Source organism: Sphaerisporangium perillae (assembly GCF_023276435.1).
GTDB lineage: Bacteria > Actinomycetota > Actinomycetes > Streptosporangiales > Streptosporangiaceae > Sphaerisporangium > Sphaerisporangium perillae.
Map to the genome: position 1 here is coordinate 1 of NZ_JALLPO010000024.1, position 57,483 is coordinate 57,483.

At 69.4% G+C, this 57,483-nt stretch carries 50 protein-coding genes, 1 pseudogene and 1 riboswitch (1 of these 52 only partly in view); of the genes and pseudogenes, 17 read left to right on the top strand and 34 right to left on the bottom strand.

Annotated features, from left to right (window positions below; genetic code table 11):
- Window positions 1-535: 535 nt before the first annotated feature.
- The 3 genes from MYF83_RS23350 to MYF83_RS23360 form a co-directional block, all read right to left on the bottom strand.
- Window positions 536-1,978, bottom strand: a complete 1,443-nt coding sequence (locus MYF83_RS23350; RefSeq protein WP_248962761.1) for an MFS transporter — start codon at window positions 1,976-1,978, stop codon at window positions 536-538.
- Between the two features lie 192 nt (window positions 1,979-2,170).
- Window positions 2,171-2,524 carry an ArsR/SmtB family transcription factor gene (locus MYF83_RS23355; protein ID WP_248962762.1) on the bottom strand — a complete coding sequence of 118 codons (354 nt, stop codon included), beginning with the start codon at window positions 2,522-2,524 and terminating at the stop codon, window positions 2,171-2,173.
- The gene (locus tag MYF83_RS23360) at window positions 2,521-2,967 is read right to left on the bottom strand and encodes an SRPBCC domain-containing protein (protein WP_248962763.1); all 447 of its coding nucleotides are present in this window, start codon (window positions 2,965-2,967) and stop codon (window positions 2,521-2,523) included. Before MYF83_RS23360 ends, MYF83_RS23355 begins: the two co-directional genes overlap by 4 nt.
- A gap of 544 nt (window positions 2,968-3,511) precedes the next feature.
- Here MYF83_RS23360 and MYF83_RS23365 point away from each other — a divergent pair.
- Both MYF83_RS23365 and MYF83_RS23370 read left to right on the top strand, forming a co-directional pair.
- On the top strand, window positions 3,512-3,784 hold the full coding sequence (locus tag MYF83_RS23365; protein WP_248962764.1) for a helix-turn-helix transcriptional regulator: 273 nt from the start codon (window positions 3,512-3,514) through the stop codon (window positions 3,782-3,784).
- On the top strand, window positions 3,781-4,335 hold the full coding sequence (locus MYF83_RS23370; protein ID WP_248962765.1) for a hypothetical protein: 555 nt from the start codon (window positions 3,781-3,783) through the stop codon (window positions 4,333-4,335). Before MYF83_RS23365 ends, MYF83_RS23370 begins: the two co-directional genes overlap by 4 nt.
- A 92-nt stretch (window positions 4,336-4,427) precedes the next feature.
- Here the strand turns inward: MYF83_RS23370 and MYF83_RS23375 are convergent, their stop codons facing one another.
- The 3 genes from MYF83_RS23375 to MYF83_RS23385 are packed head-to-tail and all read right to left on the bottom strand — an operon-like array spanning window position 4,428 to window position 6,480.
- On the bottom strand, window positions 4,428-5,276 hold the full coding sequence (locus MYF83_RS23375) for a haloalkane dehalogenase (protein WP_248962766.1): 849 nt from the start codon (window positions 5,274-5,276) through the stop codon (window positions 4,428-4,430).
- Between the two features lie 14 nt (window positions 5,277-5,290).
- A complete protein-coding gene (locus tag MYF83_RS23380) occupies window positions 5,291-5,662 on the bottom strand; it encodes a pyridoxamine 5'-phosphate oxidase family protein (protein ID WP_248962767.1) in 372 nt (123 codons plus the stop codon).
- Window positions 5,659-6,480 carry an SDR family oxidoreductase gene (locus MYF83_RS23385; protein WP_248962768.1) on the bottom strand — a complete coding sequence of 274 codons (822 nt, stop codon included), beginning with the start codon at window positions 6,478-6,480 and terminating at the stop codon, window positions 5,659-5,661. Before MYF83_RS23385 ends, MYF83_RS23380 begins: the two co-directional genes overlap by 4 nt.
- A 655-nt stretch (window positions 6,481-7,135) precedes the next feature.
- Here MYF83_RS23385 and MYF83_RS23390 point away from each other — a divergent pair.
- Complete coding sequence (locus MYF83_RS23390; protein ID WP_248962769.1) at window positions 7,136-8,359, top strand: MFS transporter; 1,224 nt, start codon at window positions 7,136-7,138, stop codon at window positions 8,357-8,359.
- Between the two features lie 108 nt (window positions 8,360-8,467).
- Here MYF83_RS23390 and MYF83_RS23395 read toward each other — a convergent pair whose 3' ends face one another.
- A complete protein-coding gene (locus tag MYF83_RS23395; protein ID WP_248962770.1) occupies window positions 8,468-9,334 on the bottom strand; it encodes a bifunctional 5,10-methylenetetrahydrofolate dehydrogenase/5,10-methenyltetrahydrofolate cyclohydrolase in 867 nt (288 codons plus the stop codon).
- 14 nt (window positions 9,335-9,348) lie between these two features.
- Window positions 9,349-9,431, bottom strand: a riboswitch (ZMP/ZTP riboswitch).
- Window positions 9,432-9,571: 140 nt separating this feature from the next.
- A complete protein-coding gene (locus MYF83_RS23400; protein ID WP_248962897.1) occupies window positions 9,572-9,877 on the bottom strand; it encodes an alpha-L-rhamnosidase-related protein in 306 nt (101 codons plus the stop codon).
- A gap of 121 nt (window positions 9,878-9,998) precedes the next feature.
- Here MYF83_RS23400 and MYF83_RS23405 point away from each other — a divergent pair, with 121 nt between their 5' ends.
- Window positions 9,999-10,379, top strand: coding sequence for a hypothetical protein (locus MYF83_RS23405; protein WP_248962771.1), 381 nt, complete (start codon window positions 9,999-10,001; stop codon window positions 10,377-10,379).
- A 71-nt stretch (window positions 10,380-10,450) separates the two neighbouring features.
- Here the strand turns inward: MYF83_RS23405 and MYF83_RS23410 are convergent, their stop codons facing one another.
- From MYF83_RS23410 to MYF83_RS23435, 6 genes are all read right to left on the bottom strand, one after another.
- Complete coding sequence (locus MYF83_RS23410) at window positions 10,451-11,041, bottom strand: copper resistance CopC family protein (RefSeq protein ID WP_248962772.1); 591 nt, start codon at window positions 11,039-11,041, stop codon at window positions 10,451-10,453.
- Between the two features lie 82 nt (window positions 11,042-11,123).
- A complete protein-coding gene (locus MYF83_RS23415) occupies window positions 11,124-11,879 on the bottom strand; it encodes a YcnI family protein (RefSeq protein WP_248962773.1) in 756 nt (251 codons plus the stop codon).
- 72 nt (window positions 11,880-11,951) lie between these two features.
- Complete coding sequence (locus tag MYF83_RS23420; protein WP_248962774.1) at window positions 11,952-12,542, bottom strand: MFS transporter; 591 nt, start codon at window positions 12,540-12,542, stop codon at window positions 11,952-11,954.
- Window positions 12,543-12,761: 219 nt separating this feature from the next.
- A complete protein-coding gene (locus MYF83_RS23425; protein WP_248962775.1) occupies window positions 12,762-14,066 on the bottom strand; it encodes a sensor histidine kinase in 1,305 nt (434 codons plus the stop codon).
- Window positions 14,067-14,292: 226 nt separating this feature from the next.
- Complete coding sequence (locus MYF83_RS44400) at window positions 14,293-14,766, bottom strand: ATP-binding protein (protein ID WP_372500218.1); 474 nt, start codon at window positions 14,764-14,766, stop codon at window positions 14,293-14,295.
- Between the two features lie 197 nt (window positions 14,767-14,963).
- Window positions 14,964-15,575 carry a TetR/AcrR family transcriptional regulator gene (locus tag MYF83_RS23435; RefSeq protein WP_248962776.1) on the bottom strand — a complete coding sequence of 204 codons (612 nt, stop codon included), beginning with the start codon at window positions 15,573-15,575 and terminating at the stop codon, window positions 14,964-14,966.
- A gap of 91 nt (window positions 15,576-15,666) precedes the next feature.
- Between MYF83_RS23435 and MYF83_RS23440 the strand changes: the two genes are divergently transcribed.
- Complete coding sequence (locus tag MYF83_RS23440) at window positions 15,667-16,119, top strand: hypothetical protein (RefSeq protein WP_248962777.1); 453 nt, start codon at window positions 15,667-15,669, stop codon at window positions 16,117-16,119.
- Here the strand turns inward: MYF83_RS23440 and MYF83_RS23445 are convergent.
- The 3 genes from MYF83_RS23445 to MYF83_RS23455 form a co-directional block, all read right to left on the bottom strand.
- Window positions 16,116-16,919 (bottom strand): SAM-dependent methyltransferase, encoded by an 804-nt coding sequence (locus tag MYF83_RS23445; protein ID WP_248962778.1) that lies wholly within the window; start codon window positions 16,917-16,919, stop codon window positions 16,116-16,118. The two genes, MYF83_RS23440 and MYF83_RS23445, sit on opposite strands and share 4 nt — an antisense overlap.
- A 230-nt stretch (window positions 16,920-17,149) precedes the next feature.
- Entirely contained in the window at window positions 17,150-17,602 is a 453-nt protein-coding gene (locus MYF83_RS23450) for a nuclear transport factor 2 family protein (RefSeq protein WP_248962779.1), read from the bottom strand.
- A gap of 34 nt (window positions 17,603-17,636) precedes the next feature.
- Complete coding sequence (locus tag MYF83_RS23455; protein WP_248962780.1) at window positions 17,637-18,356, bottom strand: hemerythrin domain-containing protein; 720 nt, start codon at window positions 18,354-18,356, stop codon at window positions 17,637-17,639.
- A gap of 116 nt (window positions 18,357-18,472) precedes the next feature.
- Between MYF83_RS23455 and MYF83_RS23460 the strand changes: the two genes are divergently transcribed.
- The 4 genes and pseudogenes from MYF83_RS23460 to MYF83_RS23475 form a co-directional block, all read left to right on the top strand.
- Window positions 18,473-21,949 carry an ATP-binding protein gene (locus MYF83_RS23460; RefSeq protein WP_248962781.1) on the top strand — a complete coding sequence of 1,159 codons (3,477 nt, stop codon included), beginning with the start codon at window positions 18,473-18,475 and terminating at the stop codon, window positions 21,947-21,949.
- Between the two features lie 129 nt (window positions 21,950-22,078).
- A complete protein-coding gene (locus MYF83_RS23465) occupies window positions 22,079-22,312 on the top strand; it encodes a DUF6186 family protein (RefSeq protein ID WP_248962782.1) in 234 nt (77 codons plus the stop codon).
- A 34-nt stretch (window positions 22,313-22,346) separates the two neighbouring features.
- A complete protein-coding gene (locus MYF83_RS23470) occupies window positions 22,347-22,784 on the top strand; it encodes a DUF6256 family protein (RefSeq protein ID WP_248962783.1) in 438 nt (145 codons plus the stop codon).
- A 66-nt stretch (window positions 22,785-22,850) separates the two neighbouring features.
- Window positions 22,851-23,258: pseudogene (locus MYF83_RS23475) on the top strand (glycoside hydrolase family 88 protein); the annotation flags it as partial.
- On the opposite strand, the gene MYF83_RS23480 reads toward MYF83_RS23475, so the two are convergent.
- The 5 genes from MYF83_RS23480 to MYF83_RS23500 all read right to left on the bottom strand — a co-directional run bounded on the left by MYF83_RS23480 (window position 23,231) and on the right by MYF83_RS23500 (window position 28,603).
- On the bottom strand, window positions 23,231-23,638 hold the full coding sequence (locus MYF83_RS23480) for a nuclear transport factor 2 family protein (RefSeq protein ID WP_248962784.1): 408 nt from the start codon (window positions 23,636-23,638) through the stop codon (window positions 23,231-23,233). The pseudogene MYF83_RS23475 and the gene MYF83_RS23480 overlap by 28 nt on opposite strands.
- A 75-nt stretch (window positions 23,639-23,713) precedes the next feature.
- A complete protein-coding gene (locus MYF83_RS23485; RefSeq protein ID WP_248962785.1) occupies window positions 23,714-24,976 on the bottom strand; it encodes an acyl-CoA dehydrogenase family protein in 1,263 nt (420 codons plus the stop codon).
- A gap of 190 nt (window positions 24,977-25,166) precedes the next feature.
- Window positions 25,167-26,249, bottom strand: coding sequence for an NADH:flavin oxidoreductase/NADH oxidase (locus MYF83_RS23490; RefSeq protein WP_248962898.1), 1,083 nt, complete (start codon window positions 26,247-26,249; stop codon window positions 25,167-25,169).
- A gap of 38 nt (window positions 26,250-26,287) precedes the next feature.
- Window positions 26,288-27,160, bottom strand: a complete 873-nt coding sequence (rfbA, locus tag MYF83_RS23495; protein ID WP_248962786.1) for a glucose-1-phosphate thymidylyltransferase RfbA — start codon at window positions 27,158-27,160, stop codon at window positions 26,288-26,290.
- A gap of 153 nt (window positions 27,161-27,313) precedes the next feature.
- Window positions 27,314-28,603: an activator-dependent family glycosyltransferase gene (locus tag MYF83_RS23500; RefSeq protein ID WP_248962787.1), complete on the bottom strand. Its 1,290-nt coding sequence runs from the start codon at window positions 28,601-28,603 to the stop codon at window positions 27,314-27,316.
- Window positions 28,604-29,128: 525 nt separating this feature from the next.
- On the opposite strand from MYF83_RS23500, the gene MYF83_RS23505 reads away from it, so the two are divergent.
- A complete protein-coding gene (locus tag MYF83_RS23505; protein WP_248962788.1) occupies window positions 29,129-29,872 on the top strand; it encodes a class I SAM-dependent DNA methyltransferase in 744 nt (247 codons plus the stop codon).
- A gap of 67 nt (window positions 29,873-29,939) precedes the next feature.
- Here the strand turns inward: MYF83_RS23505 and MYF83_RS23510 are convergent, their stop codons facing one another.
- Both MYF83_RS23510 and MYF83_RS23515 read right to left on the bottom strand, forming a co-directional pair.
- Window positions 29,940-30,953: an NAD-dependent epimerase/dehydratase family protein gene (locus tag MYF83_RS23510; RefSeq protein WP_248962789.1), complete on the bottom strand. Its 1,014-nt coding sequence runs from the start codon at window positions 30,951-30,953 to the stop codon at window positions 29,940-29,942.
- Between the two features lie 5 nt (window positions 30,954-30,958).
- Complete coding sequence (locus MYF83_RS23515; RefSeq protein WP_248962790.1) at window positions 30,959-32,308, bottom strand: nucleotide sugar dehydrogenase; 1,350 nt, start codon at window positions 32,306-32,308, stop codon at window positions 30,959-30,961.
- 223 nt (window positions 32,309-32,531) lie between these two features.
- On the opposite strand from MYF83_RS23515, the gene MYF83_RS23520 reads away from it, so the two are divergent.
- Both MYF83_RS23520 and MYF83_RS23525 read left to right on the top strand, forming a co-directional pair.
- On the top strand, window positions 32,532-33,956 hold the full coding sequence (locus MYF83_RS23520; protein ID WP_248962791.1) for an NDP-hexose 2,3-dehydratase family protein: 1,425 nt from the start codon (window positions 32,532-32,534) through the stop codon (window positions 33,954-33,956).
- Between the two features lie 34 nt (window positions 33,957-33,990).
- Window positions 33,991-35,103: a DegT/DnrJ/EryC1/StrS family aminotransferase gene (locus tag MYF83_RS23525; RefSeq protein WP_248962792.1), complete on the top strand. Its 1,113-nt coding sequence runs from the start codon at window positions 33,991-33,993 to the stop codon at window positions 35,101-35,103.
- Window positions 35,104-35,359: 256 nt separating this feature from the next.
- Here the strand turns inward: MYF83_RS23525 and MYF83_RS23530 are convergent, their stop codons facing one another.
- The 10 genes from MYF83_RS23530 to MYF83_RS23575 form a co-directional block, all read right to left on the bottom strand.
- A complete protein-coding gene (locus MYF83_RS23530; RefSeq protein WP_248962793.1) occupies window positions 35,360-36,088 on the bottom strand; it encodes a class I SAM-dependent methyltransferase in 729 nt (242 codons plus the stop codon).
- Window positions 36,089-36,090: 2 nt separating this feature from the next.
- Window positions 36,091-37,308: a class I SAM-dependent methyltransferase gene (locus MYF83_RS23535; RefSeq protein WP_248962794.1), complete on the bottom strand. Its 1,218-nt coding sequence runs from the start codon at window positions 37,306-37,308 to the stop codon at window positions 36,091-36,093.
- A gap of 178 nt (window positions 37,309-37,486) precedes the next feature.
- Entirely contained in the window at window positions 37,487-40,963 is a 3,477-nt protein-coding gene (locus MYF83_RS23540) for a discoidin domain-containing protein (protein ID WP_248962795.1), read from the bottom strand.
- 25 nt (window positions 40,964-40,988) lie between these two features.
- Complete coding sequence (locus MYF83_RS23545) at window positions 40,989-42,749, bottom strand: discoidin domain-containing protein (protein ID WP_248962796.1); 1,761 nt, start codon at window positions 42,747-42,749, stop codon at window positions 40,989-40,991.
- Window positions 42,750-42,930: 181 nt separating this feature from the next.
- Complete coding sequence (locus MYF83_RS23550) at window positions 42,931-45,090, bottom strand: discoidin domain-containing protein (RefSeq protein WP_248962797.1); 2,160 nt, start codon at window positions 45,088-45,090, stop codon at window positions 42,931-42,933.
- Between the two features lie 112 nt (window positions 45,091-45,202).
- On the bottom strand, window positions 45,203-46,393 hold the full coding sequence (locus tag MYF83_RS23555) for an ROK family transcriptional regulator (RefSeq protein WP_248962798.1): 1,191 nt from the start codon (window positions 46,391-46,393) through the stop codon (window positions 45,203-45,205).
- Between the two features lie 168 nt (window positions 46,394-46,561).
- Window positions 46,562-47,215 (bottom strand): GNAT family N-acetyltransferase, encoded by a 654-nt coding sequence (locus MYF83_RS23560; RefSeq protein ID WP_248962799.1) that lies wholly within the window; start codon window positions 47,213-47,215, stop codon window positions 46,562-46,564.
- A gap of 8 nt (window positions 47,216-47,223) precedes the next feature.
- Entirely contained in the window at window positions 47,224-48,942 is a 1,719-nt protein-coding gene (locus MYF83_RS23565; RefSeq protein WP_248962800.1) for a glycoside hydrolase family 9 protein, read from the bottom strand.
- A gap of 93 nt (window positions 48,943-49,035) precedes the next feature.
- Window positions 49,036-50,439 (bottom strand): GH1 family beta-glucosidase, encoded by a 1,404-nt coding sequence (locus tag MYF83_RS23570; RefSeq protein WP_248962801.1) that lies wholly within the window; start codon window positions 50,437-50,439, stop codon window positions 49,036-49,038.
- A gap of 68 nt (window positions 50,440-50,507) precedes the next feature.
- Entirely contained in the window at window positions 50,508-52,193 is a 1,686-nt protein-coding gene (locus tag MYF83_RS23575) for a beta-N-acetylhexosaminidase (RefSeq protein ID WP_248962802.1), read from the bottom strand.
- 285 nt (window positions 52,194-52,478) lie between these two features.
- Between MYF83_RS23575 and MYF83_RS23580 the strand changes: the two genes are divergently transcribed.
- The 5 genes from MYF83_RS23580 to MYF83_RS23600 all read left to right on the top strand — a co-directional run.
- Window positions 52,479-53,324, top strand: a complete 846-nt coding sequence (locus MYF83_RS23580; protein WP_248962803.1) for an ABC transporter permease — start codon at window positions 52,479-52,481, stop codon at window positions 53,322-53,324.
- Window positions 53,321-54,214, top strand: coding sequence for a carbohydrate ABC transporter permease (locus MYF83_RS23585; RefSeq protein WP_248962804.1), 894 nt, complete (start codon window positions 53,321-53,323; stop codon window positions 54,212-54,214). The genes MYF83_RS23580 and MYF83_RS23585 overlap by 4 nt, the downstream gene beginning before the upstream one ends.
- Before the next feature lie 38 nt (window positions 54,215-54,252).
- Window positions 54,253-55,938, top strand: a complete 1,686-nt coding sequence (locus MYF83_RS23590) for a type 2 periplasmic-binding domain-containing protein (RefSeq protein ID WP_248962805.1) — start codon at window positions 54,253-54,255, stop codon at window positions 55,936-55,938.
- A gap of 99 nt (window positions 55,939-56,037) precedes the next feature.
- Window positions 56,038-56,772, top strand: a complete 735-nt coding sequence (locus tag MYF83_RS23595; protein ID WP_248962806.1) for a ThuA domain-containing protein — start codon at window positions 56,038-56,040, stop codon at window positions 56,770-56,772.
- A protein-coding gene (locus MYF83_RS23600) for a sugar phosphate isomerase/epimerase family protein (protein ID WP_248962807.1) crosses the window boundary here: on the top strand, window positions 56,769-57,483 show its 5' portion. 89 nt of this gene lie beyond the right edge of the window; the window shows 715 of its 804 coding nt (coding positions 1-715); the start codon lies at window positions 56,769-56,771; its stop codon lies off the right edge, out of view. The genes MYF83_RS23595 and MYF83_RS23600 overlap by 4 nt, the downstream gene beginning before the upstream one ends.

Below are 57,483 nucleotides of genomic sequence, written 5' to 3' on the forward strand. Positions count from 1 at the left end.
GACTCGGTCTGCAGAGCGAGAAGATCGGGAACTTCGAGCGGCTCCTGAATGCGCGCGAAAGATACGCGGCGGGGACCAGCGGGTACGGCGAAGGCGTTGCGCGAGGCTGCCAACAGATGTCCTTCCGGAAGGGCACGGATGGAATCGAACTGCGCGCACGCCAAACGCCCCAGCGGAATCCGGGGCGTCGAGAGGCAGCGCGAGGAGCAGCATAACGCAAATTGCAAACGTATGTCTACACTTACTGTAGTGTCAACCTCGGTGCCGCCTTCAGCATCCCACAGGCGGGTGGACTCGTCAACTCTTGTGCCAGTCGCAGCCGGGCGTGCGGGCGCTCACGCGTCCTGCCCAGCGGTGCGCGCGGAGTCCAGGAACATGACGGGGTGAGGAAGGCCTACTCATTTGACCATTTCGTCATTTGATGTCGGATCCTTCGGCAGAATGATCAACGGGAGACGGTTGAGAAGGGATGGCTGAATGCGCGGGTCCACGAAGACGATCCTCCTCGCCGCGGCACTGTCGATCGGAGGGATCATCACCAATCCTGCGCACGCGGTCGCCTCCGCCCCGCAGACGCGGCCAGTTCCTTCTCGGCTTCCTTCCATACCGGTACGGCTGCCGCTGCCGTGCGGCGCCCGCCGCGCGGGCGTAGACCGAACCAGATGAGGACCACGCTGAGGAGCGTCACGGCCACGTTCACGCTCAGCGCGAGGTGGATGCCGGTCAGCTCCAGGCTCTGCGTCGCGGCGACGGAGCTCAGGATCGGGATGCCGACGGTGATGGCCACTTGCTGGGTCATCGAGGTCAGGCCCGTGGCCAGGCCCTGCTCCTCGTTCGGCAGGCCCGAAGTCGCGGTCACCGCGTACGCCACAATGGAGGTGACGTGCCCGAAGAATCCGATGAACAGCGCGGGGATCAGGACCACGAGCGCCATTCGGCCGGTGCCGAGGAACACCAGTGGGAGGGTCGCCAGGCCCTGCACGGCCAGGCCCACGGCCAGGACCATGCGGCTGCCGAAGCGCCCGATGAAGCGGCCGGCGATCACCCCGGCGGCCACGGCCGCCAGGCCCGGAACGCCGAAGATCAGGCCGGTGGTCAGCGGGGAGAAGCCCAGGACCTTCTGTAGGTAGAGCGTCGTCAGGAAGATCATGGCGGTCTCCATGGTGAAGACCACGAGCCCCGCGTAGTTACCCCACTTCACCGTGGGCCGCTTGAGGATGAGTACCGGGGCGAGCGGCGCGGGCGAACGCAGCTCGATCATCCAGAACGCGGCCAGCAGCAGCACGCCGATGACGGCCGAGGGGATGTTCTTCTCGATGACCGCGTAGATCACGGCCAGCAGACCGCCGGTCACGGTCACCGCTCCAGGCAGGTCAAGCTTCACCCGGTCGGGCAGGCTGCTCTCGCTGATCAGGAAGGGGGTGAGCAGCAGGATGACCAGGGCGACCGGGACGTTGATGAAGAACGCGGCCTGCCAGCTCAGCAGGCTGACCAGGGTGCCACCGACCAGCGCGCCGATGGTGAAGCCGGCGGAAAGCAGCGCGCCGTTGAGGCCGAGGATGCGGTCTCGCGTTGGGCCTTCCGCGAAGGTGGTGGTGAGCAGCGACAACGACGCGGGGATCGCCATCGCGGTGGCGAAGCCCTGCAGCACTCGGGCGGTCAGGAGCATTTCGGGGTCGGCTGCGAAGCCGCCGAGTAACGAGGCCCCGGTAAGCAGGACCATGCCGGACAGGAACAGCCTGCGGCGACCGAACAGGTCCGCCAGCCGGCCGAACAGCAGGGTGAAGCCGGCCGCGGGCAGGGCGTATGCAGAGGTAATCCAGGGCAGCCCGGTCAATCCCATCCCGACGCCCGCGCCGACCTGAGGCAGAGCGACGTTCAGGATCGAGAAGTCGACGGACATCATGAACCCGGCGCCGAGCAGAACGAGCAGGATCAACCGCTGCCTGCCGGTGATTGGGGGAGGTGATGTGGTCACGAGACGGTTCCCTTCTTCAAGAAACCAAAGATCAGCAGGCAGTACGGCTGAGCCGTACGGCAATGTGGCATGGCAGGCTCAACGCATGGCGATTAGGGGGAGCCGCGACCCCGCGCCGTCCGATGGAGCGAGCCGACGCGGGGAACGCTCCAATGGAGCGGGACGACAGGGCTGACGAGGGAAAGCGGCGAGCTAGGGCGAATCCCGCTCCGCTGCCTCAGCGATGCGTTTGATGTTCGCCAACCGCCGATCCCAGTCGTCGGCGAGCGCGGCCATCCACCGCGCCGTCGTGTCCAGCGCGGCGGGCCGCACCGCGTACCGCACTTCGCGTCCGACCCGGCTGCCGGAAACCAGCCCGGCGGCGTCCAAGACGGCGAGGTGCTTGACCACGGCCTGCCGCGTGACGGGAAGTCGTTCGGCGAGCGTCGTCGCGGTGGCCTCGCCCTGTGCGGCGAGCAGATCAAGCAGCTGACGTCGCGTCGGGTCGGCCAGCGCGACCAGGACGCTGTCGACCGACGCGACGTCGCCGCGACGTTCGTCGGTCACACCGATGACTGTTCGGCGCGCGTCTTGAGCGCGTCGAAGACCTGGGGCCAGCCGCCGGTGTTGTCCTTCACCGCCTGGCTGCGCAGTTCCTCGGTCCCGGCCAGCGCCGCGAACCCGCTCTCGACGACGCGCAGTCGCGTCTTGTCGCCTTCCGGGGTCAACGTGAACTCCACGAGGGTGCTGTTGTCCTCGCGCAGCTCTTCACCAGGGAACGCGCTGGCCCAGCGGTATGCCAGGTACGTCGGCGGCTTGACCTTCTCCACCCGCACCGGGAAGTCGCCGTACTCGGCGTTCTTCGCCACCATCGTCTCGCCTTCTTTGGCCACGGTGCCGGACACGCTCGCCTGGTCGGCCACCCAGAACCCGGGTTCGGCCACCAGCGACCAGACCCGCTCCAGGGATGCCGCGATCAGAGTTTCGCGTTCGATCCGATCCTCACTCATGAGGGACTCCTTCAATGCCGCCTTGGATGTGCAACCGTAGGATTGCACATCGGTCCTTCCAGGTGCAACCCTAGAGTTGCGTCCGCAGCCGAGTTCGAGGAAGCGGATGATCGCCAACAGCGGGGGACTCATCAACGACATCGAGCGTCATCATGCGCATTATGGGAGCTATCCGGCCTGCCTGCCGGCCGTCCACGCGGTCAACCGGTGCCCTCGGGCACGGTCCCATGTTGACCGACTCGTCGAGAGTGACCCGGCTGGCCGGTCGGCCGTGGTGCCGCCCGGCCGCCCGTTGATCCACTCTGTTCGCTCGGGCAGCGGCTCGGGGATCCATTCGCCCACGTATGCCGGCCGTGAGCCACAGGGGCCCCGATGTCAAAGAGACTGCCGTCGATCACGGCCGCAGCGCTCCTCGCCGGGCACTGGCGGGCGGCGGAGAGACCGATCGGAGAAGATGACCCTGAGCCACCGCCGCGCCTGTGGAAACGGGCGGTCTGCCGTTTCTGGTCTTGTCAGAACGTTGTGAATACGCAATGCTTCGTGTGTGAAAGGTAAGGCGAAGTCCACTCTGTTCAACCGGCTTGCTGTGTTGCGGGCCGAGCGTGGGGTGTCGCGGGCCGATCTGGCGGCGGCGGTCGGGGTGAATCCGCAGACCATCGGGTTTTTGGAGCGGGGCGACTATGGCCCCTCTCTCGACGTCGCCCTGAAGATCTGCGAGTTCTTCGCGCTGCCGGTCGAAGCCGTCTTCTCCCGCCGTCCCTTCGAGCCGATGTCGCACCAGCTCTACACCTCAAACCGATCGGGAGAGACATCATGAGCAGTGCCGCAGACCGTCGCCGGGCGTTGTTCGAGGAGCTGAAGGGGGCGACGCCGGAGGAGCGCCGCGAGGGCTTCCGTTCCTACCGTGAGGCGATCGTCGCCGAGCGGAGGGCGCGTCCTGTACCACGGTGGCTCGCGCGCCGGGCGGTTCGCCGATCGCTGGCCGTGCTGGCGGGCACCCCCGTCGTGTGCGGCGCGGTGGCCGCACTGACGCCCCGGGAGTCGCCGTCTTCCGCCCTGTTCGCCCTGGCAGGCGTGGTGGGCTTCCTGATGGCGTGGTTGCTGCTGCGCCGGGGGACCAAGCTGCTGGCCGAAGCGCCCGACACGGCCCTGGACGAGCGGGAACTGGAGGAACGCGCCGAGGCGATCCGCATGGCGTACGTGCTCCAGGTCTGCCTGCTGATCCTGCTGACGTTCGCGGCCATCGCCGATTCCCGCTGGAACCTGGATTGGCAGCCGCTGGTCCTCGGGGCGCTGCTGACCGCTTTCGTGCTGCCATCGGCCGTCGCCGCGTGGCGGTGGCGCGACCTCGACGACGCCGAGGACTGAGGCGGCAGGATCGCCGCGATCAGCGACGTGGTCGCTGACCTGGCAGGTGATCCTGATCCTCATGGTGGTGCCCACGCGCGCGTGAGGTCGCCTCAGAGCTTGGCCGCCCAGCGCTCGACGGCCGCCGTGATCGCCTCGGGCTGGTCCTCCGGAGTGTGGTGGCCGGCGACGCCGTCGTGCCGCGCTAGTTCCAGGCCGGCCATGTGCTCGGCGCACCAGGCGATCATGTCGGGGGTCATCATTGTGCCGGGGCCCGGCCGGAAGGTGATCAGCAGCTTGGGCACCGCGACGCTGCCGGCCATCCACCGGTCGTACGCCGCGACCCTGGCCACGACGTCGGCGGGCTCGCCGCCGAGCGGCATGGAGCGTGCCCACCTCAGCAGCGGCAGGCGGCTCTCCCTGGTCGGGTACGGCCGGGTGTAGACCGCCATGTCCTCCTCGGCCATCGGCGTGGCGACGGTGCCTGGCAGGCCCCGCAGGAAGGCGTCGTCGTCGAGGATCATGGTCTCCCCGACGCCTGGAGTCTTGATCGCCCGGAACAGTTCGCGACCGCCTTCGGGGAACTCCTCCCAGGACATCGGCTTGATGATGGTCTCGGTGAAGGCGATCCCGCGCACCCGCTCCGGGTGTCGCGCGGCCCAGTCGAAGGCGAGCGCACCGCCCCAGTCATGGCCGACGAGGATCACCTCGTCCAGTTCCAGGGCATCGAACCAGGCATCCAGGTAACGCGAATGATCGGCGAAGGTGTAGTCGATGGCGGGTTTGCCTGACTGCCCCATGCCGATCAGGTCCGGGGCCAGGCGGCGGCCCGAGCCGATCGCGGGCAGGATGTGCCGCCACAGATGGGAGGAGGTCGGGTTGCCGTGGAGGAAGACCATCGGTGATCCGGCGCCGAGGTCGCGGTAGAACATCGTGGAGTCGAGGATCTGCTGGACAGGCATGGCATAGCTCCGTTTCAGAGGTTGAGGGTGGTCACGCGGTCCACCGCGATCTCGATCACGACCCGGCCGGGCGGATCGGGCGGTGGCGTGCCGTACCGCGCGGTGTAACGGCGGACGGCTTCGGCGACGCGGTGGGGGTCGTCGGAGAGGGTGGCGGCGCCTTCGAGCGTGGCCCAGCGGAAGCCGTCCACCTGGCAGAGCGCGGCACGGCTGCCCGGGCAGGCGATCAGGTTGCGTGCCTTGCGCGAGGCGGCGACGGTCAGGACGCGGGCCAGGGACGCCCGGCCGTCCCAGGTGAAGCGGACGGCCACGACGTGCGGCGAGCAATCCGGCCGCAGAGTGGTCAGGCTGGCCACGCGCGGCTCGGACAGGAAGGCCGTGCTCACCGGAAGGCTGCGATGTTGCGTGCGGCCCACTCGCCGAAGGCGTGCGGGGCGCGGCCCAGGACTCGCTCCACGTCGGAGCTGACGCGCTGCTCCTCGGGGGTGGGCTCGCCCAGGATGGCCAAAGTTCCCTCGACCACGGGCAGCGGCATGAACTGTGCCATCTGCGCGTGGGCCTCCTGCCGGGTTTGCTCGACGTAGCGGACGGGCTCCCCGAGCGCCTCGGCGATCGCTGCCGCGCGCGCACGTGGGGTGGTCGCCGCAGGTCCGGTCAGGGTGTAGGTGGCGCCGTGGTGCCCGTCCTCGCGCAGGACGGCGACGCCGACGGCGGCGACGTCGTCGGGGTCGACGAAGGGCAGGCCGACGTCGCCGAATGGGGCGGCGGCGGTGCGGTGCAGGCGGATGGGCTCGGCCCAGGCATAGGTGTTGGTGGCCAGGCCGCCGGAGCGCAGGACGGTCCACTCCAGGCCCGACTCGCGCACGGCCGCCTCGAACTGGCCGGCGTGCCGGTAGGCCTGCGGCCGGGTCCCGGCGCCCTGGCTGGACAGCAGGACGAGCCTGCGGACGCCCGCCACCTTGGCGGCTCCCACGATCCCCTGCGGATCCTCCCCGGCGACCAGGAGGAACACCGCCTCCGCACCCTCCAGGGCCGGGCGCAGGCTCTCGGCGTCGCCCAGATCGGCGGCGACCACGCGCACGCCCGCCGGGACGTCGGCCTCGGTGATGCGGCGGGCGACGGCGGTCACCCGCTCGCCCGCCCCGGCGAGCAGCCGAACCAGGGTCCGGCCGACGTTGCCCGTGGCACCCGTGATGACGAACATGGTGATCTCCTACCAGTGAGTTAGTTGGCTGACTGATAAGAACCGTAGCACATCTCGCCGCTATAGTTAGTTGGGTGACTAACTCACAGAATTCGAGGACAGGACCCGCGGGCGACGCACGGCCGATCCCGCGGCTCGCGCCTGTCATCACGATGGTGTTGCTGCATGGGAAGCCACTTCACTGGTTCCGATGGGCGCCCTCCTGGGGCGAATCAACACCTTCGCCGCTCCCGCCACCGCCAACCATTGCCGTGCCCGTCACTAGGACCAGCAGTACCCACGCTCGTCCCGGCACCGAGCGTGCAGGAACTGCGGGCAGGATCTGACGCCTTCGCTCATCACTGGGCCACGGAGACGGCCGCAGCCCAGCATGGCAAAGTCGCCCTCATCCCCTGAGACAGGCCGGCCTCAGGCCCTGGGCGTTCCGGCCAGCATCTGCCGCATCTCCTCCGACAACCGACCCGACATGGGCGAACCAGGTTGAACGGCGCCGCCGGCGCGGCGATGATCGAATCTGGGAGTGCCCGGCACGGTGCGCCGGCGCTGATTGAGTGGCAGGCACCCGGCGCCTCGAGGCGTCGACCGCTTCTCGTAGTCGGAAACGCGTGTCCGGTCAACCCGCCCGGCCGTCGCGACATCGTGCGAAGGAGAGTTCATGAACCCCCGGCCAACGTTGAACACATCGGAGCCGGGCGAGGAGTTCCGGCAGCGCTCGCAGTGGGTGACGATCTTCATCATCTACCTCGGCGGGGTCGTCGCGGCGATGAGCTTCGGCAAGTTCGCCTCGATCGGGCCGGTGGTGGCGGCTCAGTTCGGGTTGTCGCTGTCGCAACTGGGCTGGGTGATCTCGGCGGTCGTCGGCGTGGGAGCGGTCGCCGGCCTGCCCGCCGGGTACCTGGTCCGCCGCTTCGGCGCGGAGAGATCACTGGCCGTCGGCCTGGCCCTGATCGCGGCGGCGAGCGCGGCGACTGTGACAGCGGGCGACTTCGCCTGGTTGCTGGCCGTCCGGGGCCTCGAAGGCATCGGATACCTTCTGGTCACCATCTCCTGTCCGGCGCTGATCCTCCGCCTCGCCCACGAGCGGGACCGCGGCGCGGCCTTGTCGATCTGGGCCACGTTCGTCCCGGTGGGCATCGGGGCGAGCACGCTGGCTGGAGGCACGGTCGGCTCCGTTCTGGGCTGGCGCGGCTGGATCGGGCTGATCGCCGGCCTGACGTTCGTGATGGCGCTGGCCGTCTGGGTGCGGCTGCCGCGCAGGTCCGGGCGGCGGCCGGCGGCCGGGCCCGTTCCCCGGGCGAGGGCGCTGACGTGGCCGGCGGTGCTCGCCGCGTCCTTCTGCCTGACCGCGTTGGTGACCATTCCGGTGATCGTGCTCCTGCCCACGCTCCTCATCGAGCAGCACGGACGTTCGGCCGCCGCCGCAGGCACCATGACCTCGGTGATCTCGCTGCTCGGCGTGGTCGGCGGGCTGGCCGTGGGAGTTCTGCTCCGCCGGGGAACGCCGGTCGGCGTCTTGGCGCTGTTCGGACTCCTCGTCGTGCCGGCCGCCTGGCTCACGTACGGCGGCGACGGCTCACTGGCCGCGGCGCTGGCCGGCGCGGGGGTCATCTCTTTGGGGAACGGATTCCTGGGGGCCCTCGTCTTCGCCGCCCTCCCTCTGGTGCTGGAGCGCCTCGACCACGCTGACGTCGGCAACGGCGTGGTCGCCCAGGCGGGCAGCCTCGGATCGCTGCTCGGCCCCCCGCTGTTCGGTCTGGTGGCCGGCGGGTTCGGCTTCCAGGCTCTCGTTCTGGTCATCGCCGTCGGGATGCTCGCCGCCGTCGGCTCGTTGCTGCTGGTCAGCGGACGAGCAGGCCGGCCCCTGCCGAGCGCCGACTGAATCCCTGCCATCCAATTCACCGGTCGCGGCCACTCGGGTCAGCTCCGCGCCTCTCAACACACGCCGGAACCGGCGGACTGCAGGCCGCCGGTCTCGACGACGCCGTGGTTAGGCGACGGCCACCGCACGTTCCGCCGCCGTGATGGCGTTGCGGAACAGCATCGCGACCGTGGTGGGGCCCACGCCGCCCACGCGCGGTGTGATCGCGCCCGCCACGCTCTCGACCGACTCGTCCACATCCGGGAGCAGGCGGCGGCCCTCGTAGCGGACGCCGCCGCCGACCACGACCGCGCCGGGCTTGACGTGCCCGGGCTGGATGATGCCGGGCACGCCCGCCGCGGCTATGAGGATGTCGGCTCGCTGGGTGTAGCGCGCCCAGTCGGGCACACCGGTGTGGACCACGGTGACGGCGGCGTTGGCGGTCGGGCGCTTCTGGCTGAGCAGCATGGCGAGGGGCCTTCCGAGGGTGGCGCCGCGGCCCAGGATGACGACCTCACGCCCGGACACCGGAATGTCGTAGTACGCGAGCAGGGCCTCGATGCCCGCCGGCGTGCACGGCAGAGGGCCGGGCATGCCGAGGGCCAGGCGGCCCATGTTGAGCGGGTGCATGCCGTCGACGTCCTTGTCCGGGTCCATGGCCTGCAGCGCGGCGTCGTAGTCCAGGTGCCCCGGCACCGGGTACTGCACCAGCAGCCCATGCACCGCCGGGTCGTCGTTGTAGGCGGCGATGGCGGCGTGCAGGTCGGCCTGGCTGGCGCCGGCGGGCAGGTGCGTGTGCGGCGAATCGAAGCCGAGCTCGGCGGCCTGACGCTGCTTGATACGGATATATCCGGTGCTGGCGTCATCGTCGCCGACGAGGATCGTGGCCAGAGACGGGGTGACGCCCTTTTCGGTGAGTACGGCGGCGCGGGCGGCTACGTCGTTGAGTACGCTCTCGGCGACCGGGCCGCCGGGCAGCATGCGTGTGCTGGACATACGTCTCCTCGAGCAGTGGTCGCCCAGGCGGTCGGCTTCCACGACGAGCTCCCCGATGGTCGATTCCATCCTCTTGCCGCCAGTCGCGCTCTCTCTAGGATGCCCGGCGCCTAGAAGGCCGCGTGAGCCGGCCAGGGTGGGGCCGGGTCACGCGGGTGGGGGAGTTAGGCGGGGGTGGTGAAGGTGTAGGTGCCGGCGCCGAGGTGGTAGCTGGCGGCACCCAGTACTGGGCGTCGGTCAGGTCGTCGGCGAACTTGTCGAGGAGCCCGTGGACGTCGAAGTTGAACGTGGAGGTGGCGGCGAAGATGCCGATGTCCCGGTCCAGCCGTGCCGCTCGTCACGCTGGGGGCAGTCGGTGGGCACCGAGAGCATGTTGGAGCGCGCGCCCCACAGGATGTTGTGCTGGAGCTGGTTGACCAGCGTGCTGGACGAGGTGAACGTGCCGGTCTCCGCGCCGTCGGTCCACGCGGCGAGGCCGGTGAGGCCGGCGGTGGTGGGCGTGCCGGGGAAGCCGGTCAGCTCGACGTAGCGGTAGCCGTGCACGGTCAACCGCGGCTGGCCATCGGCCTGATCATCGTGTTCGCCGCCGTGCTGGTCCTGCTCGGGTTCCGAGACCCTGCGCGCGACGGGGCTGCCCGGCCACCCCCGTGACGGCAGGCTTCCCGTGACCGAGCCCTACGACCAGGACGTGGGGCCGGTGGCCGCCGCGCTGGTGGCCGGACCCTACCCGGAGTTCGGTGGCGTCCCCCTTTCCCAGGTGATCGACTTCGCCTCCCAGCAGGACGTCGCCGACCGCACCGCGGAACGCCTCCTCCGCGGCTACGCTGTCCAGACCACGACCGTCCGCACCCTGCTGGCCGCCGCCGCCATCGCCTTCACCCGCGACCCCCTCGACTACGAGCGAGGCGACGTCACGGACGCGGTCGTCAAGGCCGCGGTGGCCACCATCGCGGCGGGCATCCGCGCCACGCCGAAGGCGGTACCGGAGGGTGATCGTGACAAGGCGGCAGGACGAGCCATTCTGGACCTGCTATCAGACGCCTAGTCATATCTCGCCGTACGGCGAGGCGTCGGTGATCTCGATGGCGCGCTGGATGTGGCAGAGGAACGGAGCTGTCAGTTTCGCTCTGGCTCGGCGCCGGGTTGGGGCGCGTCCTGGGGGGTCTTGCGCATGCCGATGACCGCGGCCGTCCCGACGATCGCCAGAAGGCCCAGGAGGCCCCATACCCATACGGGGATGCCTGACGTCGATGCGGTGGTCGCGGGGATGCTCTTGGCCGAGGGTTTCGGGGCGGCGCCGGTCGTCCCAGCGGCGGAGGGCTGGGCGGCGCCGTCTGATCCGGGTGAGGCCACGGTGAACGGGATCTCCCCTTCCACGGGGTGGCCGTCGGAGGACACGATGCGCCAGGCGATGACATAGCTCCCCGGGGGGAGCGGGCCGGCGACGTTCTCGAAGACCTTCGGCCCGTCGGTACGCGGGCTGCCGGATTCGAAGCGCCGTCCGGCGGCGTCGTGCAGGATCACCACGGGGAAGCTGACGTGCGCGCTGAACTCCAACTCGATCTGGTCGAGGCCGGTGACGACGGAGCCTTTGGCCGGGGAACTGCTTTTCAGGCTGTCATGCGCCAGGGCGGGCGGGGCCAGCAGGGTCAGCAGTACAGCGGGGAGGATGAGGAGCAGCAGTATTCGGATGGCGGGCGATCTCACTGAGGACTCCCGAGATAGTGGGGCGTAAGGGTCACGCGCGCGGACCTTCGGGCGCGTGACCCTCTTTCGCCTGCTGGAACCGTCAGCCGCGGGAGCGCCGCATTCCGGCCACCCCGATGCCGGCCCCGAGGAGGCCGACCACGATGCCCAGCGCGCCCAGCACTCTGGCGGTGCCGTCGGATCCGCCGGCCGCGACCGGTGCGGCCTCCTTCACGGGAGTCACCGAGGGGGCGGCCGGCGAGGTGGCCGACGGCGAGGCGCTCGCGGTGTCGGCGTGACCGTCACCCGCGTCCTGCGTCGCGGCCACCAGCTTCAGGACCGGCGCCGGGCGCTCGGGCTCGGACCCGTCGGCCTTCGGGGCGTCGGTCCACTTGACGACCTCGCCGCCCGAGTAGGTCTGGACGGTCGGGAACACCAGCTGGTCCACGTTCTTGGGCAGCGGGCCCACGGAGACCTCGAACTCCTGGAACTGGCCGGGCTGGATCTTCCCGCCCGTCCAGGTGATCTTCAGTACGGATTCGGTGACCTTGTCGCCGTCGTCGGAGACGACCGGCTTGGGCAGCTTGCCCTGGGTCAGCTTCACGTCCCAGCCCGGGACCGGGCGGACCGACACGAACGGGAGGGGGTGATCGGTGGGGAACTGGACTTCCAGCTTGGTGGTCGACTCCTTGTCCCGCTCGTTGGGCACCCGGAACCCGATCTTGGTCCAGCCGCCCTTCTCGGCGGTGCCGGGGTTGATCGTGACGTGGGCGAGCGCGGGCAGGGCAAGGCCGAGGGTGAGGGCGAGCGCACCGGCGGTGACGGTGACAGCGCGGCGGCAGATGGCGGTCAGTGCCATGGGGATTCTCCGATTGTCTGCATGAATGCCGAAGAGCGCGAGCCGTACGAGGGCGTACCGGCGCGCGAGGAATCAGAAGACAGGCAGAGTCGGAGGGCCGCGCCTGAGGACCGCGTGCTGTAACAGGCGATTGTGAACGGGGAGGATGGCGGCCTGGGCCAGCCGGAACAGTACGGGGACCGTCCGGGGGGTCATGTCGCGCCGGAGCAGGGCGCAGAGCACTGCCAGGCGGTGCAGCACATACGTGCCGATCCCGCGCACGACCGACCACAGCGCCGCCTCGCCCCGGGACAACCACCAGCCGGTCAGCAGCGCCGCGGTGAGGTGGGCGGTCAGCATGCCCACGCTCACGCTCAGGCCGTGCCCCCGCGGCAGGTCGGCCAGGCCAGGCCCATGAGTTGGGAGGCCGGGCGTGCCGGCCGGGCCGAGCAGCTGATGCAGGAAGGCCTGGGCGGCGAGCAGAAGCCCGGTCACCGTGGCCGGCGATCGTTCCCGCCCGGCCAGCGCCACCGTGATCGTCATCACGACCAGCCCACCGGACAGCAGGAGCTGCGGGGCGGGGGCGGCCCCGCCCGCGAACCAGTGGGCCACCGAGGCAAGCGTCAAGCACACGACGGTGAAGACCGCCGACCGCGCGAGCCTCAACGGCAGATTGGCCTGCATGACGCCACGAATCGTCTCACAAGCCGCCGACATTCGGTTCCAATACGCGCGACACCTCCAGCGATCCGACGGTGTCGCTGGGCATGCACGTCCTGGCGGGGGGCGCCCTTGTGCGGCCGGAGGTCATCGCGGCGGCGATCCTCTCAACGGGAGCCGTGGCCTTCACGCTCACCAGGCGCCGGCGAGGGCTCGGCACGCACATGTCGCGACCTGCGCGAACTAGCGATGGAGGGGGAGTCGAACTTCGAAGCGTGCGCCACCGGTGGGGGAGTCCCCGACGCGAACAATCCCCGAGTGGGCCTGCACCACCTCGTTGGCGATCGCCAATCCCAAGCCGGTGCCGCCTCGGTCACGGCTGCGGGCCGAATCCAGGCGGGTGAACCTCTCGAAGATCCGAGTGCGATCGGCCTCGGCGATTCCGGCTCCGTCGTCGGAGACCGTCAAGAGCGCCTCATTCCCGTCGCGGCACACCTCGATATCGACCGTGTGCTTGGCGTGGCGTTGTGCGTTGTCCAGCAGGTTGATGAGCACCCGGCTGAGCTGGCTGGGCACGCCGTCCACGGTGACGCCGTCCCCCAGGTGTGACCGGATGGAGGGAACACACTCGGCGCGCCGGTTCAGCTCGGCACGGGCCAGGCCGGCCAGATCCACCCGCTCATGCACGAAGGCGGCGTTGGATTCGAGGCCGGTCAGCAGGAGCAGGTCGGCCATGATCGCCTCAAGCCGATCGACATCGCTGAGGGTGCGGTCGAGCAGCCCTTCCGCTTCGATGTCGCGGGGGTGCATCTGGGCCTCCTCCAGCTTGACGCGCAGTCCGGCCAGCGGCGTGCGCAGTTCGTGGGAGGCGTCGGCGACGAACCGCTTTTGGTCGTGCATGGCCCGTTCCAGCCGGTCCAGTGACTGGTTGAGAGTGCGGATCAGCTGGGCGATCTCATCGTCCCCCTGCGGCTCGGCGATCCGATGGCTCAGGTTGCGGAAGGTGATCTCGGCAAGCTCGGACCGGATGGTGTCCACGGGTCGCAGTACGCGCCCGGTGACCCGCCACGTGATCCAGCCGACGAAGATCATCAATATGGCGGACTGCGCGGCGACGATGCCGTCGATGGAGTCGGTGGACATGATGGGGGAACTGCGGCGGGCGGCGTAGACGACCGGGGAGTCCAGTCTGGATTCGACCCGGAGCGTGGTGAGGCGAAGGCAGCCCGGTTCGGGGTTGGCGCAGGTTTGCAGATTTTGCAACGGATTCTGAGGGGTCGGCCAGGCCGTGCTCATCGGCGGCTTGTTCTCGGCGGCCGGGGACGCGGAGATGACATGCCGGTCCGGTCCTACGACCTGCACCAGGGTGACGCCGGGTATGACAGGCATGATGACCGGAGACAGGTGGCCCGAACGAACGGCGGCCGCCACCGCGATCGCCTCTTGCTGCGTTTCGTTCCACGCCGCGTCGGTGATCACTTGCTGGATCATCCCGCTCATGAGCGTGGCCATGGGGATCAAGACGAGCATCGTGATCAAGATGGTCAACAGGGTGAGACGCCCTCGAATCGACCGCGGGTACAGCCTTGACGACATCAACCCCATACCACAACGCTAGCCGCCGCAGCCCCACCGGCGGCTGAGGTCGAGGGAAAGCCCTACTCAGGAACCGTTCATGTTCCTCGACTCCCGTCGCGGGGCGGGTAAACAGAAGCGTGACATCTCGGGGAGGCCCGCCGCTTCGCCCTTCCGCTCATCGGCCCGGCCCCACCGCTCATGAGGATCCGGCCGGCGCCGCGGGCAACCGGAGCACGAACCGGGCGCCACGCGGGCTGTCCTCGATGGTCAGGGCTCCGCCGCTCATCTCGGCGATCTGCCGGGCGATCGGCAGACCCAGGCCGGTGCCCCCGGGATCCCTCTCGCGGCTCTCGCGCAGGCGCACGAACCGCTGGAAGACGGTCTCGCGCTTGTCAGAGGGGATTCCCGCGCCGTCATCCAGCACCTCCAGCACCGCGATGCCGGCCGCGAACCGCAGATCGCCGCCGCACCCACTGTCCTGGTGAGACACCTTGATGGTGATCCTGGTGTCCGCATGCCGTTCGGCGTTGCTTTCGCGCCCGCCACTTCGTTGGTGAGGTACTCGGTGGCGAGCCCATGGATGGCGATCATGAGCACCGTGGCGCTCAGCGTGCACAGCACAGCCGCCGCCACGCCGGCGAACAGCGTGAGGCGAGTTCTGATGGGCCATTGCCGCAGCGGACGCATGACAACATCAGTCGACCACCTTGGCGGGAGAGGCCGGTGACCGGGTAAGCCGTATCGGCCACCGGCCCGCCGGCGCCCGCTGCTGACGAGCTCAGGGCCTGATGTGGCGAACCAGGGGAGAAGCAGCTGAGGGGGCGCTGGTCACGTTCGGGAGACGGGGCACCGGTGAGGAACGGGAACTCAGGAGTTCGAGCCCCTGGTGCCGTCGTTGGGCAGAGTGTCGAGCCAGCGGGTGAGGCGGTTTCCCTCGCGGGTCATGATCTCCGGGTCGCGCAGGGCGTTGGCCAGCAGTGACATGCCCTGGTAGGCGCCGACGAGCGCGATCGCGAGGTCGTCGGGGTCGGGCAGTCCCAGCTCGCGGAACTGGCGTTCCACCCAGTCCAGCAGCAACCGGATGACCTTGCCCGCTTCCAGGTCCATGCCTCCCTCCGCGCGTTTGTCGAGTTCGACGGCCAGGGTGCCGGTGGGACAGCCGTAGCGGGCGGCGACATCGCGCTGGCCGACCCACGCGCCGATCAGGGCCTTGAGGCGTTCGAGTGGATCGGGCAACTTGTCGAGTTCGCCGGTGAGTTCGGCAAGGTACCCGGAATGCTCGGCCAGGGCGGCCTGGACCAGCTCGTCCTTGGTCTTGAAGTAGTAGTACACGTTTCCGACAGGAACGCCGGCGGCGCCGGCGATGTCGGCGATGGTGGTGCGCTCCACGCCCTGCTGGTGCAGGACTTGGGCGGCGGCGGCCATCAGTCGGCGCCGTTTGTCGGTCCCCCGCGCCCGGGACTTCGTTGAGTTAGCCACCTCACTAACGATAGCCCCGCGAGGAGCCGCGCGTGGAAGTTGAATGGCATTAAACCTTGTGATCCTTCAAGGGTATTGAGATGCTTGAGTCATGGAGACCACGAACGCCCCGCGCAACCGCGACCTCCTCGCCGCCGCCAAGCGGATCGCCGTCGCCCTCGGCTACACCGCCGCCGAGGCGACCGAGCTCGCCGTCGAACTGGGGAAGGACGGTCGCCGCGACTGGCCCACAGCCGACCTGCTCTTGACCGCCCTAGCCGAGCTCGCCCGCCGCGACCCCGGCCGCCGTGACCCCGGCCGCCGTGACCTCGTCGGCGCCGTCGAGGCCGGCGAGATCCTCGGCGTCTCCAGGACCCGCGTGCACCAGCTCGCGGAGCGGCCCGACTTCCCCGAGCCCCGCTACGTCCTGGCTGCGGGCAAGCTGTGGGCCCGGGCCGACATCGTGGCCTTCGACGCCCGGTGGGACCGGCGCCCGGGCCGCCCGCCCAAGCCGGGCCGGGGAAGCACCATCCGCGAGGTACTCCCGGACGGGCACGGGGGTTAAGGCTTGCGGGCGATCCCGCCGTACATGAGCCGCTGGCCGACGGTCAGGTTCTTGGGCACGGGCCCGTCCGGCCGCCACTGGGGCAGCGGCACGACGCCCGGCTCCAGCAGTTCGAAGCCGTCGAAGAAGGCGGTGATCTCCTCTGGCGTCCGGAACCGGCCGGTGCCGAGCAGCGCCAGGTACTTCTTCTCGGCGTCGCGGGCTTCCTGACTGGAGTCGCAGAAGTGGGTGATGAACAGGTGGCTGCCCGGCGGCACCGCCGCCATGTACCCCTCGATGATCCCTCTCGGGTCCTCGTCGTCGTGCAGATGGTGCAGGATGCCGACCAGCATCACGCCCACCGGCCGGTCGAAGTCGATGAGCTTGCGGAGGGCCGGGTCGGCCAGGATCGCCGCCGGGTCGCGAAGGTCGGAGGTGAGGACGGCCGTGCGGTCGTTCTCCGCCAGCAGCGCCCTGCCGTGGGCCAGCACCATCGGGTCGTTGTCGACGTAGACGACCCGCGCCTCGGGGTTCTCACGCTGCGCGACGTGATGGGTGTTCTCCAGGGTCGGCAGGCCGGAGCCGAGGTCGATGAACTGCGTGATGCCCTCACCGCACATGAACCGGACTCCTCGGCCCAGGATCTCGCGGTTGTAGGTCGCCACGTCGTAGATCTCGGGGACGACCTTCACGATCTCGGCGACGAAGGCCCGGTCGACCTCGAAGTTGTCCTTGCCGTTGAGGACGACGTCGTAGGCGCGAGCGATGCTCGGCCTCGTCGTGTCGATGCTGGCCTTCCACTCATCCGACTTGTCCCCCACAGGACGATCCTTCCGTCACTCCTGGCCCAATACGGATGATCATATGGTCGGAAAGGTCCGCCGAATGCGGCTTTCAGGTAAATATCAAAACTCATATCTCCTGCCCGATGCGCCGGCTCCGCCGGCTCGAATTGTCGATCGTGGCAAGAGAGCGCCCCGCTGCCTGTCGGGGCAACGGGGCGCGGTGGCTGTGGTTTCAGGCGGGGTCCTGTCGTCGGCGGAATCCGCGATCAGGATGCGAAACCGAGCTTGCGCAGCAGGTCCTGGTGCGCGAACTGTCCGTAGTACTCCAGCATTTCGGCGATGAGGCCACCTCGGAAGGTCACTCTGATGATGAGCCGGTTCTCGTAGCGACCGCCGTCGGCGAGTTCGGCGACCATGCGCTCCTCGATGATCGCGACGTCGGGGTCGTCCGTCTGGTGGAACCGGACGTCACGCACTGCGATGCTTCGCGCGCCGGCGACCAGGCCGGTGAACGCCGCGTGCAGCGCCGCACGTCCGGTGATGACAGCGGGCAGGCCGCTCACCGGCAGGGCGGCCTCATAGGTGGCGTCGTCGCACCAGTGGCTGATGAACTGGTCGATCTCGCCGGCGTACAGCAGTTCGCTGGAGCGGCGCCACACGTCCTCGTTCCGGGCGCGGGCGGCGCCGAGGTCGGCGGCCACGATGATGTCGGAAGTCATTCTGAACTCCTCAGGTGGTGGGAATGGGCCTGAACTAGGCGACGGCTCCTATGCCGCGCGGCGGTGTGGGGGTGCCGTGGATCCGGCGGGCGTAGCGCCGGAATGCCCGGCGTCCCAGCGGTGGCAGCAGGCGGCGCAGCGGCGGGGGAAGCTTCCGCAACTCGATCCCGATCACCTCGGGATCTCCCTCGTAGAGCATCATCCCGAAGCCCAGGAACATCTGCCGTTTCGGAATCGCCGACATTCCTCGCACGGTGAACTCCTCCCACTCCTCGGCCGTGATGTGCCTTGCCATGAGCGGCAGCAGGTGGGTCTCCTCGGCGTGCAGGTGCTCGAACAGCGCCGTGCACAGGTCGGACAGGATCCCAGCCAGCGCCTCACCGTCCGAGGTGGACGCGGTACGCCGCCAGGTGCCGATTCCGGCGTGCGCCTGATCCAGTAGCGCCGCCACGCGCTCGTGCTGGCTCTGCATCAGGTGCACCAGCGGAGCGAGCTCGGTGGGAACCCGCTCGGACAGCACCGCCCACAGCAGTTCGTCTTCGATGCTGTGGTGGTGATGCAGCAGAGACAGGAACAGGGTCGCGTGGTCCGCGACGATCGACACCCGGCGGCGGTCCCCTTCGGTGACCCCGCGGACCGCCGCCGGGGACAGGCCCAGCTCGCGGCGAAAACTGGTGTGCGCGACCCGCATCATCCGTACGTCGGTGAGCCCCGGCCCGTGCAGCCGCTGCCCGTTGGTGGTCTGGCTGGTCATGGCTTCTCCTTCCTCTCGGACGGACACAGCCTGCGCCGGCGTACTTGGAAGCCATCCATGTCCGACTTAAAAGCACCTCCCTGACAAACGGGGACGCGCCGGTTAGCGTGGCCCGAGTGCGCTATCAGGTGTTGGGACCGGTCGAGGTGCTCGACGTCAACGCCGGCGGTGGCCCGGTACAACTCGGCGGCCCCAAGCAGCGCGCGCTGCTCGGCCTGCTGCTGGCCGCCGGCGGCAGGGTGGTCTCGATCCCCCGTCTCGTAGACGAACTGTGGGGTGACGACCCGCCGCCGAAGGTGCTGACCTCTGTGCAGGTCTACGTCGCCAACCTCAGACGGGCACTCGAACCGGACCGCCCGGCGCGGGCGCCGGCCCGAATCCTGATCACGCGCCCGCCTGGCTACGCCCTCGCGGCCGACTCGGTCGATTCCGCCGAGTTCGAACGGCTGGTCAGTGCGGCGCACGGGGCCCTTGCGACCGATCCCGCGCACGCCAGAGCCCTCCTGCAGACCGCCGCCGGGCTCTGGCGCGGCGAGCCGTATGCGGACGTCGCCGCGGTGGCTCCCGGGCTGACCGCCGAGGCGGCCAGGCTGACCGAGCTGTGGCTGCTGGCGACCGAGGATCGCTTCCGCGCCGAGCTGGCCCTCGGCGTGCACGCCCGGCTCGTGGGGGAGATCGAGCAGCTGGTCGCCGCGCACCCGCTGCGAGAGACGGCGTGGGGACTTCTCTCGGTCGCCCTCTACCGGTCTCAACGCCAGGGCGACGCGCTCGACGCGCTGCGCCGCGCCAAGGAGGTCCTGGCGGATGAGCTCGGTGTCGATCCTGGTCCGGAGCTGAGGCGGCTCGAAGCGGCGATGCTGCGGCACGAACCGTCGCTGGACCCCATACCGGCTCCCGGCGAGGCGCCGGCATACGGCGCCGCGGTGGTCGTCAGGCCACCCGCCGCGGAGGCTGGGCTGGTCGGTCGGGACGAGTGGCTTGCGCGCCTCACCGGGCACCTCGTCGACGCGTCCGCCGGTCGCGGAACCGCGGTGCTGGTGACCGGTGAACCCGGCATCGGCAAGACCGGTCTGGCACGCGCGCTGAGCGCGACCGCCGCCGCGATGGGCATGCGCACCGGATGGGGACGGTGCGAGGAAGCCGCCGGCGCTCCGGCCCTGTGGCCGTGGTCCGAGGCGCTGCGACCACTGCTGGACACCGCGGGCGCGCCGGCCCGGGTCCCGGCTCTGGCCGCCCTGCTGCCCGACCGGGATGGCCCCGCCGACGCGGCGACGGCGACGGACGCCGACACGACGGCCTTCCGGCTCGCCGAGGCCACGGCCGCCCTGCTACGTGACGCCGGTCCGACCCTGCTCGTGCTCGACGACCTGCACTGGGCGGACGGGGACACGCTGCGCCTGGTTCGCCGACTCGGCGCGATGCTGGCCGGCCTACCCGTCGTGCTGCTTCTGACCAGCCGCGACGCCGAGGCCGACCGCACGCCCGAGTTGGCCGAGGCACTGGCAGACCTTGCCCGCGCCGATCTCGTCCGGGTCGGTCTACGCGGGCTGGACCAAGCAGGAGTGCGCGCGTATGTCCGGCTCCGCTGTGGCGTCGACATTCTCGACGAGGTCGCCGCGGCGTTGCGGGAACGCACCAACGGCAACCCGTTCTTCGTCGGGGAGCTCGTCCGGCTGCTGGCGGACGAACGGCGTCTCACCGAGCCGGGCGCCGCGGCCGCGCTGCGGGTCCCGGACGGGGTTCGGGACGTCGTACGCCGGCGGATCTCCCAGTTGCCCGACGACGTCGAACCGCTGCTGTCGATGGCCGCGGCGTGCGGGCCGACGTTCGACGTCGATCTCGTAGAGGCGGCGTCCGGGCTGACCACGGACTCCGCGATGACCGCCACCGAGGCCGCCCTGCTGGCCGGATTGATCGTGGAGGAGGGGGCCGGCCACAGGTTCACCCATGCCCTGGTCCGGGAGGCGGTGTACGCCCGGCTGTCACCGAGCCGGCGCCGTCAACTGCACGCGGCGCTCGCCGGGGTGATCGAGGAGCGGTCCGGCCGGGTGCGCGAGGCACGCTTCGCCGAACTCGCCCATCACTACGGGCGGGCCGGAGCCGAGCACGCTCGCGCGGCCTGGACCTACGCGTCGCGGGCGTCAGCGGTCGCAGCGCGGCAGCCTGCTCCTGCCGAGGCCGCCCGCCTCCAGGAGGCCGCGTTGTCAGCCGTGTCGCGCGACCGCACCGCCACGGCCGCCGACCTCTATGACGTCCTCATCGGCCTGGCGCTCGCCCGCAAACGCGCGGGCTACGAGCGGCAGGCGTGGGAGGCCACCCGTGAGGCGGCCGAGGTGGCCCTCGCGGGCGGGGATGTCGTGGCGGCGGCGCGGGCGGCGGTCACGACCGCCGCGGATGCGATCTGGAGCTGGCGCGAGTACCAGGTGGTGGACTTCGCCGGCGTCGCGCTGTTCGAGCGGTTGCTTCGGGAGCTTCCACCAGGGTACGAGGTGACGCGGGCGAGGTTGCTCGCCGCTCTCGCGGCCGAGATCTACTACGGCACGGACACCGCCGACCGTGCCGTGGCACTGTCGACCGAGGCGGAGGCTCTCGCCCGGACCCACGGCAGCCGGGCAGACCTGGCCCGTGTGCTCGAACTCCGCCACGTCGCTTACGAGCGACCGCAACTGTTGACCGAGCGGCTCTCCGTGGCCCGCGAACTGGTCGGCCTGGCCGAGTCCGCGGACGACCCCGCCGCGGTTGCCCGGGCGCTGGTGTTCCGCGGACGGGACCAGATCGAGCAGGGCGACATCGGTGCGGGACTGCGGGATTACCGGCATGCGCGAGAACTGGCCGAGATGCACGCGCTCGTCCCGGCTCTGGTCGCGCTCACCTGGGCCGACGCGATCGTGGCCATCGCCCGCGGCCGGTTCACCGAGGCGGAACAGGCCATCGCCAGGGCACACGACTTTCACTCGGGCACGACGCTCGCGGGCACCACCACGGTCCCGATCACGCTCACGGTGACGCTGAACCTGGCACGAGGCACTTTGCCGGCGATCGAGCCGCTGCTGGCCGAGACCGCCGCCGTCACCGGTCTGGCCCTGCTGCGCGACTGGCACGCACTCGCTTTACTGCGGTCGGGTCGCACCGAGCAGGCGCGGTCCGTGCTCGGCCCGTGGCGGCAGCAGCCGGAGGTGCCGATGGACTACATGTGGCTGACCCACCTGGCGATCCGAGCGGAACTGTGGTCCGCGCTCGAGGCGCCGGACGCTGTGCGCGACCTGTTCACCTATCTCGCGCCCTACGCGGACCGGCTGGTGATCGGCGGCACGGGGGTCACCTTCGGCGGCTTCGCCGGACATCACGTCGGTCTGCTCGCCCGGGCCTGCGGTGATCTGGACGGCGCCGCAGATCACCTGAGCGCGGCACTACGCCGCAACGAGGAGGCCGGTCTCCGGCCCTTCGCCGCGGCGAGTGCGCGCGAGCTGGCGACCACGCTGCGGCAACGCGACCGTCCCGGCGACCAGGAGAAGGCCGCCGCGCTCACCGCCCGCGCGGCCGCTCTGGCCGGCTCCAATTCGGCGGCGGATCCGCCCCATCTCCGAAGCTGACTCCTTCACGTGGTTGTCGGGGGCGCCGCCGGAAACGAACAGGGAGGTGAGGTCGTCGGCACGTGCCCGGCGCCGATCCAGCGGTACGCGCGCAGGTGAGTAGGCAAAGGGGCCGGTGGGGAGGTCGCGGTGGTGCAGCATTCGGTGATCGGTTACCTGGTCTGGGCGGTCTTGTTCGGGGCCCTGTTCGCCTGGGAGGCGCTGGGCCTGGTCGGGGCCGCCGGCGTTCCCACCATCAGCGATGTCGTGCGCGCGGTCATGCGGTATCCGGTGGGGCGATGGGCACTGTTCGCACTGTGGTTGTGGTTCGGCTGGCACTTCTTCGTGCGCGGCTGGCACTTCCTGCTACAGGACACGTCGTGACGGCCGACCGGCGGCCCGGCGACCCCCTACGGTGATGCCGGTCTCCCTGGCCGTGACCCTCATGCTGACCGCCTACCTGCTGGTCATGGGCTACCTCGCTGCCGGGCTGTGGATCCTGCGCCGCCCGCCTGAGCAGGGGATAGGCCGACCCGTGGGCCGGGGCGCCAGACGGCCGGGTGCCGTTACCGCCAGATGGCCGGGTGCCGTTTGCGCCAGACGCGGGTGGCCGGGCCTGGTCCGTGCCGTGGCCGGTACCGCGCTCGGCGGGTATCTGCTGTTGATGGTCGTGCTGGCCGGCTACTCCCGCGTGGTGGCGCGGGTAGACGGCCACCTTCTGGCGAGCGCGCTCACCGGCTGCGCGGCGTTGACAGGGGTCGCGCTGCCGGTGTTCTTCCTCACCTCGTGGCTGACCGTACGGCGGCGGGGCGAGCGCCGTTCCGGCCGGCGTCCCACCCGCAGCGGGCCACGCTGATCGGCATCGTGCGCGACCTGGTCGCCGCGTTCGCCCGCTACCAGGACCCGGCCACCGGGCAGCTGGTTCCAGGTCGTCGACCAGGGGAGCAACCCCGGCAACTGGACCGAGACCTCCTGCTCGGCGATGTACACGTTCACGATCTCGCGGGCGGTCGAGCGCGGCCATGTGGACGCGAGCTACAAGGCGAACGCCACCCGCGGGTACCAGGGCGTGTTGCAGAAGGCGTCCATCGGCTCCGACGGCCACACCAACATCTCGGACATCTGCATCGGGACCAACGTGGACGACGTCGTCAGTTTCTACTTCAACCGCCCCCGGGCGACCAACGACTTCCACGGCCTGGGCGCATTTCTGATCATGAACGAGCAACTGACGCGAACGGGCACTGCCGGCTTCCTGCCCGGCCCCGGAGCCCAGGCGCCGGCCGGTTCGCCGTCGTCCCCTCAGGCCACCTCCTCGGGGGCGAAGTAGTCACGCAGCAGAGCGATCTTCCCGTCGCGGAGGCGGAAGATCTGCACCAGCGACAGGGTCGTGGTCCCCGCGCTCCCGTCCAAGGCGGTGTCGATCTCGGCGATGAACACGTCGGGATCGGCGGTGGTGTGCAGCACGTATCGGGACTTTTCCACATTCGGCGTGCGGTCGGTGCTCACCGGTCGCTCGTAGTACGCGGCCATCGCCTCGCGGATCTCCTCGCGCCCTTCCAGGCGTCTGGGGAAGACGTGACCGGGCGGGACGAGCGGCGCCTCGTAGACGCCGTCCACGGTGAACAGCTCAGCCAGTGCGCCGGCGTTCCGGGTCATCGCCCCGGCCCAGATGTACCGCTCGAAGATCTCCTGCGGGGCCACCGGCATGGCGCGCTCCTTCGCTGGGGGAAGCGCAGAAGTCTAATGCCTTACCGGGGTCGCGGCGGCGTGCTGCCCGGCTGATCAGTGGGCGGTGGCGGTGCTCACGCGGTAGCTCAGGTAGTCGTTGTCACGATCTATGCCGAGTGCCTGACCGCTGAGGAAGTCCGCCGCGTCGATGTAGGTGTACGGCTGCATGAACCATCCAGCGCGCACGTCGCGGTAAAGCCGCGACAGCGGGTGCGACGCCCCGTAGCCGGCGCCGCCGACGACGGTCAAGCAGTCGTTGACCACCGACTGCGCCAGCCGGTTCACCGCCAGCTTCGCGCACTGGAACGGCACCATCATTCGCCTGCCGCGCTCGTCCAGGTCACCGGTGAGGTCGTCGTTGAGCGCATCGGCATTGGCGAGCGCCGCTGCGGCCGTGGCCCGAAGCGTGTAGAGGTTGGTCTCGATGTCGGCGACGAGGGTCCGCACGGCCGCCGGCGGCGCGGTCGATCGGCGCGTGACCGCACCGACGGCGATGTCACGTGCGGCGCGTGCGACGCCGGCGTAGATGCCGAGCATGGTGACCGAGCTGACGGTCTGTCCGGCCAGCGCACGGTCGCTGTGCGCACCGATCACTCCCCGGTGCAGCACGTCTTCCGCGGCGACCCGGCACCCGTCGAACACGATGTCGTACGTGCCCGACGCGCGCATGCCAAGGCCGTCCCACTCGGGCAGGACCGTCAGCCCGGGTGTCGCGCGGTCGAGGACCGCGGCGGCGAGGGTGACCGGCTCGCCGTCGACGACCTTCTGGGTGTGCACCAGGAAGTGGGTGGCCATCGGCGCGAGGGTCACCAGCGTCTTGCGGCCGGACAGCAGCCAGTCGCCGCGCCCGTCGGGCGTCAGCCGGGTCACCGCCGTATGGTGGTCCCTCGCGCCGCCGCAGATCACGAGCCGGTCGGATGCCATGCCCCGCAGCAGCCGCTCCGCCAGCGCCCGCACCGGCGGCGAGCCGTGTTGCCATTCGTAGGCGAGAGTCAGGCCGCGGCTGAACTGCACGTGCAGGGCGAGCGCGGTGGAGGCGTCGGCCTCGGCGACGGCGGCCAGCACGGTCGCGACATCGGACAGGCACGAGACCCCCATGCCGCCGAGCTCGGCGGGGACGGTCCCTGCCATGACGCCGTTGTCGAGGAACCGCTCGAAGGTCTCCGTCGGGAACTCGCCGAACCGGTCGTGGGCGGCGGCGCCGTCCCGGATCCGGGCGACATCCTGCTCTACCAGGGCCAGCAGGGCTCGGCCGTTCGGCGTGACAGGCGCATCGAACCGTCCGGCAGGCAGGCGAGTGGCGCTCCAAGTCGACAATGGACACTCCGGGATGTCTGGGGGCGATGACGACCTTCGAGTTCAGCGGACGACCGGACCGGCGGCTTGAAATCGAGCGTAACACCGTAAAACGGTGTGGGACCGATGCACGGGCGAACCGCTGGATAGTGCGCAACTCGGAAGAAAACGCGGCCGCGAGGCGGAACGTGCTGATCGCGGCGCCGGGATCTCACGTCGCGCGAAGGTACTGGTCGGGCCGGCGCGGTCGCACACCCAGCGCGCGGGCGGCCTGCTGCGGCCAGTAAGGGTTGCGCAGCAGTTCACGGCCGAGCAAGACGGCATCGGCCTGACCGGAGGCGAGGATCGACTCGGCCTGGTGGGGGTCGGTGATCTGGCCGACCGCGGCCACCGGCCGGTCGATCTCGGCGCGTACCCGGGCCGCGAACGGCACCTGGTATCCGGGACCGGTGAGGATCTTCACCTCCGCGGCGTTGCCGCCGCTGGAGATGTCCAGCAGGTCGACGCCATGGGCGTGCAGCTCCTTGGCCAGCCGCACGGTGTCGTCCACGCTCCAGCCCTGGCCATCGGGGAGCCAGTCGGTGGCCGAGACCCGGAAGAACACCGGCAGCTCCTCGGGCCAGACGGCGCGGACGGCGTCGACGACCTCCAGGGCGAAACGGATGCGGTTCTCGAACGGGCCGCCGTAGGCGTCGGTGCGGTGGTTGCTGTGCGGGGAGAGGAACTCGCCGATCAGGTAGCCGTGCGCGCCGTGGATCTCCGCGACCCGGAAGCCCGCCCGCAGCGCGCGCTCGGCCGCGGCGGCGAAGTCGGCCACGATGCGGCGGATCTGGCCGGCCGGCAGTTCCTCGGGTGCCGGGTAGCCGTCGGAGAACGGAATCGGGCTGGGCGCGACCGGCCGCCAGCCGCCTTCCGCGGTGCCGAGTGGAGCGCCGCCGCGCCAGGGCCGGTCGGCCGAGGCCTTACGCCCGGCGTGCGCGAGCTGGATGCCGGGCACGGTGCCGTGCCTGGACAGGAAGCCGGTGATCCGCGTGAACGCCGCCTGCTGGCGGTCGTTCCACAGGCCGAGGTCGGCGGGGCTGATCCGTCCCTCCGGGGAGACGGCGGTGGCCTCGGTCAGGATCAGTCCGGTGCCGCCCACCGCCCGGCTCGCGAGGTGGGCGAAGTGCCAATCATGCGGCGCTCCTATCTCCGGGCCGTCGGTGGCGGCAGAATATTGGCACATCGGTGCCATCCAGGCACGGTTCGGGATGGTCAGCGACCGGAGGGTGATGGGCGCGAAAAGCATGAGGATCTCCTCGTTCGCCCCCTTATGCGATGGCAGGGGACGGCTCAGTCCAGCGCATAAGCGATCTCCGTGAGATGGCGACCGTAGTTCGACTGCCGCATTCCGGCGCCGAGTTCGTAACAGGCCTCGGCGTCGATGAAGCCCATCCGCAGGGCGATCTCCTCGAGGCAGGCCACCCGCTCGTCCTGGTGTTTCTCGATGCCCTGCACGTACTGGCTGGCGGCCAGCAGGGAGTCGTAGGTGCCGCAGTCGAGCCAGGTGCAGTCACGACCCAGCCCGATCAGCCTCGCCCGGCCCTGCTTGAGGTACTCGAGGTTGACGTCGGTGATCTCCAGTTCGCCACGGGGCGAGGGGGCGAGCCCTCGGGCGATGTCGACGACCTGGTTGTCGTAGAAGTACAGGCCCGTGATCGCGTTGTTCGAGCGCGGTCGCGGCGGCTTCTCCTCGATGGAGACCAGCATGCCCTCGGAGTCGACCTCGCCGATGCCGTACCGCTCCGGGTCGGGCACGGGGTGGCCGAACAGGGTGCAGCCATCGAGCGACTCCCGGGAGCGGCGCAGCGATTCCGGGAACCCGGCGCCGTGGAAGAGGTTGTCGCCGAGGATGAGCGCCGAGTTGTCGCCGCCGATGTGGCCGGCGCCGATCAGGAACGCCTCGGCGATGCCGCGCGGCTCTTCCTGCACCGCGTAGGACAGGTTCAGGCCGAGCTTGGAGCCGTCGCCGAGCAGGCTCCGCATGACCGGGACCGCGGACGACGTGGATATGATCAAGATGTCGCGGATCCCGGCCAGCATCAGCACCGAGAGCGGGTAGTAGACCATCGGCTTGTTGTAGACGGCGAGCAGTTGCTTCGACGTCACCAAGGTCAGCGGGAACAGCCGTGTACCGCTGCCGCCGGCGAGAACGATTCCCTTCATCGAATCTCCTTAGGCGTGGAGACCTCCGCCTTCAGACGGGGGTGGAAACGCGGCACGGTGTGGAATGGTGTCGGATGGTGCGGCGGGAACTCCGCACGATTCCGGTCCGTTCTTCGCGACCTCACCGAAGACCATCGCGTGGTCGCCTACGGGTCAAGGACGCGACGTGCGGTATTCGGCGGTGAGCTTCTCCAGCGCCGGCACGACATCGTTCGGGGTTGGCATCGCTCGCACCTCGGTGCGCACCTTGGCGGCGTTCGCCGCGAACGACGGGTCTTCCAGGACCAGCTTGAGACTGTCTCGCAGCACGTCGGCGGTCAGACTGCCGGCATTGACCGCGTACACCCCGGCGCCGCGGTGCTCCACCGCGTTCGCCATGGCCACCGAACCCCACCATTTCTCGACTTTGAAATCGTTGGGCACGATGATCTGCGGGACGGCGTGCTCGATCGCCGACGCGAAGGTCCCGCAGCCGCCTTCGTGGACGATCGCCGAACACGTGGGCAGCAGCGCGTTCAATGGGACGAAGTCGACGGCACGCACATTGTCCGGGAGATTCGGCACCGACTCGAGCTGTTTGGCGTTGAAGGTCGCGACCACCTCGAGGTCGAGGTCGGCCACCGCGTCGAAAAGCTCACTGGCCGAAGCCGACGTGCCCTCGATGTTGGCATCCCGATGCGAGATGCCCAGCGTTATGCAGACGCGCCTGCGGGTGGGCCGCTCGTACACCCACTTCGGTGTGGTCGCGGGACCGTTGAACGGCACGTTGCGCATCGGCAGGTAGTGCACGCCGTCCGGCCGCCAGACCCAAAGTGGCATGGGGGAGATGGTCCACTGCCCGACCGCCGCCGTCTCGTCGAAGTCGCGGCCGTGCTGCTCCAGGAGCGGCTGCAGCCAGTCCCGCAGTGGGTCGCCATCGGAGGCGAACCGGTCCTGGCAGGCCGCACGTAGCTGGGCCAGCCTGTCCACGGTGAACAGCATCCGGGCATGCGCGGCGCCGACGGCTCGGGCCGCCACCACGCCGGGCAGAGCGGTCGGGTCCGTGATGACCAGGTCGGGTCGCCACGTACGAGCGAAGCTCACCAGGTCATCGACCGTGGAGTCCGGGTAGAACACCCCATGTACGCCTGAGATGAGGTCCTTGTATTCGATGTACGGATCGCCCCAGCCGAAGTCGCTCTGTACCGACTTCCCGGTGCGCAGACCCCGCGGGTCGGCGGGCCCCGTCGCCCCGTCGATCGGCGGCACCTGCGCCACCTTCTCCTCCAGGAGGAGCATTTCGCCGATCGAGATGCCGGGCAGTCCGGTGTGCGCGATGTCGTCGGCCATATCCGGCGGACCGGCGATGCACACCTCATGCCCCGCGTTACGGAGCGCCCACGCCATCGGCACCTGCACATACAGGTGTGACTTGAAGGGGTTGGTTACGAAGAGGATCCGCATCGGAGCCCTTCCTCCTAGGTGATGAGCGACAGCGGCTATTCCAGGTGACGCGCCCTGGCGGCAGCCGGCCGGTGGGACCTCTCGGCACACGCCCGAAACGGGGGGCGCGCACGCTGCGGACGGTCGCCGCGTCAGTGGGTGGTATCCGGCCGGCTTTTCGTATCGTTAAGGCCCGCTTACTCGAGTCGACGTTCCCCAGTATGGCGTCAGGCGCCGTCGCGAGCGTCTTCTGGATTGCGTGCTTGGCCATCGCCGGAAGCCATGTGCGGTCGCCGGTCGGGGCGCACCGGCCCTGGCGGAACCTTTCGCGCCCCCCGGCGGGCGATCGCACCGTGTTCGAGGCGGGCCGGGAATTGAAAGGCGCAGTCATTGAAAAGTGTGCGGGGGGGGGCGGACATAGGTGGCAGGAAGTGGTCAGGGGCGTTCAGCTTGCTGCCGCCGGTTTCTCTGGCTCTAGGGCTTTCATTTCCGGAGAGTTGTTCGTGCAAGGACGAAATGAAAGCCCTCAGGAAAAGAGACGAAGAAATGACCGGAACCACTTCCACCGACCATTCCGTGCTCTTCGACGCCGAACACGCCAAGCTTTTCGACCTGGTGTACACCGCACGACGCAAGGACTACGCCGCCGAGTCCAAGGCCGTCGTGCAGCACATCCGCGCGCGCAAGCCCGGCGCCCGTTCGCTGCTGGACGTCGGCTGCGGCACCGGAGAGCACCTGCGCTCGCTGAAGGACGTGTTCTTCGATGTGGAAGGGCTCGACCTCACCCCCGCCATGCGGGAGCTGGCGAGGAACAAACTGCCGCAGGTGCCGATCCACGCCGGCGACATGAGCGACTTCGCGCTCCACCGCACCTTCGACGCGGTGATCTGCCTCCACAGCTCGATCGCGTTTCTCCCGCTGTCACGGTTGAAGCCGGCGATCGCCTGTATGGCGCGGCACCTCAACCCTGGAGGGGTGCTCATCGTCGAGCCGTGGTACTCGCCGGAGCGGGCAACCGACCGCACCGTGGTCAGTGACATCGTGCGCCGGGACGACGGCCTGACCATCGCGCGCGTGTCGCGCGGCGTCATCCGTGACGGCGAGCACCACCTGGAGACGCACTTCATCGTGGCCGACGCCGACGGCGTCCGTCACTCCGCCGACACCCAGGTGATGGGCATCTTCCGGCGGGAGGAGTATCAAGCCGCGTTCGCCGGGGCGGGCTGTGATCCGGAGTACTTCGAGGACGGACTGGCCGGCCGAGGACTGTTCGTCGCGGTCCGCCGCTGACCATGCCGCCTTCGCCGAACCCCGCGGCCTCGCCCTTGCGCAGATGGTGGATGATCGTGCGGTTGGTTCAGGCGGGTGCGGTCGCCGCCAGATCGCCGTCCGGCGTCGCGCCGCTGTCGGGCAGGGCGAGCCACCACGGGTTCTCCCGCGCCCACTCGATCGTCCTGGTGAGACCCTCGCGCAGGTCCGTCGCGCACCGCCACCCGAGCATTCCTCTGATCTTGCTCGTGTCCGGGACCCGCCTGCGCAGGTCCTGGTAGCGGCCGCCGAGCCGGTCCCGCGTTTCGATCGGCACGCTCGCCTCGGCGCCGGTCAGCTCCGCGACCAGAGCGCTCAGCCGGGCCACCGTGGTCTCGACCGAGCTGCCGACGTTGAAGCACTCCCCGAAGGCGTTCTCGCTCGTGGCGACGGCGATCGTCGCGTTGACCGCGTCCTGGACATAGGTGAAGCACCGCGTCTGGCCGCCGCCGTCGTACACGACCGGCGGCTCCCCGTTCAGGGCCCGGTGGATGCTCCTGCTGACGACGAACGCCGGCCGCTGCCGCGGGCCGTACACGTTGAAGTAGCGCACGATGGCCGTTCTGAGCCCGCGGTCGCGGGCGAAGGCGAAGGCGAGATGCTCGCCCAGCGCCTTGCTGGAGGAATAGCACCAGCGGTCGACGGCGGTGCTGCCCAGCACCCGGTCGTCGTCCTCTCGCCACGGGACCGCGGGGTTCTTCCCGAACACCTCGCTCGTGCTCGCGACGACGACCTTCGCGCCCGCCCTCGCGGCCAGGTCCAGCAGGTTCCGGGTGCCGAGCAGGTTGATGTCGATGACGTCGAGCGGACGGTCGAGATAACGATCGACCCCGACGACGGCGGCGAAGTGGTAGACGGTGTCCACGCCGTCCTTCACCACCTCGGCCAGCCGTGCCGCGTCCCGGATGTCACCGGTCACGTAACTGACCGAGGGCGGCGGCGACTGGCCGGGGGGCGGCGCGCCGCCGTCGAACACGGTGACCTCGTCGCCGCGCCGGACCAGTTCGTCGACCAGATGACTGCCCAGGAACCCGCATCCTCCGGTTACCACGACCCGCGCCATGACCGCTACCTTCCGATTCCCCGGTAGGCGAAACCATGACGCCGGAACCGGCCGATGGTCTCGCGCGAGTAGTAGGCGCGGCCGTCGATGATGACGCACGACGGCGCCACCGACTCCCGGAGCGCGACGAAGTCGATGTCGTCGAACTCGTCGTGCCGCGCCAGCACGGCGATGCAGTCGGCGCCGGACAGCGCCTCCCGCGCCGTCTCCACCGGCGCCAGCCCGAAGGTCTTCTTGACCTCGCCGGAGTCGGCGAGCGGGTCGAAGATGGCGACCTCGGCGCCGCCCTGCTGCAACCCGGTCACGATCGGCAGCGCCGGGGTCGCGCGAAGGTCACCGGTGTTGTTCTTGAACGCCACGCCGAGCACCGCGATCTTCGCCTCCTCCAGCTTCTTGCCGAACCTGGCCAGCTCCTCGACGATCAGGTCGACGGTGTAACCCGGCATGGAGTCGTTGACCTCACGCGCGACGGGGATCGTGTCCAGTTCGACGTCGCGGTCGCGGGCGGCCCGCCACACCATCCACGGATCCTTGGTCAGGCACGACCCGCCGACGCCCACGCTCGGCAGCAGGATGTTGACGTTTCCGGTGCCCTTGCGCATCGTGTTCGTCGCGGAGATCACCTCCAGCACGTCGACGTCCAGCACGGCGCACAGTGTGGCCAGCTCGTTGGCCATCGCGATGTTGTGGTCGATCCACCAGTTGCTCGCCAGCTTCACCATCTCGGCGCTCTCCATCGACGCGCACGAGATGATCTCGGCGCCGATCGTCCGCCGCCAGAACGCGCCCGCGGCGGCCACGCTGTCGGGGCACCATCCGCCGATGGCTATCGGGAACGTCCTCAGCTCGTGCAGGGCCTGCCCCTCCGACAGCCGCTCGGGGCAGAAGGCCAGCCCGAAGTCCTCGCCCACCTTCAGCCCGCCGCCCTCCAGCAGCGGGGCGACGAGGTTCCTGGACACACCCGGAGGCACTGTGCTCTTGAGGATCACGAGCTGGCCTTCGCGCAGATGGCCGGCCAGTTCCGTGCACGCGGTCCGCAGTGGCACGTCGACGAGTTCGGTGTCCCGGACCGGTGTGCTCACGGCGATGATCACCACGTCCACGCCGGACACCAGGTCGTAGTCGGTGGTGACCCGCAGCCGGCCCGAGTCCAGGCCGCTGTACAGCAACTCGGGCAGCCCCGGCTCGCTGAACCAGCAACGGCGTTGCTCCAACGCCGCGACCAGCGCCGGATTGACGTCGATTCCCACGACGTCCACGCCTTCGCCGGCAAGGACCGCCGCTACGGTCGACCCCACATAACCCATTCCGATTACCGCGGCGGAGGTATTCCCCTGATCAGACAAGAATTTCATGGGTCACCCACTCTCAGGATGTGCCGATTGGCATACGAACAGCGTGTCAACCGGCACGTCGGGACGCATCTCCTGTGATGCCGTGACCCTTTTCACCGCGCCCGGGCCGCGCGGGTCCGCGGGCCCTGGATCGCACCGTTCCGCACCGCAATCCAGAAGGTGCGTCGCAAAGCCCGGTCGTACGACGATGCAGGCAGTCATACGACCTCATGGGGAGCCTCCGGTGCCTTCGCGACTCAATCAGCTCGACATGAGCATGCCCGTCGACCTCGCTGCCCGCGTCACCGCCTCGGCACGGACGACCGAGTCACGGGTGAGCCCCGGCGACGTCGGTGACTGGCTCGACGAGAAGCGAAGGCAGCCGTTCGAGAGCACCCTGATCGCACTGGACGAACTGACCGAACCAAAGGGATGGCGCTTCGCCGCCGACACCGGGAATCTGGAACACCACAGTGGCCGGTTCTTCACCGTCGAAGGAATGCACGTCAGGACGAACCACGGTCACGTAAGAGAGTGGTGGCAGCCCATTCTCGTACAACGGGACATCGCCATCCTCGGAATAATCGCCAAGGAGTTCGACGGCGTCCTGCATTTTCTGCTGCAGGCCAAGATGGAACCCGGCAACGCCGACATGGTGCAGTTGTCACCCACCGTCCAGGCGACGTCCAGCAACTACACCCAAGTGCATCGCGGAACGCGCGCCCCGTATGTCGAGTACTTCACCGAGCCGGGGCGGGGCCGGACCCTCGTCGACGTCCTCCAGTCGGAACAGGGCGCCTGGTTCCATCTGAAGCGCAACCGGAACATCGTCGTCGAGGTCACCGACGACGTGCCCCTCCACGAGGACTTCTGCTGGCTGACTCTCGGGCAGATCCGCCGGCTGCTCCAACGGCGCAACGTCATGAACATGGACGCCCGGACGGTCCTGGGGTGTCTGCCCATCGCGGCCCCGGCGAGCGGACCGGACCGCGGGAACATGTCCGGCAGCGCCCTGTGGCACTCTCCGGAGCCCGGCGGCATGCACTCGATGACGGAGATCCTCAGCTGGTTCACCGGCCGCAAGAGCGAGTACGAGCTGTCCGCCCGGCTGGTTCCACTGAACTCCCTGGTGGGGTGGCGCCAGGACAGCGAAAGAATCTTCCGTGAGGACGGCAGGAACTTCAGCATCGTCGGCGTGCGGGTGAACGCCCGGACCCGCGAGGTGCACAGCTGGAAGCAGCCGCTGCTGGCGCCGCACGGCCTCGCCCTGGCCGGGCTGGTGGTCCGGCGCATTGGCGGAAGGCTGCACGCGCTGGTGCGCGCCGAAGTCCTGCCGGGCTACCGGGACACGGTGGAGCTCGGCCCCACCGTGCGGTTCATGATGAACGACTACGGCGCCACCCCGGCGGATCATCGCCCGGAATTCCTCGAGTACATGCTGCTGGCGCGGGAGGGCGTCCGCTACGACGTCGTGCAGTCCGAGGAGGGAGGGCGTTTCCATCTCGCCGAGACCCGCTACCTCGTGGTGGAGGCCGACGACGACTTCCCCCTGCTGGTGCCGCCGGATTTCGCCTGGATCACGGTCGAGCAGTTGCTGGAGCTGCAACGGCACAGCTACTACCTCAGCATCGAGGCCAGAACCCTGCTCTTGTGCCTGAACAACCTGTGACAGAAAAATCGATCCCAAAGGAGTTCGTGCACCGATGGCCATTCATGTATGGGACCACCGCCGGGAGTACGAGAACGAGCGTGCGGACATCCTCGACGCGGTCGACACCGTGTTCCGCTCGGATCAGCTCATTCTCGGCGAGAGTGTGCGGGGCTTCGAGGAGGAGTTCGCCGGCTATCACGGAGTGGCGCACTGCGTCGGGGTCGACAACGGCACCAACGCGGTCAAGCTCGGCCTGCAGGCCCTGGGCATCGGCCCCGGCGACGAGGTCATCACCGTGTCCAACACCGCGGCGCCGACCGTGCTGGCCATCGACGGGGCGGGCGCCACTCCCGTGTTCGTCGACGTGCGTCCCGGCACCTACCTCATGGACACCGACCAGGTGGCCGGTGCCATCACCGAGCGGACCAAGTGCCTGGTCCCGGTGCACCTCTACGGCCAGTGCGTGGATCTCGCCCCGCTCCAGGAACTGGCGGCGCGCCACGGCCTGAAGATCCTCGAGGACTGCGCCCAGGCGCACGGGGCGCACGGCTCGAACGGCCGGCTGGCCGGGACGACCGGTGACGCGGGCGCGTTCTCCTTCTACCCGACCAAGGTTCTCGGCGCGTACGGCGACGCCGGCGGCGTGATCACCTCCGACGACGAGACCGAGCAGAACCTGCGCCGGCTCCGGTACTACGGGATGGAGGACCGCTACTACGTGGTGCGCACGCCGGGGCACAACGCGCGGCTCGACGAGGTGCACGCGGAGATCCTGCGCCGCAAGCTCCGCCGGCTGGACGACTACATCGCCGCCCGCCGTGCGGTCGCACAGCGTTACGCCGAGGGACTCAAGGACACCGGGTTGCTCCTGCCGGAGGTGGCCCCGGGCAACGACCATGTCTACTACCTCTACGTCGTGCGCCATCCCGAAAGGGACGAGATCCTCAAGGCGCTTCGCGAGTTCGACTTCAGCTTCCGCGTCAGCTACCCGTGGCCTGTGCACACCATGACCGGATTCGCGCACCTGGGCTACGCCAACGGCGACCTCCCGGTGACCGAGCTCGCCGCCAACGAGATCTTCTCCCTTCCGATGTACCCGTCGCTGCCGGAGGACCTCCAGGACAAGGTCATCACCGTCCTGCGCGACATCCTCGCCCGCGGCTGACGGCGCGCCGCCGCGACGCGACGATCCCGGCATGAGCCGGCCTCCATGGCCCTCATGCCGGGATCGGTGCGTTGAGCAAGGCTGGACCCGGCATGGGCGATCGCATGAGTCCTGGCGGGGAACGTGGACGGCCGCAACCGAGAAGTGCCCTCCGTACTGGTCGCCGGAAGCCTCAAGGGCTCCCGTCATCCCAGTTCGAAGGGCACTTCTCCGCGTTCCAGGGCCCTGAGCCGGTCACCGCTCGGTGGGCCCAGGCTCAGGACTTGACGCCGATGAGGAGGCCCGGGCGGTCCCGGCCGGTCTGGAGGAACTCGACAGAGGCGACTCCCGCCTCGGCGAACGCCGTCTCGTACTCGTGCCGGCTGAACAGCGACAGCATGTGGAGATCGGTGAAGTGCCGGATGCCGGATTCGGCATCGGCCACCAGGTAGTGCGCCGTCATGCGGTGGGCTCGGCCCTCCACCACCGTGTGGGAGAGCCGGGAGATGGTCTGTCCGCCGACCGTGACGACGTCACCCATGACGCGCCCGGACAGCGCGTTGTCCGGGAAGTACCAGGGCTCGACGACGAGGACGCCACCCGGCTTGAGATGCCGGCCGAAGCAGCGCAGCGCCGCGTTCAGCTGACCGGCGTCGTCCAGATAGCCGATCGCGCTGAACAGGCAGGTGATCGCGTCGAACCGCCGATCGAGACGGAAGTCCTTCATGTCGCCCTGGTGCAGCGGCACCCCCGGCAGCCTCTTCTGGGCGACCCGGAGCATGTCCTCGGCCAGGTCGACGCCCTCCACATGCTCGAACGCGTCCGCGAAGGAGCGGAGGTTCCTCCCGGTGCCACAGGCCACGTCCAGCAGCGCGGAGGCGGAGGCGTTGCGCTCGCGGATGTACTTGACCAGCGTCTGGGAATCGGCCTCGTACGACCTGCCGCGCCCCTCGTAGAGGGCGTCGTATATCTCGGCGTTGCGGTAGATCGGCGACAGCTCGTCCATGGTCAGACCACCCGCACTTCGGGCACGTACAGGATCCACTGGCCGCCGGCCTCGCGGAACTGCTCTTCCTTCGCCATGATCTCCCCGGCGTGGTTCCAGGCGAAGAGCAGCGCGTAGTCCGGGTAGGAGGCGGCGAAGGCTTCCGACGGCCGGACCGGGATGTGCGCGCCGGGGCTCAGCCGATGCTGCTTGGCCGGAGTCGAGTCGCACACGTAGGACACCAGATCGGGTCCTATGCCGCAGAAGTTGGTGACGGTCGCGCTCTTGGCCGTCGCGCCGTAGCCGACGACGGTCTTGCCGTTCTCCCGCAGGGAGCGCAGCAGACCGGCCAGGTCGTCGCGGATGCGGCTCACCGAGGACGCGAAGCCCTGGAGCACCTCGGGCTCCGCCAGGCCCTGGGCGTTCTCCTGGGCCAGCATCTGGGCCACCGACGGGGTCGGCTGCCGGGCGCCGGCACGGGCGAGCGAGTAACGGACCTCCCCGCCGTGCACCGGCAGCCGCTCCACGTCCACCAACTCGAACCCGAACCGCTCGGCCATCGTCTGCACGGAACGAACCGAGAACAGATAGAAATGCTCATCGTAGATCTGGTCGAACGAGGTCTTCTCCACGATGTCCCCCAGATAGGGGTCCTCGAAGACGAAGACGCCGCCGGGGCTGAGTAACGCGTCCACACCGCGCAGGAGCGAGTCCAGGTACGGAATATGACAGATGGTGTTCGCCGAGAAGATCACGTCGGCCGGCCCTTCGGCCTCGCGGACGGCGACCGCGGTGGACTCCTCGAAGAAGTCGGTGCGCACGCGCACACCCCGCTCCCGCGCGACCTCCGCCACCCCTGTGGAGGGCTCGAACCCCAGATGGCGAATTCCGGACTCGGCGATCGTCCGCAGCAGGACCCCGTCGTTACAGCCGATCTCGACGAAGAAGGGATCCGCGGCGCCGAGCTCGGTCTCGACGAAACCCAGGGCGGTCCGGGTGAAGTGCTCCCGCATCACCGACGACCCGGACGAGTAGTACGGGTAGTCGTGGTGGAACATCCGCTCGCGCGGAACCTCCTCGATCAACTGGACCATCGTGCAGGCCACGCAGCGTCCGACGGCGAGCCTGTAGAAGAACTCCGCGTCGACGTCGGCCGGGCGCGGGAACGCGTCGGAGAGCGGCTGGCGTCCGAGATCCAGGAACTCCTCGACCACACCGCCGCAGATTCGGCATTCGGTCACCGGCGCCTCCACCCTTCTTGGCCGGTCACCGCCGGCCGCTCGTGAAACGCATGTCCTCGGGCCCATGGCCCAGCATGTCCCCGCGAGGGTGAAGGCGCATCTCTCAACGTGCGCCGGGAGAATGCGGCGGAACCCCCAGGAGGCCTGAGGGTTCCGCCGTCTCGTTCGCTGGACGGCGCTACGACCAGCCTTGCAGGCCGGCTCCGTATGGGTAGAGGGGGTTGCCGTACGTGGTCGGGACGGTCTGGGCCGCGTCGATGCGGGCACGGATCTCTGAGCGCTGGGCGGCGGTGGCGCCCAGGTCGTAGGGGATGTTCCAGTCCTCGACGGCGTCGGCGAGGACGTCGGTGCCGCCGGGCACGAGGATCTGGTCGAGGCTGCGCGGCAGCTGCCAGGGCAGGCGGCCGCTGGGTGTGTAGTCGCCGAACAGGAGGGCGGCGGTGGCCGGGCCGACCTCCTCGCCGCCCCGGTAGGTCATGACGATGGCGTCGGCGAGCCCGTTCCACTCGGTGATCACGGTGGGCCGCGGCAGGTCCATGACCACGACCACCGGGATCCCCTGGTTCTTGAAGTTCTGGATGATGGCCAGCTGGTCGGCGGGCAGCTGGGGTTGTTCCTTCACCCAGGCGGTGGCGTGCGTGTAGGTCGGCTCGCCGACGGCCACGATGGCGAGCTTCGGCGACGGCCCGGTGTCCTGGTACACGTTGACGCCCGCGGTGGCCGCCCGCGCCTTGATCGCGTCGAGGAGGTTCAGCGAGCCGTGCTCCTGGTGGAAGTAGCTCGTCCAGATGCAGCAGGCCGTGCCGTCGGTGGCCCGCGGGCCGGCGACGACGATGTTGTCGCCCGCCTTGAGCTTGATCGGCAGGACGCCGTTGTTCTTCAGCAGCGTGTTGGACTCTCGGGCGGCCTGGTTGGCGAGCGCGACGTACGACGGCTGGTGGAAACGGTAGGGGCCGTTCACCGGGTCGCCGTAGGGGTGGTCGAACACGCCCATGGTGAACTTGAGGCGCAGGACCCGGGTCACCGCGTCGTTGATCCGCGCGATCGGGACGCCGGCGAGGAAGCTCGCCATGGTGAACCCGGCCGCGCCGGGGTCGGCCCCGCCCATCACGTCGGACCCGGCGTTCGCGGCCTTCGTCCATACCGTGGACGGCAGCCAGTCGGTGGTGATGAGACCGGTGTAGCCGAGGTTGTTGCGCAGGTAGGCGAGGATCGGGGCGCTGTCGCCCGCGCCCGAGCCGCCCGGGTCGAGGTAGGAGCTTCCGGCGTAGCCCGGCATGATGTTGACCGCGCCCGCCTCGATCGCGGCGCGGAACGGGATCATGTGGTACTTGATCGTCACCGCGTCGTAGGTGATCCCGGCCTCGCCGCCCGCGCCCTCGCCCGGCCAGTGCTTGACGGTCGCCAGCACCGAACCGGGGTTGAGCTCGGGGCCACCCTGGAGCCCGGCCACCAGCGCGCGGACCTGGGCGGCCGCGACGTCGGCGTTCTCGCCGTTGCCCTCCTGGATGCGCGGGTAGAGGACCTTGGTGCCGACCTCGGCGAGCGGGCCGAGGACGCCGCGCGCCCCGACCTCCAGTTCCTCGCGGCGCTGCATGTCGCCGAGCTTGTAGTCGAGCGCGTAGTTCTTCGCCGCGGCGAGCGCGCTCTGGAGCGGGTAGGTGGTCTGGTACCCGGCGATGGTGTCGCCCGCCGAGACCGGCGGGATGCCGAGCCGGGTCCCGGCCGCGCCCAGCAGGACGTTGTGCAGGTCGTTCGGCAACGCCGGGCCGAAGTGCCAGCCCGAGAGCGGGTAGACCTGGGCGTTGTAGAACATCTGGTACGCCTTCTCCTCAGGGGTCATCCTGCTGAGAAGGTCGTTGACCCGGGTCTCGACCGGCAGCCGCCAGTTCTCGTACGGCTCGATCGCCCCGTTCTTGTTGAGGTCGCGGGCGCCGTTGACGACGCCGACGCCGTCGGAGACCTGCTCGATGTCGGGCAGGTACAGGCTGAAGGTGCGGATGTTCGACGTGGTCCTGGCGCCCGAGCCGCTCACCGCGACGACGTACCACTTGTAGGTCCACCGGTCGGGGATGTCCCAGGCCGGCGTGTAGCTCGTACCGGCCGGCTCGGCGACCTTGGTGTACAGGTCGATCAGGTTGCCCGGCGCGGTGAAGTCGTAGTCGGTGCGGCTGACGTTCAGCCAGACCTCGTAGCGTGCCGCGCCGGAGACGGCCGCCCAGGAGAGCGCGGGCCGCCGGGTGTCGGTGATCATGGCCTTGTCGGCGGGGGCGGACAGCGCGAACTGGCCGGTGGTCGCCGGGGCCTTGGCCGGCGCGGACAGCAGCGGCGGGGCCGTGGCCGCGGTGTCGACCGTGCCGAAGACCTGGAACTCCCACAGCGAGTAGCCGTAGCCGGTCGCCCTGGACGTCCCGGAGAACCGGACGTAACGGCCGTTGCCCGTGACGTTCAGGTTCTCGACGCCGCCCTTGCCGGTGGTCGTGGAGTAGATGGGCGTCCAGGACGTGCCGTTGTCGGACACGTCGATGTGGTAGCCGGTGGCGTAGGCGGTCTCCCAGTTGAGCGTCAGCCCGGTGATGTGCCCGGCGCCGCCGAGGTCCACCCGCAGCCACTGGTCGTCGGAGGACAGGCTCGACCAGCGGGTGGTCGTCCGGCCGTCGAGCGCCGCCGCCGGAGCGTTGCCGCCCTCCCAGGACGAGGCCGTCACCTGCTTGTAGGCCGAGATCGGCGTCCCGCTCGGTGGGGTGGTGCCGCCGCTGGTGTAGACGGCGAACTCCCAGAGGGAGTAGCCGTAGCCGGTGGCGCGGGCGGTGCCGTACATCCGGACGTAGCGCCCGGACCCGGTGACGTTCAGGGTCTGGGCGCCGCCGGAGCCGGTCGTGGTGGTGTAGATGGACGTCCAGCTCGTCGCGTTGTCGGAGACCTGGATCTGGAAGCCGCTGGCGTAGGCGGCCTCCCAGTTGAGGACGACCTTGCAGACGGACTTCACCGAGCCGAGGTCGACCTGGAGCCACTGCGGGTCGCCGGCCGCGCTGGACCAGCGCGTTCCGGGGTCGCCGTCGACGGCCGCCGAGGCGGGCATCCCGGCGTTCTCGGCGGACGAGGCCGTCGCGGGCCTGTTCAGCGCGGCGTTGGCACCGTCACAGCCGGGGGAGGTGCCGGAGTCGCCGTAGACCTGGAACTCCCACAGCGAGTAGCCGTACCCGTTGGCCCGTACGGTGCCGTACATCCGCACGTACCGCCCGGATCCGCTGACGGTCAGGTTCTGCGTGCCGCCGGTCCCGGTGGTCGTCGAATAGACGTCCGTCCAGGTCGAGGCGTCGGCCGACACCTGGATCCTGAACGAGGTGGCGTAGGCGGCCTCCCAGCTGAGGGTGACCTGGCTGATCGACGCGGTGCCGCCGAGGTCCACCTGCAGCCATTGGGGGTCGCTGAACACGCTGGACCAGCGCGTCCCTGGGTCGCCGTCCACCGCGGCCGAGGCGGGGGTTCCGGCGTTCTCACTGGAGGAGGCCGTCGCGGTCTTGCCCTGCGAGAGCAGGACGGGTGCGGCGTACGCGACCTGTGGTGGCACGACGAGGACGCTCGCGAGCAGCGCCAGCATCACCGTCAGGACGGTCAGCGGCATGCGGCGGCGCAGAAGGAGGTGCTTCAAGGGGTTCTCCTGTGCGTGCGGGCGGCTACCAGCCGACGGCGACCAGCAGATATTGGGGGTTTCCGTGCGAGATGAAGGAGGACTGGCCGGCGTAGTCGTCGTAGGGGAAGCCGTAGGCCAGGCGATCGATCGCGTGGTCGTGCCAGAACTTGGCGTAGTAGTTCGCCGGGGCGGCCTTGTAGTACTGGGTCGGATCCGACTGCTGCGCGTCGGACAGCCCCGCGACGTGCCGGTTCAGCGCCGCGCACATCTTGGGGGCCTCGGACAGCGGCCCGGCGCAGCCGGTGACCTGCGAGGTCGTGGCCGTGACGCCGTACTGTGCCGCGTAGCCGGTGAAGTAGTTCGCGTACGTCCCGCCGGGCTGGAAGATGGCCGCGCTGCCCGGCGCCGGGATCCGGTACGGGGCCTGGACCTGGGCCAGCTGCTTGAACTCGGCCGGCACCTCGTCGATGAACCGCTGGAACGTCGCCGCGCGGGACTCCTGGAAGGTGGCCTGATCCTCGCCGACGGACACGTCGTAGCCGTCGTGGGCGTGCAGCCGCATCGCGAGCTTCAGGCCGAACGCGTCCACCCGGGTGGTGTTGCCGTTGAACACCGACGGCCCGACGGTGAACTCGATGAAGTCGTAGTACTGGCTGTTCGGGGAGCCGAGGTAGAAGTACATCCGGCCCGCGGTGTTGGCCGGCATGTCGAAGTAGGGCTGCTCGGCGATCGAGTGGGCCTGGCCGTTGTAGCTCCAGTAGACCTGCGAGTCGGGGTACTGGCCGTTGGTCCGGTTGAGGATCTTGACCATGACGACGTTCTGGGCGGCGGGGATGTTCGAGGTGTCGCCCCAGAAGGTGTCCGGCGGGGGCGTCGGGTCGGTCGAGCCTCCCGTGGTGCGGACGGTGAAGCTCCACAGCGAGTAGCCGTAGGCGGTGGCGCGGGTGGTGCCGTACATCCGGATGTAGCGCCCGGACCCCGAGATGTCGAGCGTCTGCGTGCCGCCGGTCCCGGTGGTCGTGGAGTAGATGGACGTCCAGTTCGCCGCGTCGTCGGAGACCTGGATCTGGAAGCCCCTGGCGTAGGCCGCCTCCCAGCTCAGCGCGACCTGGCAGACCGACCGGACCGACCCGAGGTCCACCTGGAGCCATTGTGGGTCGCTGAACGCGCTGGCCCAGCGGGTCCCGGCGTTGCCGTCCACCGCGGCCGAGGCCGGGGTCCCGGCGTTCTCGATGGAGGAGGCCGTCGCGGGCCTGCCCTGCGCGGCGTCGGCCGTGCCGCAGGCGGTGGTGGACGTCGTGCCGTAGACCTGGAACTCCCACAGGGAGTAGCCGTACGCGGTGCCCCGGACGGTGCCGTACATCCGCACGTACCGCCCGGATCCGCTGACGGTCAGGTTCTGCACGCCGCCCGCGCCGGTCGTGGTGGAGTAGACGTCCGTCCAGGTCGAGGCGTCCGCCGACACCTGGATCTTGAACGATTTCGCGTACGCGGCCTCCCAGTTGAGGGTGACCTGGCTCAACGTCGCGGTGGTCCCGAGGTCGACCTGGAGCCATTGGGGGTCGCTGAACGCGCTGGCCCAGCGGGTTCCGGTGTCGCCGTCCACCGCGGCCGACGCGGGAGTTCCGGCGTTCTCCGTCGAGGACGCGGCCACCGGCCTGCCCTGAGAGAGCAGCGCGGGCGCGGCGGCCGCCGGGGAGGTCAGGACGGCGACGCAGGCCACGGCCAGCGCCAGGGCGCTGAGGATCGCCGTCAGTAAGCGGAGTCGGGGGGTGTGATGGGTCGTCGGACGAACGTTCATCATGGCAGCTCCTCTTCGATGGAGCGGCGGACCGCGGTCCCGCGCCCGTCGCGGCGAGCCTGTGCGTCCCGTGCCGGGCCGCCGGTCGCCGCCGCCGTCCGCGATGCCCGCCCACCGCTCCCGAGGGCGGCGCGCCCAGGCCGGGCAGAGCCTCAGGCGCGCCGCCGGTCAGCGGTGCTCGGAATCAGGGATAGCTGATCAGGTTGCTCGGGACCGTGGCGGTGCCCTGGGCGGGGCCGCCGGTGTTGTTGATGACGTGGGCGATGGTCCCGTTGCCGCCAAGGGAGACGGTGAGCAGGTCGTGGAAGCGCACGCCGGCCGTGTCGGGCACCTCGAAGCCGCGGGCGGCCACGATGGACGGGTCGACGTTGAAGTAGCAGTAGCTGCCGACGCCCCAGGCCTCATGGCTGGTGACCGAGTTCGCCACCTTGTAGGCGGCGTAGCCCTGAGTACCGCCGTTCATCCACGCCGCCTGGTTCGGCGGGTCGTAGGGCATCTCGTTCTGGAAGAAGATGGTGCGGCCGCCCTGCCCGTTCCAGATGACCTCGTACTTCTGGTAGTGCTCGACGAACAGGCCGTACGCCGTGACGTTGTTGCCGTTGACGATCAGGCCGGTGTCGGCCGGGTTGGTGGTCCAGCCGACGCCGGCGCCGTGGTCGGCCCGCCAGGCCCAGATGTGGTCGATGAGCGTGTTGTGGCTGTTCACCACCAGGCTCGTGGTCGCCCGCCCTGCCCCGGCGCCGCCGATCCGGAAGAAGACGTCCTGGATGGAGGCCGGGTTGGCCGCGTGGCCGGCCGAGGAGCCGTTCGGGCCGATCTGCAGCAGGACCGGCGAGTTGACCGTCCCGGCGTCGAAGAGCAGGCCGGCGATCTTGACTCCGTCGACGTCCGCGGTCGACATCGGGACCACGCCGTTGTCGGGGATCAGCGTGGGATAGCCGATGCCGAGGACGACGGTGTTGGCCCGGGTCACGTTGATCGTCTGGTCGACGTGGTAGATCCCGGGTGTGAACAGCAGGTTCAGGCCCTGGGCCAGCGCCTGGTTGAGGGTGGCCGCGCTGTCGGACGGCTTGGCGACGTAGAAGCTGCTGAGCGGGAGCGAGGAGCCGGGCGTCGAGCCGCCCGACCAGCTCGCGCCGCTGGTGTTCTGGCGCAGCGAGGGCACGAAGACGTTGTAGTTGCCCGAGGAGTCGACGTAGAGGTAGGGCTTCTCCCTGGTCACCGGGCTCTGGGCGAGCGTGGTGTACGGCGGGTTCGGGAAGCTCTGCGCGGGCGCGCCGACCACTCCGGAGAACACCATGTTCCACACGCCGTTGGTCCAGCCGCCGATCTGGCTGTCCCGGGTGAGCCACTGCTGCTGGGAGTACGGCCCCACGGTTCCGTCGATCTTGCTGTCGGAGATGTAGCCGCCGCTGGCCCAGCCGTAGCCGCTGGGCGCCAGGTTGAGGTTGCCGCGCACGTGGATCCGCCGGAACGGCGCCGCCTGCGATACGGCCCAGCGGTTCTCACCGCCCGTCGGCGTGATGGACAGGTTCTCGGCCGACCGCCAGAAGTTCTGCGTGGCGTTGCCGCCGAACCAGCCGGCGTCGACGGTGACGCCGCCGTTGATGGTGACATCGTCGGGGTTGCGGCCCAGGCCGGCGATGGAGGTGTAGAAGCCGATGTTGGCGTTGACGTTGTAGCCGCCGGGCTTGAACAGCAGGGCGTACCGCTGGGTGCCGAACTGGTTGGACTCCTGGGTGCTGAAGACGGAGTCCAGCCTGCTCTGGATGGTGGAGCTCGCCATGGACGGGTCGAAGACGATCACGTTCGGGCCGAGGTCGCCGCCTCCCGGCAGGCCCGTGCCGCCGCCAGTGCTGCCGTAAACCTGGAACTCCCACAGTGAGTAGCCGTAGCCGGTGCCCCGGGTGGTGCCGTACATGCGGACGTAGCGTCCGGTGCCGGAGACGGCGAGGGTCTGGGTGCCGCCGGTACCGGTGCCGGTGGAGTAGATGTCGGTCCAGGTGGCGGCGTCGCCGGAGACCTGGATCTTGAAGGCCTTGCCGTACGCCGCCTCCCAGTTGAGCACCACCTGGGACACGGTGGCGGTCGCGCCGAGGTCGACCTGGATCCACTGGGGGTCGCTGAACGCGCTGGACCAGCGCGTTCCGGTGTTGCCGTCGACGGCGGCCGAGGCGGGGGTGCCGGCGTTCTCGGTGGACGACGCGGTGACCGGCCTCCCCTGCGACAGGAGGGTGTCGGCCGCCGCCGCGGGCCCCGCGACCAGGAACGACGCCACAAGAGCGATGAGGACGAGGAACGTCCCCGACAGGGATGGCCTGCCGGGACGTCGGGACAGGTGCACTGCTTCTCCTCACGACAGGGGGTGCGCCACCGAGGTGGCGGGGTGTGGAGAGCGCTCTCTGGGCAAGAGAGTGCACATGTACAGGCCGTAGTGTCAATGCTTAATTTAACGTTTATGACATAGTGCTGATAGAAGCAGGAAATGTGGCGTCCTTGAGGAACCGCTCGATGACGAGGGTCGCCGCGCCCATGGCCACCGCGTCCGGGCCGAGGCGTCCCAGCACGATGGAGGCGGTCTTGTACGGCTGGGGGAGGGTGTTGGCCGCCGTCGCGGCGCGGATCTCCACCAGCCGGCTGGCCCCCAGCATCAGGCCCGCCCACCCCCCGATCACGATGCGCTCGGGGTTGAACAGGTGGATCAGGTTCGACAGGCCCACGCCGAGCAGGTCGACGGTCTCGTCGAGCACGGGGGAGCCCGTTTCGAGCAGGCGGGCCAGCGCCGTCTCCTCCTCGGCCGAGTCGGCCTCGATCCCGGCGCGGTCCAGGATGGCCTCGGCCCCGACGTACGCCTCCAGGCAGCCACGTCCGCCGCACTTGCACAGCCGCCCACCGGTAACGATCTTCAGGTGCCCGATCTCGCCGGCGGCCTGCCCGGTGCCGCGGTAGATGGTGCCGTCGGTGACGATCGTGCCGCCCACGCGCGAGCCGATCAGCATGACGACGGTGTCGGTCGTGCCGCGGCCCGTGCCGAACCACAGCTCGGCCTGGCCCATCGTCTTGGCGCCGTTGTCGACGAACAGCGGCAGCGACGTGCCCGCCCGCAGCAGCGCCCCCAGCGGGACCGCCTCCCAGCCGAAGGTCTTGGCCCGCACGAGCGCGTCGGGCCCCGGCTCGACGATGCCGGGGACGCCGACGCCGACGCCGAGCACCTGACCGGGGGAGACGCCGCCCTCGCTGATCACCGCGTCGATCCCGACGAGGATGTGCCGCGCGACCAGCTCGGGCTCGTGCCGGGCCGAGTGGACCGCGTAGAGCGCGCGGGCGCGCTCGTTCATGTCCAGGTCGAACAGCTCGACCCGGACCTGCGTCTCACCCACGTCCACGCCGACCACGTAGCCGTACTCCGGGTTGACGCGCAGCAGGACCCGGGGCCGGCCGCCGTCGGAGTCGACGTGGCCGGCCTCGACGATGACGTTGTCGCCGAGCAGGTCGCCGGTCATGGTGCTGACCGTGGCGCCGCTCAGCCCGGTCACGTCGCACAGATCGTTGCGGCTCGCGGGGCCGTCGAAATACAGCGCTCGCAGGAGCATGGCCCGGTTTCCGCGCCGTACGTCCCGCATGGTCCTGCGCTCCGACCTGCCCATGGCCCGTCCTCCCCGCGACTTTCCCGGTCATGTTAATTCAAGGCACGAAGCGGCTGGTGGGAAGACCCGGCGTCAGTCGGGTCACGGTGGCCTTCGCTTGGAAGGCAGTGACTTTATTCGAGACTTAGATTATTATCCGGCCCATACCTCGAGAAGGACGAGAGGTCGTCAGCCGGCGCGCAGGTCCATCACCATCGTCGAACCCCAGGGCGCGCGGCGTTCCTCGGTGAAGCCGCAGGCCAGGTAGAAAGCGTGAGCCCCAGGGTTGCCGCTGCCGACGCCCAGGTGGAGGCCGCGGATCTGACGTGATCGCAGGGCGCCGACCAGGGTGCGCATGAGCCTGCCTCCCAGGCCGGCCCGCTGCCCTCGCGGCAGGATGTCGATGTGGAGGTGCGCAGGGTACCGCTCGTAAAGCTCGTCGAAGGCGAACCTGCTTTCGTGCAGGTGCGCGACGCGCAGCCAGTCCTCCGTACCGTCGCCGGGGTCGGCGGCGAGTTCCCGGGGGTACTGCTCGCGCAACCGCGGCCACCAGTTGTCCTCGAGCCAGGTCTCGAACCGCGGCGTGTCGGCGGTGGCCACGATGTAGCCGAGGACCCCCTGGTCGTCGACCGCCACGAACGTCAGGCCCGGGTCCGCTATCGGGTACGGGCCGGCGTAGATGTGGGGGAGCAGGTCGGGATCGCTGTAGAGGGGGGTGGCGTCCCGGCCGGAGTCGCCGGTCCTGAGGCAGACGCGGTACATGCCGGGCAGGTCGAACGGCTCGTACGGGCGGATCACGGCCGCCGCCCCGGAGCGCTTCCCCGGCCGGTCGTCGGATGGCATCCCGCCTCCTAGCGGACCGCTGAGACGGCGAGGAGGAACCACCCGGTGTGGGGGATCCACTGCTCGGCCCAGCGCCACGAATCTCCGCCGGCCGCCTGCTCGGCGGGCATGAAAGCGATGTCGTGCTCGTCGTCGAAACCGCTCGTCACGCCGTTGAGGATGCCGCCCGGCACGTTCTGGAACGCGGTGGAGTACTCGACGTTGTTCCGCCCCCGCCCTTGGATCATGGAGGAGTCGAACGGGTTGAGCCCGACCACCCAGTGCAGCTGGTCTTCGGCCAGTGTCACAAGCCGGTCGCGCAGGACGGCGTCGCACTCCGGGAGCTCGGCGGCGAGCAGGGCGGCGTAGGCCACCGAGGAGATGTTGGCGTTCTCGCCCTGCCACCAGTAGCCGGTCTCGTTCTCGTGGGGATAGAAGAAGCTGGTACGGGGCTCCTTGCCGGCCGGCTGGACGTACTGGCGGAAATAGCCGAACGGGTTGTCCACCTCGTCCACCAGGTGCGCCACATCCCGCAGAAGCGCCAGCGCCACCGCGCGTGCCCGAGGGGCGAGCGCCGAGCCGTCCAGCACCTCGGCGAAGCGCATGAGCGCCACGGCAGGCAGGCCGGACTCGGCGGCGTGGAAGAACGGCCGGCCCTCGGCGTCCCCGCGCAGGTAGCCGAAGCCCTTCGCCGTCTCGGTATAGCGGTCCATGAGCGACGCCGCCCGGCGCTCCGCGGCCTTCTCGAACACCGCCGAATCCGGGGCGCCGGGCACGGTCGCCGCGGCACGGTGCAGCTCGGCCGCGGCCATGAGCGCGCAGTAGTCGTCGATGACCGATTCCGTGCCGTCGTAGAGGTACTCGTGGTTGTGCTCCTCGAGGTGGGCGAACCCTCGGTGCGCGGCCCGGAAGTACTCCTCCGCCGTGAAGTCGCCGTGATCGCCGAGCGTCGCGGCCCGCGCGAGCGCGGCGATCGCCATTCCTCCTCCCTGGCGGTAGGCGGCCTGCCACCGCGTCGTGCGCACGCTGTCCTGCAGCGGCGCGTTGATCACGCGCTCGCCGAGGTCCTTCGTCAGCGCGTCGAAGATCGCCGTGTAGAAGTACCCCTCCTCCGACTGGAACCGCACGAGGAAGTCCGCCCCGTACAGCCCTTCGTCGCGCATCCTGGCTCCGAGGGTCCGGAACAGCTCGGGGTGCTTCGCGCCGAGCCGGTCACGGGCGGCCATGAACGCCCACGCGCACAGCGGAGTCTGCTGAGGGTTCATCATGCGGGTGTAGTTGAGATGGCTGAGGAACTTGCTGTGGTCGCCGGAGGCGTCCAGCCAGCCTCCGCGGGCGTCGACCTCGCGCCCGGAGTCGTCACCGTAGAACCGCGCGTGGCGGTCCTTCCTGTCGATCTCGCCGCTCGACCGGACCGCCTTGAAGTAGTACAGGACGTCCGACAGCGTCGAGTAATGCAGCCGGTGCGGCCCGATCGCGAACGGCTCGGACAGGTGGGTGCCGCCGGCCGTGACGACCTCGACGCGGAACCGGCCCTCGGTCCGCACATGGGTGAAGTCGACGCGCCGGAAGGTGCCGGCCGACCACCGGTCGGCCCGCAGTTCCGGGCCGACCGTCAGTTCGACCCTGGCGCCGGCGTCGTCGATGAGGAACGCGGCCTCGACGGCCACGGGTTCGCGTAGCAGGATCACGGCCTTCTTGGACCCCGGCGTGTTGTACCCGAGATGACTCGTCAGAATGCTCAGCAACGTCTACCCCCGATCGTGGGACACGTACAGGATGATGCCGGTGGGGGTCCGGACGGCAGGGGCCCCGCCATCCGGACGCCTCCTCGGGCGGGTTCAGCCGGCGGGCGTGTCCAGGGCCTTCTCCTTGCCGCTCTCCTTGTCCCGCTGCTTCTCCCGCGCGACCCGGTCGGCGTAATACCTGGCGGACCGCTTCGGCGTCCGCTTCTGGGTGTCGTAGTCGACCCGGACGATGCCGAACCGGCGGTCGTAGCCGAAGGACCATTCGAAGTTGTCGAACAGCGACCACGCGAAGTATCCCCGGAGGTTCGCGCCCCGGTCGCGGGCTTCGAGGGCCGCGTCGATGTGCGCGCGCAGGTAGTTCTCCCGGTCGGCGTCGTCGACGTAGCCGTTCTCGTCCGGCTCGTCCTCGTAGGCCGCGCCGTTCTCGGTGATGTACCAGGCCGGGCCGGGGTACTCGTGTTCCAGCCGCAGGAGCAGGTCCGTCAGCGCCTCGGGGGTGACCTCCCAGTCCATCGCGGTGCGCTCCACGTCCCTCGCGACGGTCGTGGTCGCGGGCCACCTGTTCTGCACGGCCGGCGCCGCCGCGACCACGCTGGAGGAGTAGTAGTTCACCCCGAGCACGTCCACCGGCTGAGCGATGATCGAAAGGTCGCCGTCCCGCACGGGCAGCGGGCTTCCCAGCTCTTCGAGCTTGTCCGCGATGTCGGCGGGGTACTCCCCGCGCAGCAGCGGGTCCAGGTAGATGCGGTTGCTGAGGCCGTCCTCCCAGCGGGCGGCGGCGAGGTCCTCGGGCGACCCGCTCGCGGGCGTCTTGGGGGAGAGGTTAAGGGTGATGCCGACTTCGAGGCCTTCCGAACAGCCGTTCGCGCGGGCACCGTCGCGGATCGCCTGGGCGGCGAGACCGTGTCCGAGCAGCAGGTGGTGCAGGGCGGCGAACCCCGCGCGCGCGTCCCGGCGTCCCGGCGCGTGCCGGCCCGTGATGTACCCGAGCATGGCCGAGCACCACGGCTCGTTCAGGGTCGTCCACTGGCGGACCCGGTCGCCGAGCGCGTCGTGGGCGATGGCCGCGTACTCCGCGAAGCGGTACGCCGTGTCGCGGTTCGGCCATCCTCCGGCGTCCTCCAGCGCTTGCGGCAGGTCCCAGTGGTACAAGGTGACCCACGGAAGGATGTCGCGGGCGAGCAGCTCGTCCACGAGGCGGTCGTAGAACGCGATGCCCGCGGCGTTGCCCTTGCCGGCTCCGTCGGGCTGCACCCGGGGCCACGCCAGGGAGAAGCGGTAAACATCGACTCCCAGCTCGGCCATGAGCGCGATGTCCTCGGGCATGCGGTGGTAGTGGTCGCAGGCGACCTCGCCGGTCTCCCCGGCCGTCACGGTGCCGGGCGTCGCGCAGAAGGTGTCCCAGATGGAGGGGGTGCGGCCGTCCTCGTCGACGGCGCCTTCTATCTGGTAGGACGAGGTGGCCGTGCCCCACAGGAACTTCGGCTTGCGTTCCATCGGTTCCAACTTTCCAGTTCGTCAGTGGCGGGAGAAAGGCTGAGGTGAGCGGGCGCCCGCTAGGGCGATCACGGCTCGTGCGAGATGGATTCGACCCATTTCTTGGTCTCCTCGATCTGCCCCTCCCGAGCGCGCCTCCAGACGCCGGTGCCCCCGGCCTGCCACGGGTGCGGGCCGTCGAGCGGGCGGTACTCCACGCCGAGCGCGTCGAGCCGTTCCAGGTGCTTCGCGAGGCGTTCCTCGAACTCGGGCAGATCGGTGATCTCCCCGGACCACAGCACTTCGGCGAGCGCGCACGCGCGCGGGAAGGCGAGGTAGTCGAGGTGGCGCTCGGTGGGGACCCACTCCGTCCAGATCTGGAACTGCCCGCCGAGGACTCGGGCGCGCCGGTCGGCGGGCCACTCGCCCGGGGCCGGGGAGAACGCCGCCACGTCGCCGAGGGTGATCGGACCCCCCTCGGAGCGCCGCTCGTCCGGCAGGTCGGACTGGTCGAAGTTGAAGTACGTCGGGAACAGCGGGGCGCGCACGACGTCGTGGGACGCCGCCGCGCGCTCCGCCACGCGGTGGCCGCGCCATGCCATGACGATGGTGTCGTCGAGCACGCCACCGGTGACGAAAGCCTCGTCCCACACGACCATGCGCACGCCGCGCCCGGCGAGGAACTCGCCGAGGGAGCGCAGGAAGTGCCCGTGCATCTGCTTCACGTCGGTGTAGCCGTGCTCGGCCATCTCCCCGGCGATGACAGGGTCGGACGCCCACCAGCTCATGTCGCACTCGTCGCCCCCGAGGTGCACGTACGGGGCGCCGGTGGCGTCGAGGATCTCCTCCAGGATGTCCTGGAGGAAGGACACCACCGGACGTGCCGGGCTGATGGACGATCCGCCCGCCCAGACGGTGTCGAGGACGGCATGGTCGCGCCCGGGCTCGCCGAGCTCGGGGTAGGCGGCGCGCAGGGCTGAGGTGTGGCCGGGGACGTCGATCTCGGGGACGACCGTGATGCCCCGCGACCGCGCGTACGCCGACATCTCCGCCAGGTCGTCGAGCGAGTAGTAGCCGCCGTGCGGAGTCCCGTCCGCGACGCCGTCGGGGCCGAGCCGTGTCGAGGGCCGCCAGCTTCCCGTGCGGTGCAGCCGGGGGTGGCGGCGGCTTTCCACGCGCCACCCCTGGTCGTCGGCGAGGTGCAGGTGCAGGCGATTGAAGCGGTGCGCGGCCAGCAGGTCGATGTAGCGCAGGACGGTGCGCTTGGGGAAGAAGTGCCGCGCGACGTCGAGCATGGCTCCCCGCCAGGCGTACGCCGGGCTGTCGGACACGATCCCGCACGGCACGCTCCAGCCGCCGGGCGGTGGCCCGCCACGGCGCCAGGCCTGGGCGGGCAGAAGCTGCCGGAGCGTCGTCAACGCGTTGACGACGCCTTCCGGCCCGCCGGCGCGGACGGCCAGACGTCCCTCGGAGATCTCCAGGTCGTAGGCGCCGGGCGCGTGCTCTTCGCCGGCGTCGCTCACCCTGAACCATGTGGTCTGAGTGGTATTAGCTGGACTGTCGTGCTCGGTTGCGAGGGAGGCCGGGACGCCGAGGTCGGCGAGGAAGCTCTGCACGACGGCCCGTGTCTCGTGGGAACCGATCACATCGAGTGCCATCCCTGCACCTAAACGGCATAGTCCCGGGCGTGGTGATGCCGTCGACGGCCGCGGCAGAAGGGAGGAGTAGGGGTCCAAAGTTCGTCCCGACGTGTCGATTCGAGTGGCGCGGTCCATGGGCGATCACGCCGTCCTACGTCGGCGAAGGTACTCGTTGTCTTTGTTTGGTGCAAGTGGTATCTTCCCGGTACTTCGCTGGTATCCACCCAAGTAACCAAAGGTCATCAGCGGTGGCGCGACTGGATGAAGAAGGTGAGCATGGCGGTCAATCAAGCATCGCTCCGGGTGACACCACCTCCTGAAGGAAAACGCCCGGTTCCGCGCCGCACACCCGCAGCCGAAATTCCGTTTCTCGCGAAGTTATGGCGCGATTCGCCGCTGCTGGCCATGGTGGCGCCGGCGATGGTCGTCCTTTTGCTGTTCACGTACATCCCGCTCCTGGGAAGCGTGATCGCATGGATGGACTACGTGCCTTTCCTTGGTTTCACGGGTTCCGACTGGGTGGGCTGGGACAACTTCACCGCGCTGTTCCAGGATTCGGCCTTTTGGAGCGCGGTGTGGAACACCCTGCAGATCACCTTCCTGCAGCTGCTGCTGTTCTTCCCGGTCCCGATCCTGCTCGCGGTCCTTCTCAACACCGTGGCGATGCCGTTCGCCAGACGATTCGTGCAGTCGGTCATCTACCTTCCGCACTTTCTGTCCTGGGTCGTCATCATCGCGCTGTTCCAGCAGATCGCGGGCGGAGCCGGCGTCATCAACAGGTTCCTCATCACGCATGGCGCGAGCCCGCTCGACATCATGACCAATCCGCAGATCTTCAAGCTCCTGCTCACCACGCAGGCGATCTGGAAGGACGCCGGGTGGGGGACGATCATCTTCCTCGCCGCGATCGCCGCGATCGACCAGGGTCTGTACGAGTCGGCCGTGATCGACGGTGCGGGGGCATGGAACCGGTTCTGGCACGTCACCCTGCCGGGAATGCGGCCGATCATCGTCCTGATGCTGATCCTGCGCCTCGGTGACTCGCTGACCGTGGGCTTCGAGCAGATCCTGCTGCAAAGAGACGCGGTCGGACCCGGCGCCGCCGAGGTCCTCGACACGTTCGTCTACTACAACGGCGTCATCGACGGCAGCTGGGGAGCCGCGACGGCGGCCGGACTGCTCAAGGGAGTCGTCAGCCTCTTCCTGGTCCTCGCGGCGAACAAACTGGCCCACCGACTCGGTGAGGAAGGTGTCTACCGGCGATGAGCGTCATCGACCGACCCGTGTGGCTCGGCAGGCCCAAGCCCGTCGCCATCGCCCTGAAGGCCCTCGCGCTCGTCCTGATCAGCGGCGTCGTGATCTTCCCGTTCCTCGTCGTGATATCGACGAGCCTCGCGACCAAGGCGGAGATCGACGCGAACGGCGGCTACGTCCTGTGGCCCACCCATGTCTCGTTCGATGCGTACCGGCAGATATTCGACGGGACGCAGGTGTCGCGATCCATCGTCATCAGCGTCGGGGTGACCGTGGCCGGAACCGCGTTCAGCCTGTTCTGCACGGTGCTCGCCGCCTACGGGCTGAGCCGGCGGGGATCGCTCTTCCAGCGCGGCCTGCTGACCTTCGTGCTGGTCACCCTGCTCTTCGGCCCCGGGATGATCCCGGTCTATCTGATGGTCAAGCAGCTCGGCATGCTCAACACGTACTGGGCCCTGATCATCCCCGGCGCGGTGAGCGCCTTCAACATCGTCATCATCCGGGGCTTCATCCAGGGCATACCGCAGGAGCTCTTCGACGCCGCCCGCATGGACGGCGCAGGGGAGTGGCGGATCCTGTGGTCGATCGTGCTGCCCCTGTCGAAGGCCGTCATCGCCGTCGTGGGGCTCTTCCTCGCGGTCGGCTACTGGAACAACTACTTCGGCCCGCTGCTGTACCTCAACGACAGCCAGATGTGGCCCCTGCAGCTCGTCATGCGTTCGTTCGTCCTGGAGAACCACATCTCGTCGAACGCGACCCAGATCCCGGGTCAGATCAGACCTCCCGCGCAGTCGATCCAGATGGCCCTCGTGGTGATCGCCACGGTCCCGATCCTGTGCGTCTACCCGTTCCTCACCAGGCACATGTCCAAAGGCATGCTCACCGGCGCGATCAAGGGTTAGCTGGCGCCCCCGCCCCCCATGTAGAGAAGGAATCGCACATGACCATCGACAACGGATCCGCCTCCCGGCCGCTGGTGAACCCTCTGAGCCGCCGGAACGTTCTCAAGGGCGCCGGACTGGGCGCCGCCCTCGCCGCTTTCGGTGTTCCCCTGGCCGCCTGCGGCTCGGGCTCGGGCTCGGGGTCGGGCGGTGGCGCCGCGGCGCCCGCCGCCGGCAAGTCGGTGCCCTTGCCGACCTACGTGCCGCCGGTCAAGCCCAAGCCCACGCTGGAAGGCAACGGGCAGGGGCTGATGGACGTCTACGACTCGTTCCCGCTGAACGGGCCGAAGACGGTGAACGGCCCCGTCGGGGACGGCGGCGAGTTCAACTTCCTCGTCATGACCTACGGGGAGCCCGCGCCCCCTCTGGAGGAGAACGTCTACTGGCAGCTCCTGAACAAGGAGCTCAACGTCAAGGTGAATCCGATCCGGGTGCCCTTCGCCGACTTCGCCACGAAGTTCCCCGCGATGGTCGCCGGAGACGACCTTCCCGAGGTCGTCTCCATCCCGCTCTACATGAACGTCGCCCGGCTTCCGCAGCTCGCCGAGGCGCAGTTCACGGACCTGAGCGACCACCTGTCCGGCGACGCGGTGAAGAAGTACCCGAACCTGGCCGGCATCCAGGAGGCGGGCTGGCTCAATGGCTACCTCAACGGCCGGATCTACGGCGTGCCGAAGTCCGACCCCGTTTACGGCGCGGGGCAGATCTACACCAAGACGGACGTCATCCAGGCGGCCGGCGCCAACCCGCAGCCGAAGAACCTCGCCGAGTTCAAGGACCTCGCCAAGGCGGTGACCAACCCCAAGGCCGGCGTCTACGCCTTCGGCGGCAGCATCTCGGAGTTCCTGCAGATGGCTTTCGGCGTCCCGAACAAGTGGACCCGCAACGCCGACGGCTCGTTCACCTCGGCCTACGAGCACCCGGGCTTCATTCCCGCCATCCAGGAGATGGCCGGGATGTACAAGAGCGGTTACTTCCACCCGGACACCACCATGAACGCCAACCAGGGCAAGGTGCAGCGCGACGCGCTCTTCCGGTCCGGCAAGATCGCGATGATCATGGACGGGACCCGCGCGGTCGGGATCGTCGCCGACGACAAGGATGTGGTCTTCGGGCTGATGGTCCCGTTCGCCAAGGACGGTGGCAAGGGCATCTACTGGACCGGCGGCGGCGCGTACGCCATGACGATGCTGAAGAAGACGAGTGACAAGAGCAAGATCGAACGCTTCCTGCGCGTGCTCGACTACATCGCCGCGCCCTTCGGCTCCCGCGAGTCCTTCATCATGAGCTACGGGGTCGAGGGCGCCGACTACACCGTCAAGAACGGCGTCGCCGTGCTGACCACGCGGGGCCAGCGCGAGCAGGACCTCGGACTGGCCTACATCGCGGGCGGCCCTCAGGTCCTGAACGACCCGCAGGGCGCGCCGGGGGTCGACAAGTTGAACTACGAGTGGCAGCAGCAGGTCGTCCCGAATCTGCTGGCGAATCCCGCCCAGCACCTGTACTCCCAGACGCAGAACTCCAAGGGGGCCGCGCTGGAGCAGCAGATGCAGGACGCCATCACCTCGGTGTTCCTCGGACGCGAGCAGCCGTCCACCCTCGCGCCCGCCGTGCAGAAGTGGAAGGCCGGCGGCGGCGACCGCATGGCCAAGGAGTTCGCGGAGGCGGCCGCCCAGGCCGGCTGACCGTATGCGAGGCCACCGAGAAGCCATACACGAGGGGTTCCGCGCCGCCCCGCGGCGCGGAACCGTCCCGCACGACTCCACGAACAACGGGGGTAAGCGATGAAGTTGAGGAGTTCCCCGGCGGCCATGGTGATCGTCGACGGAACGGACATCCACCACGACCTGATCGGCGCCGCACTGGCGCTCCAGGAGATCGTCGTCGAAGCCGGCATCCCCGCCGCGCGGGCGGTGGGGATGGACCGCTTCGACGACCCCATGCCCGCGACCGCGGAGGCGGACGTCTACGTCGTCTACCGGTCCGGCATCACGTTCGACCCGCGGCAGCAGAAGGCCCTGTCCGACCTGGTCGCGGGCGGCAAGGGCCTCGTGGCGCTGCACGCAAGCAACCTCTTCGGCTTCGGGGACGGAGGCATGGAGGCGGACCGCGAGGCGTTCGCGCTGGTCGGCTCCCGGTACGTCTCCCACGGTGACGAAGGCTCCGAGGGGCGCTTCGAGGTGAAGGTGCGAGAAGGGCATCCGGTGACCCGGCACCTGGGCGACTTCGCCATCGACGACGAGTTCTACGTTCTCGAGTACGCCCCCGGCGTCGAGGTCCTCGCCGAGCGTCCGGCGGGCACCGGCACCGAGCCGGTCGCCTACGTACGCGATCACGGCGCCGGGCGCGTGTGCTACATCGCGCTCGGACACGATTCCCGGGCGTGGGGCAACCCCTGGTTCCGCCAGCTGGTGCGGCAGGCGACGCTCTGGGCGGCCGGCGTCCCGGATGAGGAGATCGCGTCGTGGTCGACGCGCTGGCCCCTCGGCAACGGGCGGAAGATCGGAGACGGAGCATGAGCCCGCCGCCGATCGCCGCGCAGCTGTGGTCCCTGCACGACGAGGCGTCCCGTGACCTGCTGGGAGTGCTGCGGCGCGTCGCCGAGATCGGGTATTCCGCAGTCGAGACCATCAGCCTCTACGGCCACTCCCCGGCCGCGGTGCGCGAGGTGACCGACGGGCTCGGCATCACCGTCTGCAGTGCCCACGCCCCCTTCCCGGCCGGAGACGGCGCCGCGGCGATCCTCGACGAGTACGAGGAGCTCGGGGTCTCGACGCTCGTCTGGAGCCTGGAGCCCGAGGAGTTCACCACGCTCGACGGGATTCTCCGCGGGGCGGAACGGGTCAACCAGGCGGCCGCGAACGCCGCCGGGCGCGGCATGCGAATCGCCTACCACAACCATTTCGCGGAGTTCGAGAACGCCTTCGGCGGTGAGCGGGCGTACGACATCCTGCTCCGCGAGCTCGATCCCTCGGTCGTCCTCGAACTCGACACCTACTGGGCCCGGACGGCGGGGCTCGAACCGGCGCCGCTCGCGGCGTCGCTCGGCGACCGCCTGGAGTTCGTCCACCTCAAGGACGGCCCGGCACGGGGCATGGACGACTTCATGCTGCCCTTCGGCCAGGGAGTGGTCGACGTCGAAGGCGCCGCGCGTGCGAACCCGGCGGTCAGGTGGAACATCGTCGAGATGGACCGCGCCCGTCAGGACATGTACGCGTTGCTGCGCGACT

Bases quoted from the DNA above. Each gene is read 5' to 3' on its own strand.
- MYF83_RS23360 (WP_248962763.1), bottom strand. From the start codon at position 2,967: ATGAGTGAGGATCGGATCGAACGCGAAACTCTGATCGCGGCATCCCTG.
- MYF83_RS23370 (WP_248962765.1), top strand. From the start codon at position 3,781: ATGAGCAGTGCCGCAGACCGTCGCCGGGCGTTGTTCGAGGAGCTGAAG.
- MYF83_RS23375 (WP_248962766.1), bottom strand. From the start codon at position 5,276: ATGCCTGTCCAGCAGATCCTCGACTCCACGATGTTCTACCGCGACCTC.
- MYF83_RS23385 (WP_248962768.1), bottom strand. From the start codon at position 6,480: ATGTTCGTCATCACGGGTGCCACGGGCAACGTCGGCCGGACCCTGGTT.
- MYF83_RS23390 (WP_248962769.1), top strand. From the start codon at position 7,136: ATGAACCCCCGGCCAACGTTGAACACATCGGAGCCGGGCGAGGAGTTC.
- MYF83_RS23395 (WP_248962770.1), bottom strand. From the start codon at position 9,334: ATGTCCAGCACACGCATGCTGCCCGGCGGCCCGGTCGCCGAGAGCGTA.
- MYF83_RS23415 (WP_248962773.1), bottom strand. From the start codon at position 11,879: ATGGCACTGACCGCCATCTGCCGCCGCGCTGTCACCGTCACCGCCGGT.
- MYF83_RS23420 (WP_248962774.1), bottom strand. From the start codon at position 12,542: ATGCAGGCCAATCTGCCGTTGAGGCTCGCGCGGTCGGCGGTCTTCACC.
- MYF83_RS44400 (WP_372500218.1), bottom strand. From the start codon at position 14,766: ATGGCCCATCAGAACTCGCCTCACGCTGTTCGCCGGCGTGGCGGCGGC.
- MYF83_RS23440 (WP_248962777.1), top strand. From the start codon at position 15,667: ATGGAGACCACGAACGCCCCGCGCAACCGCGACCTCCTCGCCGCCGCC.
- MYF83_RS23450 (WP_248962779.1), bottom strand. From the start codon at position 17,602: ATGACTTCCGACATCATCGTGGCCGCCGACCTCGGCGCCGCCCGCGCC.
- MYF83_RS23455 (WP_248962780.1), bottom strand. From the start codon at position 18,356: ATGACCAGCCAGACCACCAACGGGCAGCGGCTGCACGGGCCGGGGCTC.
- MYF83_RS23470 (WP_248962783.1), top strand. From the start codon at position 22,347: ATGCCGGTCTCCCTGGCCGTGACCCTCATGCTGACCGCCTACCTGCTG.
- MYF83_RS23480 (WP_248962784.1), bottom strand. From the start codon at position 23,638: ATGCCGGTGGCCCCGCAGGAGATCTTCGAGCGGTACATCTGGGCCGGG.
- rfbA (WP_248962786.1), bottom strand. From the start codon at position 27,160: ATGAAGGGAATCGTTCTCGCCGGCGGCAGCGGTACACGGCTGTTCCCG.
- MYF83_RS23500 (WP_248962787.1), bottom strand. From the start codon at position 28,603: ATGCGGATCCTCTTCGTAACCAACCCCTTCAAGTCACACCTGTATGTG.
- MYF83_RS23505 (WP_248962788.1), top strand. From the start codon at position 29,129: ATGACCGGAACCACTTCCACCGACCATTCCGTGCTCTTCGACGCCGAA.
- MYF83_RS23510 (WP_248962789.1), bottom strand. From the start codon at position 30,953: ATGGCGCGGGTCGTGGTAACCGGAGGATGCGGGTTCCTGGGCAGTCAT.
- MYF83_RS23515 (WP_248962790.1), bottom strand. From the start codon at position 32,308: ATGAAATTCTTGTCTGATCAGGGGAATACCTCCGCCGCGGTAATCGGA.
- MYF83_RS23525 (WP_248962792.1), top strand. From the start codon at position 33,991: ATGGCCATTCATGTATGGGACCACCGCCGGGAGTACGAGAACGAGCGT.
- MYF83_RS23530 (WP_248962793.1), bottom strand. From the start codon at position 36,088: ATGGACGAGCTGTCGCCGATCTACCGCAACGCCGAGATATACGACGCC.
- MYF83_RS23545 (WP_248962796.1), bottom strand. From the start codon at position 42,749: ATGATGAACGTTCGTCCGACGACCCATCACACCCCCCGACTCCGCTTA.
- MYF83_RS23555 (WP_248962798.1), bottom strand. From the start codon at position 46,393: ATGGGCAGGTCGGAGCGCAGGACCATGCGGGACGTACGGCGCGGAAAC.
- MYF83_RS23560 (WP_248962799.1), bottom strand. From the start codon at position 47,215: ATGCCATCCGACGACCGGCCGGGGAAGCGCTCCGGGGCGGCGGCCGTG.
- MYF83_RS23570 (WP_248962801.1), bottom strand. From the start codon at position 50,439: ATGGAACGCAAGCCGAAGTTCCTGTGGGGCACGGCCACCTCGTCCTAC.
- MYF83_RS23575 (WP_248962802.1), bottom strand. From the start codon at position 52,193: ATGGACCGCGCCACTCGAATCGACACGTCGGGACGAACTTTGGACCCC.
- MYF83_RS23580 (WP_248962803.1), top strand. From the start codon at position 52,479: ATGGTCGTCCTTTTGCTGTTCACGTACATCCCGCTCCTGGGAAGCGTG.
- MYF83_RS23585 (WP_248962804.1), top strand. From the start codon at position 53,321: ATGAGCGTCATCGACCGACCCGTGTGGCTCGGCAGGCCCAAGCCCGTC.
- MYF83_RS23590 (WP_248962805.1), top strand. From the start codon at position 54,253: ATGACCATCGACAACGGATCCGCCTCCCGGCCGCTGGTGAACCCTCTG.
- MYF83_RS23595 (WP_248962806.1), top strand. From the start codon at position 56,038: ATGAAGTTGAGGAGTTCCCCGGCGGCCATGGTGATCGTCGACGGAACG.